42 protein-coding genes and 1 tRNA gene are annotated in these 48,317 nt (G+C 65.8%); 21 read left to right on the top strand and 22 right to left on the bottom strand.

Annotated elements, in window-relative coordinates:
- The 4 genes from SR3_RS21380 to mutM form a co-directional block, all read right to left on the bottom strand.
- Positions 1-1,423 (bottom strand): pyruvate, phosphate dikinase (locus tag SR3_RS21380; protein ID WP_084455795.1); only part of this gene is annotated, 1,423 nt, incomplete at its 3' end.
- A 418-nt stretch (positions 1,424-1,841) separates the two neighbouring features.
- Positions 1,842-3,326, bottom strand: coding sequence for a chromosomal replication initiator protein DnaA (gene dnaA / locus SR3_RS21375; RefSeq protein ID WP_068090506.1), 1,485 nt, complete (start codon positions 3,324-3,326; stop codon positions 1,842-1,844).
- 668 nt (positions 3,327-3,994) lie between these two features.
- Positions 3,995-4,255 carry a 30S ribosomal protein S20 gene (rpsT, locus tag SR3_RS21370; RefSeq protein ID WP_068090504.1) on the bottom strand — a complete coding sequence of 87 codons (261 nt, stop codon included), beginning with the start codon at positions 4,253-4,255 and terminating at the stop codon, positions 3,995-3,997.
- 148 nt (positions 4,256-4,403) lie between these two features.
- Positions 4,404-5,240 (bottom strand): bifunctional DNA-formamidopyrimidine glycosylase/DNA-(apurinic or apyrimidinic site) lyase, encoded by an 837-nt coding sequence (mutM, locus tag SR3_RS21365; RefSeq protein ID WP_068090501.1) that lies wholly within the window; start codon positions 5,238-5,240, stop codon positions 4,404-4,406.
- A 345-nt stretch (positions 5,241-5,585) separates the two neighbouring features.
- Between mutM and SR3_RS21360 the strand changes: the two genes are divergently transcribed.
- The 5 genes from SR3_RS21360 (at position 5,586) to dut (ending at position 10,969) form a co-directional block, all read left to right on the top strand.
- Positions 5,586-6,338, top strand: a complete 753-nt coding sequence (locus SR3_RS21360) for a class I SAM-dependent methyltransferase (protein ID WP_068090499.1) — start codon at positions 5,586-5,588, stop codon at positions 6,336-6,338.
- Between the two features lie 2 nt (positions 6,339-6,340).
- Complete coding sequence (gene ubiB, locus SR3_RS21355) at positions 6,341-7,891, top strand: 2-polyprenylphenol 6-hydroxylase (RefSeq protein WP_068090497.1); 1,551 nt, start codon at positions 6,341-6,343, stop codon at positions 7,889-7,891.
- Positions 7,892-7,917: 26 nt separating this feature from the next.
- Positions 7,918-9,054, top strand: a complete 1,137-nt coding sequence (locus SR3_RS21350; RefSeq protein WP_245654035.1) for a hypothetical protein — start codon at positions 7,918-7,920, stop codon at positions 9,052-9,054.
- A gap of 264 nt (positions 9,055-9,318) precedes the next feature.
- Positions 9,319-10,512, top strand: a complete 1,194-nt coding sequence (gene coaBC, locus SR3_RS21345; protein WP_068090495.1) for a bifunctional phosphopantothenoylcysteine decarboxylase/phosphopantothenate--cysteine ligase CoaBC — start codon at positions 9,319-9,321, stop codon at positions 10,510-10,512.
- Positions 10,499-10,969 (top strand): dUTP diphosphatase, encoded by a 471-nt coding sequence (dut, locus tag SR3_RS21340; RefSeq protein WP_068090515.1) that lies wholly within the window; start codon positions 10,499-10,501, stop codon positions 10,967-10,969. Before coaBC ends, dut begins: the two co-directional genes overlap by 14 nt.
- 24 nt (positions 10,970-10,993) lie before the next feature.
- Here the strand turns inward: dut and SR3_RS21335 are convergent, their stop codons facing one another.
- The 5 genes from SR3_RS21335 to SR3_RS21315 all read right to left on the bottom strand — a co-directional run bounded on the left by SR3_RS21335 (position 10,994) and on the right by SR3_RS21315 (position 14,881).
- Positions 10,994-11,377 carry a lysozyme inhibitor LprI family protein gene (locus tag SR3_RS21335; RefSeq protein WP_068090494.1) on the bottom strand — a complete coding sequence of 128 codons (384 nt, stop codon included), beginning with the start codon at positions 11,375-11,377 and terminating at the stop codon, positions 10,994-10,996.
- 59 nt (positions 11,378-11,436) lie between these two features.
- The gene (locus SR3_RS21330; protein ID WP_068090493.1) at positions 11,437-12,138 is read right to left on the bottom strand and encodes a DUF4136 domain-containing protein; all 702 of its coding nucleotides are present in this window, start codon (positions 12,136-12,138) and stop codon (positions 11,437-11,439) included.
- Positions 12,139-12,276: 138 nt separating this feature from the next.
- A complete protein-coding gene (locus SR3_RS21325; protein ID WP_068090491.1) occupies positions 12,277-12,870 on the bottom strand; it encodes a Smr/MutS family protein in 594 nt (197 codons plus the stop codon).
- The gene (gene mltA, locus SR3_RS21320; RefSeq protein ID WP_157099018.1) at positions 12,867-14,099 is read right to left on the bottom strand and encodes a murein transglycosylase A; all 1,233 of its coding nucleotides are present in this window, start codon (positions 14,097-14,099) and stop codon (positions 12,867-12,869) included. Before mltA ends, SR3_RS21325 begins: the two co-directional genes overlap by 4 nt.
- Positions 14,100-14,149: 50 nt before the next feature.
- Positions 14,150-14,881: a Tim44/TimA family putative adaptor protein gene (locus tag SR3_RS21315; protein ID WP_068090488.1), complete on the bottom strand. Its 732-nt coding sequence runs from the start codon at positions 14,879-14,881 to the stop codon at positions 14,150-14,152.
- A 331-nt stretch (positions 14,882-15,212) separates the two neighbouring features.
- Between SR3_RS21315 and secB the strand changes: the two genes are divergently transcribed.
- From secB to trpS, 3 genes are all read left to right on the top strand, one after another.
- Positions 15,213-15,734, top strand: coding sequence for a protein-export chaperone SecB (secB, locus tag SR3_RS21310; protein WP_068090484.1), 522 nt, complete (start codon positions 15,213-15,215; stop codon positions 15,732-15,734).
- 64 nt (positions 15,735-15,798) lie between these two features.
- Positions 15,799-17,364 carry a murein biosynthesis integral membrane protein MurJ gene (gene murJ / locus SR3_RS21305; protein ID WP_068090483.1) on the top strand — a complete coding sequence of 522 codons (1,566 nt, stop codon included), beginning with the start codon at positions 15,799-15,801 and terminating at the stop codon, positions 17,362-17,364.
- 24 nt (positions 17,365-17,388) lie between these two features.
- Complete coding sequence (gene trpS, locus SR3_RS21300) at positions 17,389-18,408, top strand: tryptophan--tRNA ligase (protein WP_068090482.1); 1,020 nt, start codon at positions 17,389-17,391, stop codon at positions 18,406-18,408.
- Positions 18,409-18,423: 15 nt separating this feature from the next.
- Here trpS and SR3_RS21295 read toward each other — a convergent pair whose 3' ends face one another.
- The 5 genes from SR3_RS21295 to aroC all read right to left on the bottom strand — a co-directional run bounded on the left by SR3_RS21295 (position 18,424) and on the right by aroC (position 26,131).
- Entirely contained in the window at positions 18,424-19,692 is a 1,269-nt protein-coding gene (locus SR3_RS21295) for a PepSY-associated TM helix domain-containing protein (RefSeq protein ID WP_084455793.1), read from the bottom strand.
- 17 nt (positions 19,693-19,709) lie between these two features.
- Entirely contained in the window at positions 19,710-21,884 is a 2,175-nt protein-coding gene (locus SR3_RS21290; protein ID WP_068090480.1) for a TonB-dependent siderophore receptor, read from the bottom strand.
- Between the two features lie 329 nt (positions 21,885-22,213).
- Complete coding sequence (gene ahpF, locus SR3_RS21285) at positions 22,214-23,800, bottom strand: alkyl hydroperoxide reductase subunit F (RefSeq protein WP_068090478.1); 1,587 nt, start codon at positions 23,798-23,800, stop codon at positions 22,214-22,216.
- 265 nt (positions 23,801-24,065) lie between these two features.
- A complete protein-coding gene (gene ahpC, locus SR3_RS21280) occupies positions 24,066-24,629 on the bottom strand; it encodes an alkyl hydroperoxide reductase subunit C (protein WP_068090476.1) in 564 nt (187 codons plus the stop codon).
- A gap of 431 nt (positions 24,630-25,060) precedes the next feature.
- Complete coding sequence (gene aroC, locus SR3_RS21275; RefSeq protein ID WP_068090474.1) at positions 25,061-26,131, bottom strand: chorismate synthase; 1,071 nt, start codon at positions 26,129-26,131, stop codon at positions 25,061-25,063.
- An 84-nt stretch (positions 26,132-26,215) separates the two neighbouring features.
- On the opposite strand from aroC, the gene SR3_RS21270 reads away from it, so the two are divergent.
- The 3 genes from SR3_RS21270 (at position 26,216) to SR3_RS21260 (ending at position 27,116) form a co-directional block, all read left to right on the top strand.
- Complete coding sequence (locus tag SR3_RS21270; RefSeq protein WP_068090472.1) at positions 26,216-26,515, top strand: antibiotic biosynthesis monooxygenase family protein; 300 nt, start codon at positions 26,216-26,218, stop codon at positions 26,513-26,515.
- 92 nt (positions 26,516-26,607) lie between these two features.
- Positions 26,608-26,684 (top strand) — tRNA-Arg (locus SR3_RS21265).
- A gap of 84 nt (positions 26,685-26,768) precedes the next feature.
- Entirely contained in the window at positions 26,769-27,116 is a 348-nt protein-coding gene (locus SR3_RS21260) for an arsenate reductase (protein ID WP_068090470.1), read from the top strand.
- A gap of 43 nt (positions 27,117-27,159) precedes the next feature.
- Here SR3_RS21260 and ubiG read toward each other — a convergent pair whose 3' ends face one another.
- Entirely contained in the window at positions 27,160-27,897 is a 738-nt protein-coding gene (gene ubiG / locus SR3_RS21255) for a bifunctional 2-polyprenyl-6-hydroxyphenol methylase/3-demethylubiquinol 3-O-methyltransferase UbiG (RefSeq protein WP_068090468.1), read from the bottom strand.
- 84 nt (positions 27,898-27,981) lie between these two features.
- Between ubiG and SR3_RS21250 the strand changes: the two genes are divergently transcribed.
- Together SR3_RS21250 and SR3_RS21245 are read left to right on the top strand one after the other, a co-directional pair.
- On the top strand, positions 27,982-29,235 hold the full coding sequence (locus SR3_RS21250) for an aspartate kinase (RefSeq protein WP_068090514.1): 1,254 nt from the start codon (positions 27,982-27,984) through the stop codon (positions 29,233-29,235).
- Between the two features lie 154 nt (positions 29,236-29,389).
- The gene (locus SR3_RS21245) at positions 29,390-29,974 is read left to right on the top strand and encodes a hypothetical protein (protein ID WP_174549175.1); all 585 of its coding nucleotides are present in this window, start codon (positions 29,390-29,392) and stop codon (positions 29,972-29,974) included.
- Positions 29,975-30,139: 165 nt separating this feature from the next.
- Here the strand turns inward: SR3_RS21245 and SR3_RS31505 are convergent, their stop codons facing one another.
- Positions 30,140-30,448 carry a hypothetical protein gene (locus SR3_RS31505; RefSeq protein ID WP_157099017.1) on the bottom strand — a complete coding sequence of 103 codons (309 nt, stop codon included), beginning with the start codon at positions 30,446-30,448 and terminating at the stop codon, positions 30,140-30,142.
- Positions 30,449-30,740: 292 nt separating this feature from the next.
- The gene (locus SR3_RS21240; RefSeq protein WP_068090466.1) at positions 30,741-32,261 is read right to left on the bottom strand and encodes a catalase; all 1,521 of its coding nucleotides are present in this window, start codon (positions 32,259-32,261) and stop codon (positions 30,741-30,743) included.
- Between the two features lie 246 nt (positions 32,262-32,507).
- On the opposite strand from SR3_RS21240, the gene SR3_RS21235 reads away from it, so the two are divergent.
- The 4 genes from SR3_RS21235 to SR3_RS21220 all read left to right on the top strand — a co-directional run bounded on the left by SR3_RS21235 (position 32,508) and on the right by SR3_RS21220 (position 37,481).
- The gene (locus tag SR3_RS21235) at positions 32,508-33,488 is read left to right on the top strand and encodes an NAD(P)H-dependent flavin oxidoreductase (RefSeq protein WP_084455796.1); all 981 of its coding nucleotides are present in this window, start codon (positions 32,508-32,510) and stop codon (positions 33,486-33,488) included.
- A gap of 343 nt (positions 33,489-33,831) precedes the next feature.
- The gene (locus tag SR3_RS21230) at positions 33,832-34,701 is read left to right on the top strand and encodes a dienelactone hydrolase family protein (protein ID WP_068090463.1); all 870 of its coding nucleotides are present in this window, start codon (positions 33,832-33,834) and stop codon (positions 34,699-34,701) included.
- A gap of 92 nt (positions 34,702-34,793) precedes the next feature.
- Complete coding sequence (msrB, locus tag SR3_RS21225; RefSeq protein WP_068090461.1) at positions 34,794-35,210, top strand: peptide-methionine (R)-S-oxide reductase MsrB; 417 nt, start codon at positions 34,794-34,796, stop codon at positions 35,208-35,210.
- Between the two features lie 132 nt (positions 35,211-35,342).
- Positions 35,343-37,481 carry a transglycosylase domain-containing protein gene (locus tag SR3_RS21220; protein ID WP_084455792.1) on the top strand — a complete coding sequence of 713 codons (2,139 nt, stop codon included), beginning with the start codon at positions 35,343-35,345 and terminating at the stop codon, positions 37,479-37,481.
- 336 nt (positions 37,482-37,817) lie between these two features.
- On the opposite strand, the gene SR3_RS21215 is transcribed toward SR3_RS21220, so the two are convergent.
- The 3 genes from SR3_RS21215 to hflK all read right to left on the bottom strand — a co-directional run bounded on the left by SR3_RS21215 (position 37,818) and on the right by hflK (position 41,618).
- Positions 37,818-39,368 (bottom strand): Do family serine endopeptidase, encoded by a 1,551-nt coding sequence (locus SR3_RS21215; RefSeq protein WP_174549174.1) that lies wholly within the window; start codon positions 39,366-39,368, stop codon positions 37,818-37,820.
- Between the two features lie 199 nt (positions 39,369-39,567).
- On the bottom strand, positions 39,568-40,431 hold the full coding sequence (hflC, locus tag SR3_RS21210; protein ID WP_068090459.1) for a protease modulator HflC: 864 nt from the start codon (positions 40,429-40,431) through the stop codon (positions 39,568-39,570).
- Positions 40,428-41,618 (bottom strand): protease modulator HflK, encoded by a 1,191-nt coding sequence (gene hflK, locus SR3_RS21205; RefSeq protein WP_169805680.1) that lies wholly within the window; start codon positions 41,616-41,618, stop codon positions 40,428-40,430. The genes hflC and hflK overlap by 4 nt, the downstream gene beginning before the upstream one ends.
- A gap of 389 nt (positions 41,619-42,007) precedes the next feature.
- Here hflK and SR3_RS21200 point away from each other — a divergent pair, with 389 nt between their 5' ends.
- Genes SR3_RS21200 through hemH form a run of 3 tightly spaced genes read left to right on the top strand, consistent with a single transcriptional unit; the run spans position 42,008 to position 46,106 of the window.
- Positions 42,008-42,793 (top strand): Mrp/NBP35 family ATP-binding protein, encoded by a 786-nt coding sequence (locus SR3_RS21200; RefSeq protein ID WP_245654036.1) that lies wholly within the window; start codon positions 42,008-42,010, stop codon positions 42,791-42,793.
- On the top strand, positions 42,772-45,060 hold the full coding sequence (locus SR3_RS21195; RefSeq protein WP_245654034.1) for a molybdopterin cofactor-binding domain-containing protein: 2,289 nt from the start codon (positions 42,772-42,774) through the stop codon (positions 45,058-45,060). Before SR3_RS21200 ends, SR3_RS21195 begins: the two co-directional genes overlap by 22 nt.
- A gap of 17 nt (positions 45,061-45,077) precedes the next feature.
- Complete coding sequence (gene hemH / locus SR3_RS21190; RefSeq protein WP_068090452.1) at positions 45,078-46,106, top strand: ferrochelatase; 1,029 nt, start codon at positions 45,078-45,080, stop codon at positions 46,104-46,106.
- Here hemH and SR3_RS21185 read toward each other — a convergent pair.
- Positions 46,103-46,648 carry a hypothetical protein gene (locus tag SR3_RS21185; protein ID WP_068090450.1) on the bottom strand — a complete coding sequence of 182 codons (546 nt, stop codon included), beginning with the start codon at positions 46,646-46,648 and terminating at the stop codon, positions 46,103-46,105. The genes hemH and SR3_RS21185 overlap by 4 nt on opposite strands.
- Before the next feature lie 46 nt (positions 46,649-46,694).
- A complete protein-coding gene (locus tag SR3_RS21180) occupies positions 46,695-46,883 on the bottom strand; it encodes a DUF1674 domain-containing protein (protein WP_068090449.1) in 189 nt (62 codons plus the stop codon).
- 161 nt (positions 46,884-47,044) lie between these two features.
- Between SR3_RS21180 and SR3_RS21175 the strand changes: the two genes are divergently transcribed.
- The gene (locus tag SR3_RS21175) at positions 47,045-48,286 is read left to right on the top strand and encodes an RsmB/NOP family class I SAM-dependent RNA methyltransferase (protein WP_068090446.1); all 1,242 of its coding nucleotides are present in this window, start codon (positions 47,045-47,047) and stop codon (positions 48,284-48,286) included.
- The last annotated feature ends 31 nt before the right edge of the window (positions 48,287-48,317 follow it).

Genomic DNA, 48,317 nt, shown 5'->3' with positions numbered 1-48,317 from the left:
CGGCGGCGTGGCTGGTCATGCCGCCGCGCGCCGTGAGCACGCCGCGGGCGGCATGCATGCCTGCGATGTCCTCGGGGCTGGTTTCGACGCGCACGAGGATGACGTTTTCGCCACGCTCGGCCCACTGCTGGGCGGTGTCGGCGTCCAGAGCGATGATGCCGTTGGCCGCGCCCGGCGAGGCAGGCAGGCCCTTGCCGAGATTGTCACGCGCGGCCTTGGGGTCGAGCGCGGGGTGCAGCAACTGGTCCAGCGCCATGGGATCGACGCGCAGGATCGCTTCCTTCTCGTCGATCAGCCCTTCGGTGACCATCTCCACGGCGATCTTCAGCGCGGCCTTGGCGGTGCGCTTGCCGCTGCGGGTCTGGAGCATGAAGAGCTGGTTGCGCTCGACGGTGAATTCGATGTCCTGCATGTCCTTATAGTGCTTTTCCAGCACCTCGAACACGTTGGCCAGCTCGCCATAGGCCTGCGGCATGGCTTCTTCCATGCTGAGCGCCTTGGCGCCGGCACGCTCGCGCGCCTGCTTCGTCAGATACTGCGGGGTGCGGATGCCGGCCACCACATCCTCGCCCTGAGCGTTCACCAGCCATTCGCCGTAATAGGCCTTTTCGCCGGTGGCCGGATCGCGGGTGAAGGCCACGCCGGTGGCCGAGGTGTCGCCCATATTGCCGAAGACCATCGCCTGCACATTGACGGCGGTGCCCCAGCCAGCGGGGATGTCGTTCAGGCGGCGGTAGACCTTGGCGCGCTCGCTCTCCCAGCTGTCGAAGACGGCGCCGATGGCGCCCCACAGCTGCTCATGCACGTCCTGAGGGAAGGGGCGGCCCAGCTCGTCGGCCACGATCTGCTTGTAGACCGTGACGAGGGCCTGCCAATGCTCGGCCTCCATCTGGGTGTCCTCGTGGAAGCCATTGTCTTCCTTGGCCTGCTCCAGCGCTTCCTCGAAGAGATGGTGTTCCAGACCCAGCACCACGTCCGAGTACATCTGGATGAAACGGCGGTACGAATCCCACGCGAAACGCAGATTGCCCGAACCATCGGCCAGCCCCCGCACCGTCTGGTCGTTGAGGCCGAGGTTCAGCACCGTGTCCATCATGCCCGGCATCGACACCCGCGCGCCCGAGCGGACCGAGACCAGCAGCGGATTGCCGGTGTCACCAAAAACGCGGCCCGTGGCGGCCTCGATGTGCTTCACGCCATCGGCCACGCCCGCGCGCAGCGAGTCGTCGAACTGCTTGCCGTTGCTGTTGTAGACGGCGCAAAATTCGGTGCTGATCGTCAGACCCGCAGGCACCGGCAGGCCGATGCTGGCCATCTCCGCCAGATTGGCGCCCTTGCCGCCCACCACGGTCTTGTCACGCGAGCGCGGATCGACCGAATTGGCGCCATTGCCGAATTTGAATACGTATGGAGTATCGCTCATGCTATCCTCTACAAACAGGGCGAACACAGTTCTGATCGTGCCTTAGGGGGGATTCCCTTAACCGGACAAGTCACGGCTTGTGCAGTTGTGCAGCTGCACACAGGATTTTTGTGCAGGTGCTGCGGTGAGCAGTTGGGAAGGCGGGGTGAGGGGAGTTTTTCCAGGCGGAAAAGAAAGATGCGAGGGTGTTACACCCTCGCGCTCCCATCAATGTCTACGTTGCGCCATGGGTTCGGCCTTGCGCAAAGTGTGCAGCGCCGCAGGCTTTTAAACGAGAAAAGGCGCCGGGGCATCACTGCCTGCGGCGCCTTATCTTGTGCTGGTGGAGAGGTTGGGCACCACGATAGGGAGCCACTGCCGCTGCGTCGGAAGACGTTCCGGGAGCGCGAGGGGGTAACCCCCTCGCCCTTATTCTTCTTCAGCTTTCCAGCTGCCGCAACAGAGACCGCACATCCCCATCCATATCGGCATCCCGCGTGCGCAGATCTTCGATCAAACGCACGGCGTGGATCACCGTCGAGTGGTCACGCCCGCCGAACTTGCGCCCGATCTCCGGGTAGGAACGCGGCGTCAAAACCTTCGACAGATACATCGCCACCTGACGCGGCCTTACCACGGCGCGCGCGCGGCGCTTGGACGACATTTCCGTGCGGTCCACGCGGTAGAACTGGCAGACGGTGCGCTGGATCTCATCGATGGTGATGCGCTTGCGGTTGGCCGACAGGATGTCGGTCAGCTGGTCCTCGGCCAGCGCCAGAGAGACCGGCTGGCCGGTCAGCTGGGCATAGGCGATCAGCTTGTTGAGGCCGCCGACCAGCTCGCGCACATTGCGGTTGATGGTGCGGGCCAGAAACTCGATCACATCGGCAGGAACCGCCGTGGGCGAGGCAAAGCGCGCCAGACGGTGTTCGAGGATGGAGCGGCGCAGTTCGATGTCGGCAGGCTGGATATCGGCCACCAGACCCATCGACAGGCGCGAGAGCAGGCGCTGCTCCACGCCATCCAGCGCTTGCGGCGCACGGTCGGCGGCGAACACCAGACGCTTGCCTTCGCCCAGCAGGGAGTCGATCGTGTAGAGCAGCTCTTCCTGAGCGCTGGCCTTGCCGATGATGAACTGGATATCGTCCACCAGCAGCAGGTCGAAGCCGCGCAGGCGGGCCTTGAATTCGATGGTCTGGTTCGAGCGCAGGGCCTGCACGAACTCGACCATGAAGCGCTCGGCGCTGCAGTAGAAGATGCGGGCGCGCGGATGGTTGGCCAGAAAGGCGTGGCCAATCGCGTGCATCAGATGGGTCTTGCCCTGGCCGGTGGCGGCTTTCAGGTACAGGGGCGAGAACTGGGGCTGCTCCAGCGCGGCCATGCGCTGGGCGGCATTGGCGGCCAGCACGTTGGAGGTGCCGGTGACATAGGTGGCGAAGGTCAGCGAAGGGTCGAGACCGATCGAGGCCATGCCCAGCGTATCGGTGACCACGCTGGCGACCTCGCCCACCGACAGGCTGGCGGCGCGGGGCGTGGGGGCATCGTTGGCGGCGCGCGCGGCGCTGTCGCGGGTCAGGCGCAGCTCGGGCATGGCGCGGCGGCCGGGGTGCACCGAGATGCGCACATGGCGCACGTCACGCGTGATTTTCCAGGCCAGCGTCAGGCGGTCCGAATAGCGGTCGGCCACCCAGTTGGCGGAAAATTCCGTGGGCAAATACAGGTCCAGCGTGCCGGTTTCCTTGCAGAAGCCGCCCAGCTGGATCGGACGGATCCACTGGTTGAACAGCTGCTGCCCCAGATCCTTGCGCAGGCCCTGGCTGATATCGGCCCAGTCGGCGGCGAGATCGATCGCCTCCTGATCCTGGGCGCTGTCCGGAGCGGCCTTGCTTTTGCCGGCCGCTTCGGCACGTCGCCCGCCCCACACCGTTCCTGTCACGCGTTGATACTCCCGATCTGTCATAGCCTGTACACATGCCCGTTGCGAGGCTGACCAGTCACCAACCAAGGCCTGCAAGCGTCACCCCCGGGGGGAGGCGCCGCCTGCCACGGCCAGATTACAAACACAGGACACGAGGATGCCTGCCCCGCCCCGAAGAGCGGGGGAATGCATGCCATCGCGATCCGCTACCCCCTCCGTGATGCCCGTTCCGTCATTCAGGCACAGCTTCTCCGCTGGCCCAAACCACCCACGGCAAGGACATCCGGTGAGTCATTTTTCCATGAAGCCCCGGGCAGGATGTGTCCGGGGCAGAAGGGTTTCTATGGACGACTCTGGGGTCAGGGCAAGGGGGCTCCCTGCAAAAATTTTGAAATAAACCACCTTGACAGTGATGCAGCGGCAGAAAACCGTGAAGGCGAATAATCCACTGATTATTAACAATAAATTTCAGGGGGATTACACCAGATTTTCCCGAATCGCCGCATTTCCACGATTCGTCGCAGGTGAACGAATTTCGGCTACGGCAGGCACGAAAAAACCGGCGGGGAGAACCCCACCGGTTAATCCTCGTCACAATACTTAAACAATCGATGCTTTTCGATCACCAAAAACGAATCGCCAGAGCGACTCGGACGGTGGCCGCAGCCGATTGATTACAGCGCAGCGACGGCCTTGGTCAGGCGCGACAGCTTGCGGCTGGCAGTGTTCTTGTGCATCACGCCGCGCGCAACGCCGCGCGCCAGCTCGGGCTGGGCAGCGTGCAGGGCTTCGGTGGCGGCGGTCTTGTCACCACCGGCCAGAGCGGCCTCCACCTTCTTCACGAAGGTGCGGATGCGCGAGACGCGGGCACCATTGATCTCGGCGCGCTTCTCGTTGCGACGGAGGCGCTTGCGGGCTTGCGGCGTATTGGCCATGTCTATCCTCAAACTGGCCGAATGCGGCCGAAAATGCTGCTGAAACCTGATACAGGCAGACCCGCGCCAGAAGCACAGGCCACCTTGAAGGCAGCGCCCTTAGCGAGGGTGTTGCGAATCGTCAAGCACTGAGCGCCATGCAATGGCCTTAACGCTGACACGCCGGGCACCAGAAACTGGACCGGCCCCCCTGCGTGACCCGCGCAATCGTGCCGCCGCAACCCGGCGCGAGGCAGGCTTCACCCTCCCGCCCATACACCCGCCAGTTGGCGGCGAAATAGCCCAGCTCGCCATTGGGCTGGGCGTAATCGCGGATGGTGGAGCCGCCCGCGAGAATTGATTCCGACAGCACATCGCGGATCGCGGGTACCAGCCGCGTCAGCTCCGCCTTCCTGATCGAGCCGCCTGTCCGCAGCGGGCTGATATGCGCGCGATGCAAAGCCTCGCAGACATAGATGTTGCCCAACCCCGCGACGATTCCCTGATCCAGCAGCAGCAGCTTCACCGGCCCCACACGCCCCTTGAAGGCCGCCGCCAGATGCGCGACGCTGAGCCCATCGCCCAAAGGCTCCGGCCCCAGCGCGGCAAAGGCGGGCCACAGATCGAGCGCCGTGCTGGTCACCAGATCCACCGAGCCAAACCGCCTTGCATCGTTGAGCGCCAGCATGGCGGCGGGCAGGGGCCCCTCGGCCTGCGTGTGCAGCACCAGATGGTCGTGCTTCTCCAGCGCATCAGGCTCGATCCGCCAGCGGCCCGACATGCCCAGATGAAACACCATCGCCACATCACGATCCGTATGCAGCACGCCATATTTCGCCCGCCGCGTGAGATCGGTGATCCGCGCGCCGGTCAGCGTCTGCACCAGTTCGGGCGGGAAGGGGCGGCGCAGGCCCTCGCGGCGGACCTCGATGCGCTCGATCCTGCGGTTGTGAAGGTAGCCGCTCAGGCCGCGGATCGTGGTTTCGACTTCTGGAAGTTCTGGCATGGGGTCGATGTAAGGGGAATCAGAAGGAAAGAGAAGATGCGAGGGTCATAACCCTCGCGCTCCCTTTACTGTCCATGTCGCGCCACGGGTTCGGCCAAAGCGCCCGGTTTGCCGTGCCGCAGGCTTGATTGGATAGGGTTGTGCTGAACCTTTCCTGCCTGCGGCGCCTTATGATGTGCAGGTGGAGAGATGATGCGCGCCCTTCGGGTGCCGCCACCCTATCGCCGGAAGACGGAATGGGAGCGCGAGGGGGTAACCCCCTCGCATCTTCCTCTTCCCAATCTTTAGTCATTCTGCCCATTCCGCCCCTTTGCCTCTTCCATCAAATTCCCTAAAGCGCACGCCATGACCGACAGCACGCAAGACCAGCCCCAGACCGCATCCTTCGGCTATGAGGAGGTGCCCATTGACGAGAAGGTGGCCCGTGTGGGCGAAGTCTTCTCCAGTGTGGCCAAGAAGTACGACATCATGAACGACGCGATGTCGGCGGGTCTGCACCGGGTGTGGAAGGATCGTTTCGTGCGCGCGGTCAAGCCGCAGCCCCATGAGCAGATCCTCGATATGGCGGGCGGCACGGGCGACATCGCCTTCCGCATGGCCGCGCGCGGCGCCAGCATCACCGTGTCCGACATCAATCAGGACATGCTCGATGTCGGGCTGGAGCGCGCGGTGGAGCGGGGCATCGACGGCCTCGTCTGGAGCCGCCAGAACGCCGAGGAATTGAGCTTCCCCAGCCGTCATTTCGATGCCTACACCATCGCTTTCGGCATCCGCAACGTCACGCGGATCGACAAGGCGTTGGCCGAGGCGCATCGCGTGCTGCGTTACGGCGGCCGCTTCTTCTGCCTTGAGTTCTCGACCACCGAATGGCCGGGTTTCAAGGAGGTGTATGACGCCTATTCGCACAGACTGGTGCCGCAGATCGGCCAGATGATCGCGGGCGATGCGGACTCCTACCGCTATCTGATCGAATCGATCCGCCGCTTCCCGCCCATGCCCGAGTTCGAGAAGATGATCCGCGACGCGGGCTTCACCCAGACCAAGGTCGAGCCGATTCTGGGTGGTCTGGTGGCGATCCATTCGGGCTGGAAGGCCTGATCTTGGCGACGTCGATCACGCATATTCGGCGTTTGCTGAGCTGGGGCCGCATTCTGGCCCGGCATGGCGCGCTCAAGATCATCGAGGATGCGCCTGCCACCCCGGGCCCGGTCAAGCGCCTGTGCCGCATCGCCCGCTTCGGTGCGCGTGTGCCAGTGGTGCCCGATTATGCTGGGGCGTTTCGCGCCATCGGCCCGGCGGCGATCAAGCTGGGGCAGACGCTGGCCACCCGCCCCGATCTGGTGGGCGAGGTTGCCGCGCACAACCTGCTGGCCCTGCAGGACAGCCTGCCGCCTGTCGCCTTCTCGGCCATCCGCGCCGAGATCGAGGGCGCCTTCGCCCGCCCGCTGGAAGAGCTTTACGCCCGCGTTGAGGAGGAGCCGGTTGGCGCCGCCTCCATCGCGCAGGTGCATCGCGCGTGGCTGCATGATGGCAGTCAGGTGGCGGTCAAGGTGCTGCGCCCCGGCATCGCCCGCAAATTCGCCCGCGATATCGAAACCTATGAATGGGCCGCCGCCCATCTGGAGGCTCTGGGTGGCGAGGCGGGGCGTCTGCGCCCGCGCCTCATCATCGCCAACTTCAAGCGCTGGACCGCGCGCGAGCTCGATCTGCGCCGCGAGGCGGCCTCCTCCAGCGAGCTGGCCGATGTCATGTCGGGCGTGGAGCATTACCGCGTCCCCAGCATCGACTGGGAGCGCACCTGCGGCCGCGTGCTGACGATGGAATGGATCGATGGCGTCAAGGTCAGCGATCTGCCCGCCCTGCGCGCGGCGGGCCATGATCTGAAGTCGCTGGCGCGGCGTCTGGTGCTGGCCTTCCTCACGCAGGCGATCCACGCCGGCTATTTCCATGCCGACATGCATCAGGGCAACCTCTTCATCGAGGCCGACGGCACCATCGCCGCCATCGATTTCGGCATCATGGGCCGCATCAACCGCCAGGCCCGCATCTGGCTGGGCGAGATCCTGCATGGCCTCACCACCGGCAATTACCGCCGCGTGGCCGAGATCCATTTCGAGGCGCAATACGTCCCCTCCTACCACTCGGTGGATGAGTTCGCGACCGCCCTGCGCGCCGTGGGCGAGCCGATGCGCGGTCGCCCGGTGAAGGATCTGTCGGTCGGCCAGATGCTGGACGGGCTTTTCGCCATCACCCGCGATTTCGACATGGTCACCCAGCCGCACCTGCTGCTGCTGCAGAAGACCATGGTGATGGTGGAGGGCCTCGCCACCAGCCTCGATCCCGACATCAACATGTGGGATGTTTCCGGCCCCTTCGTCTCGGCCTGGATGCGCGACGAGCTTGGCCCCGAAGGCGCCATCGCCGATCGGGTGCAGGGCGCGGTGAGCGCGCTGCGCCGCCTGCCCGATGTGCTGGAGCGGCTGGAATCCATGGTGCCCACCAAGGGCGCCGCCCCCGAACCGCCGCCGCTGCCGGAGATTCCGCTGATGTGGGGGCGTGGTAAACGCAATCTTATCCAATTCGCCGGATATGTGACCGCTGCTCTGGCGGGAGGTCTGGCGACTTGGGCGGTGATAGCGGCGCATATCTGATCGAACCCATGCCGGGCGCGGCCCTCATGCCGTCGCCCGCACCATGGGACCGCTTTGCCGCATGGCCCCGCCTGCGCGCTCTGGCGGCGCTTGTGGCGCTGGTCATGATGCTGGCCGCCAGCGCCTTCGTGCCGCTGACGGTGGGCAAGGGCGAGGTGGCCAAGCCCGCCCATCTCTCGCTGGTGGGCGCGCCGGGCAAACAGGCCGAGCGCCCGCGTGACGACGACCTGCAACTCTACGACCGCGCCATCGCCCGCATCCGCCACGGCGAGAGCTATTACGACTTCATCGCGCAGGAACACCGCCGCGCCCACTACCCGCTGCGCCCCGGCCTCGCCGTCCGCCTGCCCACGCTGGCCTATCTCTGCGCCGCCATGGGCGTGGACGGAGAGGCGCTCGCCCCACTCGCCATCGCCGCCTCCATCGCGCTGATGCTGGCGGTGATCTGGGCATGGCGTCAGCGGTTGACCGAGGAAGCCTGCTCCGACAGCCAGCGCCTCTTCGGCACGGCGCTGATCTTCCTTGGCGCCTCGCTGGGGTTGAATCGCTATTATTTCGTGCTGCACGAACTCTGGGCCGGGATGTTGATCGCGCTGTCGTTGGGCCTGCACCGGCCCGCGCGCAGCCGCTGGCTGGGCGCATGGCTGGCCGCCGCGCTGGCGCTCTCCATCCGCGAACTGGTGCTGCCCTATGTGCTGCTGATGGGCGCCATGGCCCTGTGGCGCGGCAACCGGCGCGAGGCGCTGGCGTGGGGCGGCCTGGTGGTGGTGTTCCTCTGCGCCATCGCCGTTCACCTTCACCTGATCGCCCAGCTCACCTTGCCCACCGACCCCACCGGCCCCAGCTGGTTCGCCTTGCGCGGTCTGGGCGGCTGGCTCTCCAACGTGGTGCTGGCCTCCAACCTGCGCTTCCTGCCGCACTGGATCGCCGGGCCCATCGTGATCGCCATGATGCTCGGCTGGACCGGATGGCGCAGCGAGGCCGGGGCCACCGCCACGCTACTGTTCCTCGGCTATGGCCTGCTGTTCATGATCGCCGGGCGCGATGACAATTTCTACTGGGGCGCGGTGATCGCTCCGGCCATGTTCGTGGGGCTGGCTTTCGCGCCGATGGCTTTGCAAGGGATTTGGAAGGCGGTCTGGACAGGGCGGGAAGGGGTTTAAGAAGAAAGATGCGAGGGCCATCGCCCTCGCGCTCCCTTTACGTCTCCCGACGAACCGGCAGCGGCATCGAAGCCCAGCGCCCAGTCTCTCCACCTGCACCACCCAGGGCGCCGCAGGCATCAAATTTCCCTGCCTGCGGCGCGGCGTGCTGAGCGCCTTGGCCGAACTGGCAGCGCTACGCAGACACTAAAGGGAGCGCGAGGGTTATGACCCTCGCATCTATCTCTTCTTCCCCTTCCTCAAACCCCCCGCTATCACGCCTTCATGCAAGGCAAACGCATCCTTCTCATCATCGGCGGCGGCATCGCGGCCTATAAATCCTGCGAGCTGGTCCGCCTGATCCGCAAGGCTGGCGGCGAGGTGACCTGCGTGCTGACCGAGGGTGGCAGTCATTTCGTCACGGCGATGACTCTGGCGGCGCTGAGCGAGAACCCCGTTCACACCACCTTGTGGGATCTGAAGAACGAGGTGGAGATGGGCCATATCCAGCTCTCGCGTCAGGCGGATCTGGTGGTGGTCTGCCCGGCGACGGCGAATATGATGGCCAAGATGGCGGCGGGCATCGCTGACGATCTGGCCACCACGCTGATCCTCGCCACCGACAAGCCCGTTCTGGCCGTGCCCGCGATGAATGTGCGGATGTGGCTGAACGCGGCAACCCAAGCCAATGTCGCCACCTTGCGCTCCCGCGACATCATCGTGCTTGACCCGGACGATGGCGCCATGGCCTGCGGCGAATATGGCCCCGGCCGCCTGCCAGAGCCGCCTGCGGTGCTGGACGCCATCCAGCACGCCCTGCGCGGCCCCGGCCCGCTGACGGGCCGCCATGTGCTGGTGACGGCGGGCCCCACGCATGAACCCATCGATCCGGTGCGCTACATCGCCAACCGCTCCAGCGGCTTGCAGGGCTTTGCCATTGCGCAGGCGGCGGCGGCGGCGGGGGCGAAGGTCACGCTGGTGGCGGGCCCGGTCGATCTGCCCACGCCTTTTGGCATCACGCGGGTGAATGTGGAAAGCGCGCTGCAGATGGAAGCGGCGGTGGAGAAGGCCTTGCCTGCCGATGTGGCGGTGATGGTCGCAGCCGTGGCGGACTGGCGCGTGGAAGACAGCGCAGACCCGACGCGCAAGCTCAAGAAGGATGGCTCTGGCCAGCCTCCGGCGCTCAAGCTGGTCGAGAACCCCGATATTCTGGCGGGGCTGTGCGCCTCGCCGCGCAGGCCTGCCCTGGTGGTGGGCTTTGCGGCGGAAACCCATGATGTGATCGCCAATGCTCAGGCCAAGCGCCTGCGCAAGGGGGCGGATTGGATCGTGGCCAACGATGTCTCGGGCGATGTGATGGGAGGCACGCGCAATGCGGTGCAGATCGTCACGGAGCAGGGCATCGAGGCCATCGAACAGGCCCCCAAGGCGGCGATCGCGCAAGCATTGATTGAAAGGATTGCCCGTGCACTCGACTGACACCATCCCCCTGCGCGTCAAGCGCCTGCCCCATGGCGAGGGCCTGCCCCTGCCCGCCTATGCCACCAGCGGGGCGGCGGGCATGGATGTGGTCTCGGCCGAGGATGTGGTGCTGGCGCCCGGCGCGCGCCATGCGGTGGCGACGGGGCTCTCGATGGCGATTCCGGCCGGCTTCGAGATTCAGGTGCGCCCGCGTTCGGGTCTGGCGCTCAAGCATGGCATTTCGGTGCCGAATGCCCCCGGCACGATTGATTCCGATTACCGCGGCGAGCTGAAGGTGATCCTCATCAACCACGGCGACCAGCCTTTTGAAATCCTGCGCGGCGACCGCGTGGCCCAGCTGGTGCTGGCCCCGGTGGTGCAGGGCGGCTGGCTCGAGGTGGCGGAACTCGACGCCACAGAGCGCGGCGAGGGCGGCTTCGGCAGCACCGGCGGCGTGGTGGCTCTGGGGAATTAAGGCTGCGCAGGCAGCGCGGGCGGCTTACCGCTCGCGCTGTTTCAGCACCCAGCCATAGGCGCGCTGCAGCGATCTGGCGCGATCCTGAGTCAGGCTCAGGCGGCAGGCCAGTTCCTCGGGCGGGCCGCCGGTGCCGCCGGCATAGAGCGCCTTTTGCGCCACGCATTGCGCATCGCGGAAGGCGATCCACTGCTTCTGCGCGCCTTGCAGGCGGCTGCGTTCCTCGCCGTTCAGCACGCGCAGGATGCGGTTGTAGGTCTGGTTGAGGCCGCGATCCTCATTGCTCAGCGCGCGCGCAAAGCATTGCGACATCTCATAGCTGGCCGAGAGATTGCGGCAGGGCACCGCCGGATCGTTGAAGGCCTGAGCAGGCGTGGCCGCCAGCAGAAACAACGAGGCAAGGATCATCGCATATCATCCATAAAAAACCGGCGCGGGTGGAGCGATCCCGCGCCGGTCTGAACGGCTTACTTGTCCGGCTTGACCGTGACCTTCTTTTCCGGCGCGATGGTGATGCGCAGCGATTCACCCGAATTGCCGGGGAAGCCGGTGAACATCGCTTCCACCAGATTAGGCACCAGATAGCTCAGGTGATCCGAGGTGGAGGCGGCCTGCGCCTTGCCCTCGAACAGGCGGCGCTGGCTGGCCTTGTCGTCGATGCGCAGCGTGATGTCGCTGGTGTAGACGGTCGAGACGTCGATGCCATTGTCAAAGAAGGGATCGTTCCAGCCCCAGCCCCAGGCGCCGCGCCCGAAACCGCCATAGCCGCCCCAGCCACCATAGCCGAAACGACCGCGATAGCCGCGCCACGGGCCCCAATAGGGATCGGCGAAGCCGGTCGAGCGCACGACCTGACGGCCCTTGTCGATGCCATAGTTGAAATGGACGATCAGGCTGGCGGATTCAGGATTGGCAGCGGGCGTGTAGCCATATTTCTGCAGGTTCTGCGCCACCAGCGTGGCGTATTGGCCAAATTCGATCCCGCCGTTCAGCGCCGGATTGTCCGAGACAATGGCGAAGCTTTGCCCCTGCGGCGCGGGCAGCTGGGTGGAGAAACGGGTGACCTTGCTGTCGAAGTTTTCGGCGCAGGCCGAAAGGCCCAGCACCAGCAGGCCGGCCATGGCCGCCTGCGCCAGGCGCGAGAAGGGTTTACGCGCGACGTCGTTCATTGTCTTGTCCTCCGCAGATCACGCCCGGGGCCTATCCTCCCCAGCGGTCCGGACGTTTTTGTCAGCGCCTTGTGCCTTACCGTGAGGCCGCTGAACAGGGGTTGAATATCGACATGCAACATTTTGTCGCAAATGGTGTCAGCGCTGCCTTTTCAACACGATATAGAGCGCCCCCGCGCCGCCATGCCGCACATGGGCCACGCGCAGCGCGGCGATGGCATGGGCGTGCGAACCCTGCGCCAGCCAGTCGGCCACGCGGGCGCGGATGGCCCCGCGCGATGAGCCTGCCGGGCGCGGACGCCCGGTGATCAGCAGCACCAGCCGGGCCTGCTGCTGACGCGCCAGCGTCAGCCCGTGATCGAGCCGCGCATGGGCCTCGTCCAGCGTGAAGCCATGCAGGTCGAGGCTGAAATCGGGCGCGACCAGCCCCTTGGCCAAACGCTTGTCCCACCCCGCATCCAGCCCATGCCGATCAAGCGGGCGAGGGGCGGGCGCAGCCGTGGGTGGCGGCGGCAAAGGCGGCGGCACGCGGCCCTTGATGCGCTTGGGGGGCGGAGGGGGTGCCTGAGCGCTGTCGGCGGGTTTGGGCTGGGCGACGGGCACGGCGCGGCGTTGCGGCTCCAGCGGGGTGACGGTCTGCGCCAGACGGGCCCAGAGCGCCTCCTCCTCCTGCGTCAGCATGCGGCTGCGGGCGAATGCAGGCCGGGGGAACGCCCAGCCCGGCCGTTTCATCGCAGGCCCAATCGGGCGAGCGAGGTGCGGGGCAGCAGCACATTGGCCTGCCCATGGCCGACCATGCCGCCCGCGATGCGGCGGGCGTCCGCCCCGGCGCCCCAGAAGCTGTCGAAGCGGTTGGCGCCCTTGATCGCCCCGCCGGTGTCCTGAGCGATCCACAGCCCATTGGCCTGCGTCGCCCCCGCCAGCGAAGGGTCCATCGAGAGGAACACCGGCGCGCCGAGCGGCGTGAAGAGCGGATCGGCGGCCACGCTGACATGGGCATGGACCGGCAGGCCCATCGCGCCGACCGGGCCGTCTCCGTGCAATTCGCGGAAGAAGACCCAGCTCTTGTTCTGGCGCATCAGGGCGCGGCCATCCTCGGGGTGATCGTGGATATATTGCACGATGCCCTGCATCGATCCGGGATACTGGCCCGGACCGGTGCCGATCAGCCCCTGCTGGCGCATCAGCCCGCCGATGTTGGTGTAATTCTGGCCATTGTCCCCGGCATAGCCGATGCGCATCACCGAACCATCGGCCAGACGCAGCCGCCCGGAGCCCTGCACCTGCAGGAAGAACAGCTCGACCGGATCGGCGGCCCAGGCCAGTTCCAGCCCCTGGCCCGTCAGCTGGCCGTTCTCGATCTGCGTGCGGTCGTAATAGGGCACGAAATGGCCGGTCTCGTCATAGCGACCGAACGGCGTCTGGCCATTGGGCTTGACCGGGCCGTCGCCGGGGCGGGCGTGGACCAGATCGGCGGGCATGCCATAGACCGGCGCGTCATAGCCCGGCGCATGCTGACGGCTGCCCGCGATCTCAGGCTCGTAATAGCCGGTGACGAAGGTTGAGCCCGAACCGACCGTCACCGCCCGGAAATAGGTGTTGAAGAAGTTGGGCGCATCAGCCGTGGGCCAGTCATTGGCGGCGGAGCAGGCGCTCTGCCAGTCGCTTTTGACGGTGAGGCCGCTGGGATCGCTGTGGCTGGTGAGGCGCGGGCAGCTGGCGCGAAAGGCGGCCAGCACCGGCCCGGCGCTGCTGGGCGTGAGGCCAAAGCTGGCGATGGAGGGCCCGGCGCGCACGCCCGCCACCAGCGCATTGGCGGGGGGCGGTGGCGCCGCAGGTTGCGTGGGCTGCACCGGCACTGGCGCCGGTCGTGCGGGATAGGGGCGGCTGGGCGCGGGCCCGTGTGATTCAGGAATAACCCGGCCGCAACCGGCCAGCAGCATCAATGTGAACAGGGCCATTGCGGCCCTGCCCTTACCCAGCCCTGCAATCATGGATTCAGCTCCCGACCTTAACCTTCATCGGTCTCGTCGAGCAGCCAATCAGGATCGGCGGAATTGATGTTGCGGCGGAAGGTCCAGGCGTCGCGCGTCTCGACCGCGTCATGCAGCGAGCCAGCGACCATATGGCCTTCGGCATCGCGGGTGATCGCGGCGATGTCGGCCACGAAGCGCACGGTGATGCGGGCATAGGGCGCGGCATAGGTGGCGCCGGTGATCACCACCTCATTGAGGCGGACCAGACGGTTGTCGACCACTTCACCGGCGGCGTTGCGCTCATCGATGGCGGCGGCGAAGCCGGTGGCGACATCGGCGTCGCACAGCTTGGCCAGCTCATCCTTGTCGCCGCGCCAGAAAGCGCCCAGCACGATGCCATAGGCCCCGCGCGCGCCTTCCAGGAAGGCATGGGGATCGAAGCGGCGATCGACCGCGATGATCTCGCGCAGGCCACGCTCCACGGTGGGCAGCACCGAAAGCGGCTCCCGCGCATTGCGACCGCCAGCCAGCGGCGCGCGCTCATCCTTGCGGTCGGCGCTGCGGTCCGCGCCGCGATCCGTCCCGCGCGGCTGCGAGGAGAGGTTGGCCTGACCTGTCGGCCCCTGCGCGTCAAGGCGACCGAGCGCATCGCGCGGCGCGGGTTCGCGCTGCTCGTCGCCCTGCTCGGCACGGCGCCCCAGCACGGCATAGAGCCGCAGGCCCAGGAAGGCTGCAATCATGGCCAGAATGACGATTTCGACAGTCACAAGCTTTGTCCAATTTGACGCGTGGTCGATTTGACCGGGCCGAAGGTGGTTCGGCAGATGCGAGGGCTATAGACCACCCGCCTTAACGAACCGCGATCATGCTACAGATAGGTAGCGAACACAAATGAACAACGCATGCACAAGGCCTTTAAGGGCTTTTTTTCGCCATGCCGTGGCAGACGTGCGAGCATAGGCGCCGAATCGCGCGGCAGGAGCCGCCCCATGGCGGTTGTGCCCTCGCGGGGCAGATGCTAGGCGCTGGAGCCAGCAAGATCCACCTGACGCGCCAGCCCCATTCCAGAGAGGCGGCGCCTAGACAGAAAGCAGTCCCATGTCCGAGGAAGGTAACGTCACCTCCAGCCTGAAGTTCGACGAGGACGTCCAGCCTTCGGCGGGCATTCTTTCGCAGTATGTAAAGGATCTCTCGGTCGAGAGCCCCAATGCGCCCGACTCGTTCCAGTGGACCGATCAGCCGCAGATGGACATCCAGTTCAACATCGCCGCCCGCGCCATCCAGCCCACGGTGCATGAAGCCGAACTGAAGATCACGCTGGCCGCCAAGCATGAAGCCGGCACCGCCTACATCGTCGATCTGACCTTCGCCGGTCTGATCGCGATGCAGGGTCTGGACGAAGGCCAGATGCATGCCTTCATCTTCGCCGAAGCGCCGCGCCTGCTGTTCCCCTTCGCCCGCCGCGTGCTGGCCGATGCCGTGCGCGATGCCGGTTTCGGCCCGATGCTGCTGGAGCCGATCGATTTCGGCGCGCTGTACTTCCAGCAGATGCAGGCTCAGGCCGACGGTCAGGGCGAAACCCCCGACATCGCCACGGCCGAACCCGCCGGGCACGCCTGATTTCAAACGGGCCGGGGTTTGCACTCCGGCCCGTATTCCATCCGGCGTTTGAAGGGCGGCCAAGATGAATCTGCTGAAGGCGACGGGCACCATCGGTGGCCTGACGCTGGCCAGCCGCGTGCTGGGACTGATGCGCGATTCGCTGTTTGCGCGGATCGTGGGGGCAGGCTTTGCCTCCGACGCCTTTCTGGTGGCCTTCCGCCTGCCCAACATGTTCCGCGCGCTGTTCGCGGAAGGGGCCTTCGCCAGCGCCTTCGTGCCGATGTTCAACCAGAAGGTGGCCGATCCGGAAGGGCGCGGGCTGTCTTCCGGCCTCGATTTCGCCGAGGCGGCCTTCAGCGTGCTGCTGCCGGTGCTGGTGGTGATGACCGTGCTGCTGGAGGTGTTCGCCTGGCCGGTGACATGGGCGCTGTCGGGCAAGTTTCATGGCGTGACGACCGACCAGTTCGATTTCGCCGTCACCCTGTCGCGGCTGACGATCCCCTATCTGATGCTGATTTCGCTGGTCAGCCTGCTGGGCGGCATCCTCAATTCGCTGCACAAGTTCTGGGTCAATGCCGCCGCGCCGATCCTGCTGAATCTGACGCTGATCGTGGCGCTGCTGGGCTTCGGATCGCATGATCCGCTGGTGACGGCGCGCAATCAGGCGCTGGCGGTTACCGTGTCCGGCGCCTTGCAGCTGGCCTGGGTGGGCCATGCGGCGTGGCGCAATGGCGTCTCGCTGCGCCCGCGCCTGCCGCGCCTGACGGTGGATGTGAAAAAGCTGCTGGCGCTGATCTGGCCCGCCGCCGCCGGAGCGGGCGCGGCGCAGATCAATCTGGTGATCTCCACGGCGCTGGCCGCCAGCCTGCTCGACCATGGCAGCGTGACCTATATCTATATGGCGGACCGGCTGAATCAGCTGCCTTTGGGCCTGATCGGCATCGCGCTGGGCACGGTGCTGCTGCCCACCATCAGCCGCCAGCTGGGCAAGGGCGACGAAGCCGGCGCGATGGACACGCAGAACCGCGGTCTGGAGCTGGCGCTGCTGCTGACCCTGCCCGCCACCATGGGTCTGGTCTTCTGCGGCGAGCCGATTGCCGCGGCTCTCTTCGGCTATGGTCGCTACAACGCCGCCGACACCCATTTTACCGCGCAGGCGCTGGCCTGTTTTTCCGTAGGCCTGCCCAGCTACATTCTGGTCAAGGTGCTGACGCCGGGCTTCTATGCCCGCCATGACACCAAGACCCCGGTGCGTTTCGCGATGATCTCGATTGGCGCCAATCTGGTGCTGAACCTCGCGCTGATCCTGCCGCTGCATCATATGGGGCCGCCGCTGGCGACGGCCTTGTCCTCCACGCTCAATGTGGTGATGCTGTACCGCACGCTGGAGAAGCGCGGGCATTTCGTGATGGACCCGCGCCTGCAGCGCCGCTGGTGGCGGCTGGCGCTGGCCGCGCTGGCGATGGGCGGCGTGCTGCTGGCCGGGGAAGACCATCTGATGCCCTACACCCATGGCGCCTGGTATGTGCGCTGCGCGGCGATGGGTGCTCTGGTGGGGGCGGGGGTTTGCGTCTATGGCGTGGCCACCATCGTGCTGGGGGCCTTTACCAAAGCCGATCTGGCGCTGCTGAAACGGCGGCGCGCGTAATTTAAACAAGCAAGAGTAACCGACATGCGTATCGTTTCCGGCATTCAGCCCACGGGCAATCTCCACCTCGGCAATTATCTGGGGGCGATCCGCAATTGGGTGGCGATGCAGAACGATACCGTGACGACCGGTGGTGAGTGCTTCTTCTTTCTGGCCGATCTTCACGCCATCTCCATGCCGCATGATCCCGCCACGCTCTCGGCAGGCACGCGCGAGATGGTGGCGGCGCTGGTGGCCTGCGGCATCGATCCCGAGCGCTCGACCCTGTTCAACCAGACGCAGGTGCCCGAGCATCCCCAGTTGCAATGGCTGCTCAACGGCACGGCGCGCATGGGCTGGCTCAGCCGCATGACGCAGTTCAAGGACAAGGCGGGCAAGAACCGGGATTCGGTCTCGGTGGCGCTCTTCACCTATCCGGTGCTGCAGGCCGCCGACGTGCTGCTCTATCAGGCGACGCATGTGCCCGTGGGCGAGGATCAGAAGCAGCATCTGGAGCTGGCGCGCGACATCGCCCAGAAGTTCAACAACGACTTCTGCGCTGAGGACAAGCCGCTCTTCACCCTGCCCGAGCCGATCATCCCCCCCGCCGCAGCGCGCATCATGAGCCTGCGCGATGGGTCGTCGAAGATGTCGAAGTCCGATCCTTCCGACATGAGCCGCATCAATCTTGTCGATGATGCCGACACCATCATGAACAAGGTGAAGAAGGCCAAGACCGACCCTGAACCGCTGCCCGGCGAGAAGGACGGTCTGGAGGCCCGGCCCGAGGCGCGCAATCTGGTGGGCATCTATGCCGCCATGGCGGGCACCAGCGTAGAGCAGGTGCTGGCGGACTTCGGCGGCAAGGGCTTCGGCGCCTTCAAGCCCGCGCTGGGCGAGCTGCTGGTGGAGAAGCTGGCGCCGATCAACGCCCGCTTCGTGGAGCTGAAGCAGGACCGTGACGCGCTGGATGCTATCCTGCGCAAGGGTGCCGAAAAGGCACGCGCCGCCGCCGCGCCCACGCTGGCGGCAACCTATGATGCGCTGGGTCTCGTTCGCGGGTAAAGCTGAAAAACCCGGTCAGGCTGCTTTGCGGACTGGCCGGGCAACCGCTGCGGGCTTCTCGCCGCGATGACGGTGAAAGGCGCGGGCACTGCGCTTCTTCATCCAGATCACCACGCCGGTGATGCTCAGCATGGTCACCATGATGCCGATCAGGCTGGTGACGATCTTCCACGCCACGCCCCATACGCTGGCCATATGCAGCGAGACGATCCAACTGGTGAAGCGGTCGGCGGCGGGCGCCTTGCCGGCCAGCGCCACGCTTTTCAGGGCTCCGGTGTCGCCGTCGAAGATCAGGCGTGAAGCGCCGCCCGCATCGGGCACATCGCCGCTGGTGGTGAAGCCATACATATAGGCCCCGGTGGCGGGCATGTAATAGAGCCATTGCAGGCGGTTGGCGTCGAAGCTGTCATGCGCCCTGGCGGCTTGCTGACGGGCCAGCGCCTCGCCCACGGCATGGGCTTTCACCACATCCAGCTTCGGCACCGGGCGCGGCTGGGGCAGGGGGGCGTAGAGGGCGGTGTCATCCGTCGCGCCCAGCGCCTTCATGGCCGGGCCATAGATCATCGGCAGATTGAACGACACGCTGGAGAGCGCAAAGACCAGCAAAGCGGGCCAGACCCACAGGCCCCCCGCGCGATGCAGATCGAAGTTCAATTTATAGGCAGAGCCGTGCCGCACAATCCATGAAGGGCGCCAGCGCTGCCACCAGCCCTTGGCCTTGATTTTGCTGACGCCCACCGGAACCTTCTGCCGCATCGGCAGGGTCAGGTAGAAGCCGACAAAGCAGTCGATCGCCCAGACCAGCGCGGCGATCCCCATAATCAGCGTGCCGGTGCCCTCGACCAGCAGGTTCTCATGCAGGCGGTAGATCAGCGGCAGCACATTGCTGATGCCCTGAGAGATATCGCCCCAGCGGCGATGGCCCAGTTCGGCGCCGGTATAGGGATCGATGAAAAGCTCGTCCCAGTCGGGCGCTTTCGCAGGCTCCTTCCAGAACACCCGCAGGCGCAGGGTTTTGCCCGGTTCGACACTCAGCGGCAGATAGCTGACGCTCATCCCCGGATGGCGCGCCTGAGCCGCCACGGCCAGCGCGGCGGCATCCTGCATCGGCGCGCCTGCCACCGGCGGCGCGGCGCGCAGCCAGTGCGGCGCGGTGAGCGCCTCCAGATCGTCCTCCCAGGCCAGGAAGGTGCCGGTCAGCCCGGCCATCGCCAGGAACAGGGCCAGAGTCAGCCCTGCCCAGCGATGGATCAACACCCAGAACGGACGGGTGAGGGGGCTCATGCCTGCCAGCTGCTCCTTTAGAACTTCCAGGCCACCGTACCCTGAACGGTGCGGCGCTGGCCATACCAGCACCAGCCGGTCGACTGCGGATAGAGATAGCAGCTGGTCAGATACTTCTTGTCGAACAGATTGGTGGCATTCACGCTCAGCGTCATGCCCTTCATCCGCGTGTCGAGGTTCGACAGGTCGTAATGCAGCATCGCATCGAAGACAGTGTAGGCCGGCACGTAATACTGACGGATGTTGTTGCCGGTCAGCGTGGTGTCGAACAGGCCCCCATAGGTCCGGCTGACATGGCGCACGCCCGCGCCGATGTTCAGGCTCTTGAGCGGGCCGCTCTTGGCTGTCCAGTCGAGGTTGACGGCCAGATTGCCGTCGCCCGCGCCGATCAGGCCGGTGCCGACATTCTGCGGATCCTGATCCGAAACGGTGCGGACGCGCTGATGGCTGTAGGCGCCATGCAGGTTGAAGCCGCCGGGCAGCGGGGCGCTGGCCTCGATTTCAAACCCTTCCGAACGCACCTTGCCGCTCTGCGTGGAGATCTGGGTGGCCGGATTGGTCGAGACCAGATTGGTCTGCTCGATATGGAACCATGCGGCGGTGATCAGGATCGGCGAGCCATTGGGCTGGAACTTCACGCCCGCTTCCACCTGCTTGCCCATCGAAGGCTTGGCCAGCGCGCCGGTGGTGGCGTTCAGCACCGTGGCCTGCGGCTCGAAAGAGGTCGAATAGCTGGCATAGGGCGCCAGACCGAAGCTGGTCTTGTAAAGCACACCGGCGCGGCCCGTGAACTTGCTGTCCTTCTGCACCGTGCCGGGCGTCCAGCTGGCGGCCCAGTCCTGACGGCCGCTCAGCACCACGCGCAACCCGCCGTAGCTGATCGTGTCCTGACCATAGATGCCGGTCTGGCCGAAGCTGATCAGGCTGGTGAAGTCCGATCCGATCTGCTCCGCGCTCTGCGGCACGGGCTGGGTGCCATAGACGGGGTTGAAGATGTTGATGTCATTAGCGGAACCGAAAGCGGCCAGCTCATAGGAATGGGCGGTCTGGCGGTCGACGCCCAGCAGGATGTCATGGGTGATCGGGCCGGTCTTGATGTGCCCGGTCAACTGGTTGTCGAAGGTCCAGTTGTTGAGCGTTTCATGTGTGGCATAGCTGCCGCGGCTCGAGGTGGTTTGCTGGCTGAGATCCGTCAGGCCGGTCTGCATGCCGGTTTCGTAGATCGAGCCCAGGCTGGTCGTCACCTGCTGGTAACGGCCCGAAGCGCGGAACTTCCAGCCAGCGCCGAAATCATGGTTGAGGATGTACGTGGCAGCGAACTGATCGCGGCGGTAGAAGCCGCCGGGCTCGCCATCGGCATAGCGCGTGGAAACCTTGCCGTTCACATTGTAGAACAGAGTGCCCGAAGCGGGCTGGCCGCTGTAATTACCGTTTTTGGGATCATGCGAATAGGCGGCCATCACCGTCAGCGTGGTCTTGTCATCGATCTTGGCGGCGACGGCGCCGTTGATCACCTGACGCGCACGGCTGCCGTAATATTGCTGGGTGTCGGCGCCGTTGACGCTGCCGGAGAGGCGCACGCCGATGGCGTCGCTCAGCTTGCCGCCCACATCGGTATCGACGCGGTACAGATTGTAGGTGCCGTAGGTGGCCGCAGCCGAACCATAGAAGGCCTTGTCCAGCGGCAGCTTGCTGGTCATCGCTACCAGACCACCGGGGCTCGACTGGCCGTAAAGCGCCGAGGCCGGGCCCTTGACGACCTCGATACTCTCAAGGCGCGACATATCGACCTGCGGCATGGCATAGCCGCTGCTGCTGGAAAACTGCTTCAGCCCGTCGAGATAGACCGGAACGCTAAAGCCGCGCAGGGTGAACTGGTCGTACTGCTCAGCCCCCGCGCCGCGCGTTTCGGGCGTGACGCCTGCCACATAGCGCAGCGCCTGATTAAGGTTGGCCACACCCAGCTTGTCGATGTCCTCACGGCTGATGACACTGATCGATTGTGGGGTTTCCGCGATCGGCAGGCTGCTCTTGCTGCCCGCCGAGACCGCCTTGTCGCCCAGATTGCCGTTGACCAGAATGGTGTTGTCATCGGCATTGGCGTCAGCCGCTGCATCCGCCGCAAAGGCGGGAGCGGCCAGAGCCGTGGCAAGCGCCAGCGTGGCGCAGGTCAGAAGGCGGCGGTTCAGCATTGGCAAATCCTAGAAGGGCGCGCGACCCGCGCCCGAAGGGGAAGGGACTGGGCGCTTCCATGGCCGCCATCGCAGGATGGCAGGGGCGGGCAGCGACCGTTGTGAGTCTGTTTTCGGCTGGGGGGCAACCGATTGCCCGCCTCCGCTAATGAGAGCGCTTCGCAACTGCAAGCACTTGTTGCGAGTGATTCGCTCTTTTTGCCGATCGGCCATGGCAATCGTGGCCCGCGCGCAACACCGCCCGGCGCGTGCAGAGGCCGCACAAACGAAAACCGGGGGCGTCGCCACCCCCGGTCTCGGATTTTGTTAAAGCTTTGATCCGGGCGGGATCAAGCGTTTTCGGTCACCGTTTCCGGCGCGGGCAGGCGGATCAGATGATCGAAGGCGGACAGCGCCGCCGTGGCCCCCGCCCCCATCGCGATGATGATCTGCTTGTAAGGCACGGTGGTGCAGTCACCCGCGGCATAGATGCCCGGCAGGCTGGTGGCGCCGTGAGCGTCGATCTCGATCTCGCCGCGCGGCGACAGAGCAACAGTGCCCTTCAGCCATTCGGTGTTGGGCACCAGGCCGATCTGCACGAAGATGCCTTCCAGCGCGATGGTGTGGAAGGTTTCCTCATTGCGGTCCTTGTAGACCAGCGCCGTCACCTTCGCGCCGTCACCCTTCACCTCGGTCGAGAGCGCCGAGGTGATGATGGTGACATTGGGCAGGCTGCGCAGCTTGGCCTGAAGCACAGCGTCGGCGCGCAGCTGCGTGTCGAACTCGACCAGCGTGACATGAGCGACCAGACCGGCCAGATCGATGGCGGCCTCCACGCCGGAGTTGCCGCCGCCGATCACCGCCACGCGCTTGCCCTTGAACAGCGGGCCGTCGCAGTGCGGGCAATAGGCCACGCCCTTGTTGGCATATTCGGTTTCGCCCGGCACATTCATCTGCCTCCAGCGGGCGCCGGTCGAAAGGATCAGCGTGCGCGCCTTGAGCGAGGCGCCATTGGCCAGGACGACCTCATGCAGACCGCCCTCGCTATGCGCGGGGATCAGCTTTTCGGCGCGCTGGAGGTTCATCACGTCGACCTCATAGTCCTTGACGTGGTTTTCCAGCGCCATGGCCAGCTTGGGGCCTTCGGTCTTGGAGACGGAGATGAAGTTCTCGATCCCCAACGTGTCCTGCACCTGGCCGCCGAAACGCTCGGCCACCACGCCGGTGCGGATGCCCTTGCGCGCGGTGTAGATCGCGCCAGCGGCACCGGCGGGACCGCCGCCGATCACCAGCACCTCGTAAGGCGCCTTCTGGGCGATTTCCGCCGCGGCGCGCGCTTCGGCGCCAGTGTCCAGCTTGGCGAGAATCTCCTCGACCGACATCTTGCCGCTGCCCCACATCGTGCCATTGAGGAAGGTGGCGGGCACGGCCATCACGCCGCGCGCCTCGACCTCGGCATTATGCGTGCCGCCCTCGATCAGGGTCGCGGAAATGTTCGGGTTGTTCAACGCCATCAGCGTGAGGGCCTGCACCACATCCGGGCAGTTGTGGCAGGTGAGCGAGAAATACATCTCGAAGTCGTGTTCGCCGGGCAGGGCCTTGATCTGGTCGATCACGCTCTGCTCCACCTTGGGCGGGTGTCCACCGGCCCACAGCAGCGCCAGCACCAGCGAGGTGAACTCATGCCCCAGCGGCAGGCCCGCAAAGCGCACCGTGGCATGGCGGGCCGAGGCGCGGGTGATGCTGAAGGAGGGCACGCGGGCGTCCTGCCCATCGAAGCTGGCGGTGACCTTGTCCGACAGGGCGGCGATTTCGTTCAGCAGTTCGCGGGTTTGCGTGGATTTCGCGTCGTCGCCCACCGTGGCGACAAGCTCGATCGGCTCGCGCAGCATGGCGAGATATTGCTTGAGCTGGGCGGTCAGGGCGGCGTCGAGCATGGTCTTGTCCTTCGGAATGAATAAGGGGGTAAAGTGTTAAAAGCAGGGGGTGTTACACCCCCTGCACCCCCGGAACGTCTTCCGGCGAGAGGGGAATGAATGGGGCGTCGTCGCGTTCCGAACGCCCTGATGTGCAATATGTATCATGCCTCCGGCGGTGAGATCGGGCGCAGCGGCGCCGCACAATCTGCCTTCGCGTCGGGAGACGTATCGGGAGTGCGAGGGGATAATCCCCTCGCACTTGCCCTTTGTAGTCTTCAGAAACTTAGATCTTGCCGACCAGATCGATCGACGGAGCCAGCGTTTCCGAACCTTCTTCCCACTTGGCGGGGCACACCTGGCCGGGGTGCTCCTGCCAGTACTTGGCGGCCTTGATCTTGCGCACCAGCTCGGCGGCGTTGCGGCCCACGCCCTCGGGGGTCACTTCGACCAGCTGCACCACGCCTTCGGGATCGGTCACGAAGGTGCCGCGATCGGCCAGGCCAACGCCCTCGCGCAGGTTGCCGAACTGCTTGGTCAGGTCATGGTTCTGGTCGCCGACCAGATAGTACTGGATGGTGCCGATGGCGGGCGAGGTGTCGGCCCAGGCCTTGTGGCTGAAGTGGGTGTCGGTCGATACGCCGTACACTTCCACGCCCATGCCCTTCAGCGTGGCATACTCGTTCTGGAGGTCTTCCAGTTCGGTGGGGCACACGAAGGTGAAGTCGGCGGGGTAGAAGAAGAAGACAGACCACTTGCCCTTGATGTCGGCATCGGTGACGTCAACGAAAGCGCCTTCCTTGTAGGCCGTGGCGGTGAAGGGCTGAATCGAATAGCCGATAAGCGACATGGGGTAACTCCTTGGTCGTTTGGTGTTGAACTGCTTGAGGGGGAGATAGGGGCTCACACCGCAGATGCGAAGTGGGCATTCCCGATTAATCAGAACAGGATTGCCGATCAGTGGCTCTGATCGGACAAGGCGATTATGTGAGGGGAGTATGACAGAAGAGAGAATGCGAGGGCCCTAAGCGTGCGCTTGTCGCACGCGACAAGCTGGGGCGCCCTTGCGCTCCCTTTAATGTCTGTGTTGCGCCACGGGTTCGATTTGGCGCCCAGATTGCCGCGCCGCAGGCTTTAAACGCTGAGCGCAGTGCATCGTTCAGGGATTGCCTGCCTGCGGCGCAGGTGGAGAGGCGAGGCGTTACGCTTCGGCGCCACTGCCCTTGCGTCGGAAGACGGAATGGGAGCGCGAGGGTGTAACACCCTCGCATCTTTCTTTTCTTACCGCCCTGTCTGCCCGCGATGCAGCAACTTGTGATCCGCCAGCACCAGCGCCATCATCGCTTCCACCACCGGCACGCCGCGAATGCCGACGCAGGGGTCATGGCGGCCCTTGGTGAACAACTCGGTGGCCTCGCCTTCGCGGGTGATGGTGGGCATGGGGGTGAGGATGGAGCTGGTCGGCTTGAAGGCCACGCGCACCACCACCGGCTGGCCGGTGGAGATGCCGCCAGCGATCCCGCCCGCATGGTTGGCCGAAAAGCGCGGGCCTTCGTTGCCGGGATACATGGGGTCGGCGTTCTGCTCGCCGGTCAGGCGGGCGGCGGCGAAACCGTCGCCGATTTCCACACCCTTGGTGGCATTGATGGTCATCATCGCGGCGGCGAGGTCCGAATCCAGCTTGGCGTAGATCGGCGCTCCCCAACCGGCGGGCACGCCCGTGGCGACGCATTCCACCACCGCGCCCACCGAGGAACCGGCCTTGCGCGCGTCATCCACGATCTTTTCCCAACGCTTGGCGGCTTGTGCATCGGGGCAGAAGAAGGGGTTGGCGCGGATCTGGTCGGCGTCGAAGTTGGCCGGATCGATGGCATCGCCGCCGATTTCCGAGACATAGGCCAGGATCGTCACCTCGGGGATGGCCAGACGCGCCACGCCGCCAGCGGCCACGCGGGCCGCCGTCTCGCGCGCCGAGGAGCGCCCGCCGCCGCGATAGTCGCGGAAGCCGTATTTGGCGTCATAGGTGTAATCGGCGTGGCCGGGGCGATAGGCCTTGGCGACCTCGGAGTAATCCTTGGAGCGCTGATCGGTGTTTTCGATCATCAGGCTGATCGGCGTGCCGGTGGTCTTGCCCTCGAACACGCCGGACAGGATGCGCACCTGATCGGGCTCCTGCCGCTGGGTGGTGAACTTGCTCTGGCCGGGGCGGCGGGCGTCGAGGAAGGGCTGGATCATGCTTTCATCGATCGCCAGACCCGGGGGGCAGCCATCGACCACGGCGCCAAGGGCAGGCCCGTGGCTTTCGCCCCAGGTGGTGAATCGGAAGATGCGGCCAAAGGTGTTCCAGCTCATGGGGCCAGCCTTTGGCGCGCATTCTCGCAAAAGTCCACCGTTGCAGGCTTGGAATAAAGCTGCGCGGGCGATAGGAAGGCGGCTATGTATATGAATGTCTTCCGCAGCCGCAAGAAAGCCGATTACGATGCCGCAGCCTATGCCGCCGATGCCGCGCGCATGGGGGAACTGGCGCAGGCTCAGCCGGGCTTCATCGACTACAAGAGCTTTGCCGCCCCCGATGGCGAGACGGTGACGATCTCGATCTGGGAGAGCACCGAGGCGGCGAAGGCCTGGGCGCGCAACCCCGAGCATCTGGCGGCGCAGGCGCGCGGGCGCGACGACTATTATGCGGAATTCACGATGTATGCGGCTGACGACGCGCGGGTGAGGCGCTTTCCCTGAAGGCGCATCCCGGCGCTTGGGCGATTTGCCCACAGGCTGACGAAAGCACTGGCAATCATGGTCGAGCGCTGCTAGTCGCATGGCCAGCGCAAGCATCCATAGCTCAGCTGGATAGAGTACTGCCCTCCGAAGGCAGGGGTCGCAGGTTCGAATCCTGCTGGATGCGCCATCTTCCTTACAGCTTTGACGATTTGCCGCTGGGCCAGCCTTGGGCTAGGGCGTGCCGCATCTTGCAGGCAAAGGAGCAGCCCCCGTGTCGATCATCCTCTATGGCATCCCCAATTGCGACACGGTGAAAAAGGCCCGCACCTGGCTGGGCGCCAAGGGCGTGGATTACGGCTTCCATGATTACAAGAAGGCCGGGGCCGATGCAGCCCAGATCGCGCGCTGGGCTCAGGCGGTGGGCTGGGAAAAGGTGCTCAACCGCGCCGGCACCACCTTCAAGAAGCTGCCCGAGGAGCAGAAGGCCGATCTGGACGAGGCGAAGGCCGTGGCGATCATGGCCGCCAACCCCAGCGCCATCAAGCGCCCCATCGTGGAGCAGGACGGCAAGGTGATCGCGGTGGGCTTCAAGGAGCCCGAGTGGGCCGCTGTTTTCTGATGCTATGAAGGTCCGGCGGCCCTGCAAGGCCGCCGGTTCCGGTTCAGCCGCGCTTGGCGGTCAGGATGTAGTTCAGGCTCATATCGTCCGAAAGGTGCAGGCCCTTCAGCGGCGAAAAGGCGATGCCCATCGGCTGGCCCACCTGAAAACCGGCATCCTGCAGCAGGATCGCCAGTTCGGGCGGGGTGATGAAATCGTCCCAGTGATGCGTGCCGCGCGGCACCATGCCGATGCGCTCCGCCGCCTCGATCAGCAGCAGGCGCGAGGCCGCCGTGCGGTTGGGGGTGGAGAGGATCATCAGGCCATCGTCGGCCAGCGTCTCGGCCAGCGCGGCGATGAAGGCGGCTTTGTCGGCCACATGCTCGATCACCTCCATGCTGGTGACCAGATCGAAACCGCGCAGCCCCAGCGAGGACAGCTCGCCATGATGATAGGTGATCGGCAGGCCGCTGCCCGCTGCATGCGCGCGCGCCGCCTCGATGTTTTCCGCCGCCGCATCCACGCCGGTCATGGCCGCGCCGAGGCGGGCCAAAGGCTCGCACAAGAGCCCAGCACCGCAGCCGACATCCAGCGCCGTCTTGCCCGCCAAAGGCTTCACGCTGCGCGAATCACCCTTCCAGTGCGAATCGATGGAGTCACGGATAAAGCCCAGCCGCACCGGATTGAGCCGGTGCAGCATCGCCGAAGACCCCTTGGGATTCCACCATTCCGCCGCCAGCTTTCCGAAATGTTCAGCTTCGGAGGTGCGGATTGTATCAATGTTGCCTGTTGCGTTGCTCATGATCCCTTTCTAAAGCGCCGCGTCCGCTCCCGGCAAGGCGGGGGCGGCATGTTTCTTCAAGGCAAGTTGCAAGGGAGCCTGTTTGTGGCCCGCATCGTGATGAAATTCGGTGGCACCTCCATGGCCGGGACCGAGCGTATTCGGCGCGTGGCGGGCATCGTCAAACGCCAGCAGGAAGCCGGGCATGAGGTGGCGGTGGTCGTTTCGGCCATGGCGGGCGAGACCGATCGCCTGGTCAACTTCAGCCGCGAGGCCCATGCGCTTTACGATCCCGCCGAGTATGACGTGGTCGTCGCCAGCGGCGAGCAGGTGACCAGCGGCCTGCTGGCCATGACGTTGCAGGCCATGGGCTGCAAGGCGCGCAGCTGGCTCGGCTGGCAGATGCCGATCCTGACCGACGACGCCCATGCCAAGGCCCGCATCCAGACCATCGAATCCGACGCTCTGCTGGCCAGCATGGCCGCGGGCGAAATCGCCGTCATCCCCGGTTTCCAGGGCGTGACCGAGGGCGGGCGCATCACCACGCTGGGGCGCGGCGGTTCCGACACCTCTGCCGTGGCCGTGGCCGCCGGCATCAAGGCCGACCGCTGCGACATCTACACCGATGTCGATGGCGTCTACACCACCGATCCGCGCATCGTGGCCAAGGCCCGCAAGCTCAAGAACGTCACCTATGAGGAGATGCTGGAACTGGCCAGCGTCGGCTCCAAGGTGCTGCAGACGCGCTGCGTCGCGCTCGCCATGAAAGAGGGCGTGCGGGTGCAGGTGCTCTCCTCCTTTATCGATGAAAACGCGCCCGCTGCAGACACGCTGCCGGGCACCATGATTGTCTCTGACGAAGAACTGGAAGGTCTGGACATGGAACGCCAGCTGATCACCGGCATCGCTGCCGACAAGAACGAAGCCAAGGTCATCCTGACCGCCGTGCCGGACCGCCCGGGCGCCGTGGCGACCATCTTCACCCCGCTGGCCGAGGCCAACATCAACGTCGACATGATTATCCAGAATGTCGGCCGCGAGGACACCGATACGGACGTGACCTTCACCGTGCCCCAGGCCGATCTGGACCGCACGCAGGCCGTGCTGGAAGCCAACCGCGAAGTCATCGGCTATCAGAAGCTGACGACCGACCCCAAGGTGGCCAAGGTTTCCGTGGTGGGCGTGGGCATGCGCAGCCATGCGGGCGTGGCCGCCACCATGTTCAAGTCGCTGGCCGATCGCGGCATCAACATCCAGGCGATCAGCACCAGCGAGATCAAGGTTTCGGTGGTGATCGACGCCGATGAGGTCGAGCTGGCCGTGCGCCTGCTGCACACCGCCTACGGTCTGGACGGCTAAAGCGCTCTGACGTTTCGGCGTTGTTAAAAACCCCTCGGCAGGCACAAGTTCGCTTGCCGAGGGGTTTTTGCGTTCGGGCGCCCTCTCGCCGCGATGTGGAACTTGGCCCGCCTTCGGGCATAATGCTTTCATATCGGCTTGAAAGGTGCTCCAGATGGTGAAGCTGCAATCCTCCAACCCCCGGTCTCTGCGCGTGGCCGCCATGGCGCTGGGCGCGCTGGTGTCTGTCACGGGAGGGAGCCTGATCGCTCAGGCCACGCAGGCCACCACCAGCCAGCCCGTCGTCCAGAAGACTGACGAGAAAGACCACAAGGCGCCCAAGCCCGTCACCCGCGACAATCCCAATGCCCAGCAGGTGGCCGAAACTCCGCTGACTGACCTCAATGTGAAAAAGGGCGAGATCCCGCCGGTGCTGATCCGCGCCCAGCAGGATCCCTACAGCATGGCCGGGCTGAAAAGCTGCCCGGCGATCACCGGGGCGGTCTCGCAGCTGAACGCGGTGCTGGGCGACGATGTGGACATCGCCAAGGCGAAGAAGCGCAATGTGGGCGCGGGCCATGTCGCGCAGACGGTGGTGGGCTCGTTCATCCCCTTCCGCGGGATCATCCGCGAGGTTTCGGGCGCCAGCTCGGAAGAGCGCAAGCTGCAGGCCGCCATCGCTGCGGGCATGGCGCGGCGCGGGTTCCTGAAAGGCGTGGGGATGACCAAGGGGTGCCGCTATCCGGGGCGTCCGGCTTAAGGGTTTGAGTTGGGGGTTTTGCCTCCGGCGGGCAAAGGGCCATCGCCCTTTGCAATCCCTTTAGTTGTCGGCCTTGGCGTTATGGGTTCGACGTTGGAGGTAGGGCGCAGCGTGGCAGTTATTGCGGGCTGCTGTGCAGCGGGGGGACTGACTGCTAAGTTGGGGTTAGCTGCCGTTGGTCGGCTTTGACCCTCTCAACAGCCCTAGCAAGCCTGCAACCGTCGCCACGACCAGAATGCTGACGCAGAAAATCCCTCTTGCACCAGCATTTATCGGGGCGGCCAGAAAGCTTTCGATGACCTCAGCGGGAAAGGTGAAAGCCACAACAGCCCACCAGCCTAATCCGCCGTCATATTGCCAGTTGAGAAAATGAGAAATGCTCAGCGCAGCAGCCGCAGCCCAAAAATACGCAAGGGTGTAAAAGGCGGTTCGCCTTATCCAAGTTCGCCTGAACGCCATATCGCACTGAACCACGATCCACGAAGGTCCGCAATGTCGTCGTGTCCTGACAGGCGGTTTTGCGATTTCAAACTCCGGATAGCCGCATCTTCCTGCGCCGCAGGCAGATAGGCCGCGCAGGCAATTTCAACGCCCGGCAATGCCGCCAATCCGGCGCGACGCCGAACCCGTGGCACAGCGCAGACACGAAAGGGAGCGCGAGGGCGATGGCCCTCGCATTTTCTCTTCCGTCCTGAAAAACCAGAAACCCGCCCCCGGTGGTCCGTCCGGGGGCGGGTTCTTGTGCGACCCTTCAGGGCTTCGTGGATCAGTCAGCCAGCTCGGGATCGCTCGGCACATCGGCAGGCACTGCCATCCCCAAAGCCTTGGCCACGCCCGTGCCATAGGCCGGATCGCAGCGCAGGCAGTTGGCGATATGGCGCGCCTTGATGAAGTCCGGCGCGTCGCCCATGCCGCGCGCGGTGTTCTCGAAAAGCACCTGCTGCTGCGCGGGCGTCATCAGCTGGAACAGGGCGCGCGGCTGGCTGAAGTAATCGGCGTCATCCTCGCGGAAGTTCCAGAAGTCCGCCGCGCCGTCGATCTTCATCGGCGGCTCGCGATAGTCGCTCTGCGATTCCCATTGGTGGAAGCTGTTGGGCTGATAATGGATGGTGCTGCCATAATTGCCATCGACGCGCATATAACCGTCGCGGTGGTTGGAATGCACCGGGCAGCGCGCCGCGTTCACCGGGATCTGGTGATAGTTCACGCCCAGACGATAGCGCTGCGCATCCGAATAGGCGAAGAGCCGCGCCTGCAGCATCTTGTCGGGCGAAACGCTGATGCCGGGCACCAGATTGCTGGGCGCGAAGGCGCTCTGCTCCACATCGGCGAAGAAGTTGGCGGCGTTGCGGTTCAGTTCGAACTCGCCCACCTCGATCAGCGGATACTGCGCCTTGGGCCAGATCTTGGTGAGGTCGAAGGGGTGGAAGCCGCAGGTGGCCGCCTCTTCCTCGGGCATGATCTGCACGAACATCGTCCACTTGGGGAAGTCGCCGTTTTCGATGGCATCGTACAGATCGCGCTGATGGCTCTCGCGGTCGCCCGCCACCACATCGGCGGCCTCGGCGTCGGTCAGGTTCTTGATGCCCTGCTGGGTCTTGAAGTGGAATTTGACCCAGAAACGCTCGTTCTGCGCATTGATGAAGCTGTAGGTGTGGCTGCCGAAGCCATGCATGTGACGATAGCTGGCCGGGATGCCGCGATCGGACATCACGATGGTCACCTGATGGAAGGCTTCGGGCAGCAGGCTCCAGAAGTCCCAGTTGTTGGTGGCGCTGCGCATGTTGGTGCGCGGATCGCGCTTCACCGCCTTGTTGAGGTCAGGGAACTTGCGCGGGTCGCGCAGGAAGAACACGGGGGTGTTGTTGCCCACCATGTCCCAGTTGCCTTCCTCGGTGTAGAACTTCAGTGCGAAGCCGCGAATATCGCGCTCGGCGTCCGCCGCGCCGCGCTCGCCCGCAACGGTGGTGAAGCGCGCGAACATCTCGGTCTGCTTGCCCACTTCGCCCAGGAATTTGGCGCGGGTGTACTTTGAGACATCATGCGTGACGGTGAAGGTGCCGAAAGCGCCCGAACCCTTGGCGTGCATGCGGCGCTCGGGGATCACTTCGCGGTTCAGGTTCGCCAGCTTCTCCAGCAGCCACACATCTTGCATCAGCAGGGGGCCGCGCGGGCCGGCGGTCATGGAGTTCATATTGTCCACCACCGGCGCGCCGAAAGCGGTGGTCAGCGGGGTGGAGCCATGGGCAACCGGGCATTTTCCGGTGGGGGTGTCGGAATCGGACATGGGTGGGCCTCCTCAAAACCTTCGGATCAGATGCAGCCTTGCTAGCGCGCCATGTGCGTGCCGCAAAAACGGTTAAGCCTGTCACACTGATCGAGGCTTTGGATAATACGGGTTTATGACCATATTGTCGCGCTATACCGGGGTATATCCGGGGCGGATTGCCGTTTTGCCATGCGCGCTCTATAGGGCCGCGTTGTAGACCCCCTAAAATATGAGAAACTGGTGACGGACAAGACCAAGGCGCTGATGGCACGGGGCGCCGCATTCCTGGGCAGCGAGCATGCCATTCTGTGCGGTGCGATGAGCTGGGTTTCGGAGCGCAACCTCGTTGCGGCCATCAGCAATGCTGGCGGCTTCGGCGTGATCGCCTGCGGCGCCATGACGCCCGAGCTGCTCGATGCGGAGATCGCCGCCACCGCTGCGCTGACGGGCAAGCCCTTCGGTGTGAACCTCATCACCATGCACCCCAAGCTCTTCGAGCTGATCGAGGTCTGCGCCAAGCACAAGGTCACCCACGTCGTGCTGGCCGGTGGCCTGCCGCCCAAGGGCAGCCTTGAGGCGATCAAGGAGATCGGCGCCAAGGTGATCTGCTTTGCCCCGACGCTGGCGCTGGGCAAGAAGCTGCTGCGCAGCGGCGCGGATGCCCTGGTGATCGAGGGCCATGAGGCTGGCGGCCATATTGGCCCCGTCTCGACCAGCGTTCTCGCTCAGGAAATCCTGCCCGAACTGGCCGCCGACAACATCGTCTTCGTGGCGGGCGGCATCGGTCGCGGCGAGGCGATTGCCTCCTATCTGGAAATGGGCGCCTCTGGCGTGCAGCTGGGCACGCGCTTTGCCGCGGCCACCGAGAGCATCGCTCACCCCGATTTCAAGAAGGCCTTCTTCCGTGGCCATGCGCGTGATGCCATGCCCAGCGTGCAGGTGGACGCCCGCCTGCCTGTGATCCCCGTGCGCGCCTTGAAGAACAAGGGCACCGAGGAGTTCACCGCCAAGCAGCGCGAAGTCGCCGCCAAGCTGGACGCCGGTGAGGTCGACATGCACGAGGCCCAGCTGCTGATCGAGCGCTTCTGGGCCGGTGCCCTGCGTCGCGCCGTGATCGACGGCGACGTTGAGAGCGGGTCGCTGATGGCGGGCCAGTCGGTGGGCATGGTCACCAAGGAAGAGCCTGTTCTGGATATCATCACCCAGCTGCTGGGTGAGTGTGAGGCGGCTCTCAAGGGGCGGTAAGAAGGAAGGATAAGTGCGAGGGCCATCGCCCTCGCGCTCCCTTTCATGTCTACGTCGCGCGTTGGGTTCGGCCTTGGGCCCAGTTTGCAGCGCCGCAGGCTTTGAAACGATAGAAGGCGCCGGGGCTTCCTGCCTGCGGCGCCTTTTCGTTGCGCAGGTGGAGAGCCGAGGCGCCACGCTTCGGAACAGCTGCCCGTGCGTCGGAAGACGTCATGGGAGCGCGAGGGGGTAACCCCCTCGCATCTTTCCTTTTCTCCCTGCAAAATCCTGAATAGCCGAACCCTCCGCAATATGCTTCATTCCGCCCCGCACAGAGGGGGTGCATGAGCAGGAGATCCAAATCATGTGCGATGATTTCACCGTTCTGGAGGAAGAGGCGGCCCTCAAAGCCATGGGCGTCTCGCGCCGCGATTTCGCGGGATTGGCAGCAGGCGCGGGTCTGGCCACAATCGCGGCGAGCCCGGCCTATGCGGCGGCGGGCGTGGTCGAGCAGGCGGTCAGCATCCCCACGGGCGATGGGCAATGCGATGGCTTCTTCTATCACCCGGCCACGGGCACGCATCCCGGCATCATCGTCTGGCCGGATATTGCGGGCCTGCGCGATGCCTATAAGCTGTGGGCCAAGCGACTGGCGGGTGAGGGCTACAGCGTGCTGGTGGTCAATCACTACTACCGCACGGCGAAAGCCTCGCTGCTGGCGACCATGGCCGAGTGGCGCACCCCGGCTGGCGCGGAGAAGCTGAAGCCCGCCATCGCGGCGCTGAACCCGGAGCGCATCACCAGGGATGCGGCGGCTTTCGTGGCCTTTCTCGACAAGCAGCCCTCGGTCAGCAAGGCGCGCGGGCTGGGCGCGGCGGGGCACTGCATGACGGGCAGCTATACGGTGCGCGCGGCGGCGGTGGCGCCCGATCGCGTGAAGGCCTGCGCCTCGCTGCATGGCGGCGGTCTGGTGGATGACAAGCCCGATGGCGTCATCGCGCTGATCCCCAAGACGAAAGCCAGCTTCCTCTTCGCCATCGCCCAGAATGACGACGCGCGCGCGCCCGGCGACAAGGATGCGCTGAAGAAGGCCTGCGCCGCCGCCGGTCGCCCGGCGGAGGTGGAAGTCTATCACGCCGACCACGGCTGGACCACGCTGGACGCCCCCAGCTACAACAAGGAAGAGGCCGAGCGCGCCTGGGCCCGGATGACCGCGCTTTTCGCCAAGCTGTAAGCACGCCTGAACCGATGCGCCCCTGTCCAACCCTTGCGGCTGGGCGGGGGCGTTTCCATATTGGCCCCTGCTTCCCAAGGAGTTCCCCCGCCATGTCCGATCTCCCCGCCGATCCCCAGACGCTGACCGACGCGCAATGGCGTGAGCGGCTGACCCCCATGCAGTATCACGTGCTGCGCGAGGCGGGCACGGAACGCGCCTTCACCGGCGAGTATGACCACCTCTTTGCAGAGGGCGAGTATGTCTGCGCCGGTTGCGGCGCGCCGCTCTTCACCTCGGAGGACAAGTTCAACTCCGGCTGCGGCTGGCCCGCCTATTCAGCCCCTCAGGCCGAGGAAGCCATCACCGAATATCGCGATGTCAGCCATGGCATGGTTCGCACCGAAGTGCGCTGCGCCCGCTGTGACGGCCATCTGGGCCATGTCTTCCCCGATGGCCCCGGGCCGACGGGCCTGCGCTACTGCATCAACAGCGCCGCGCTGGATTTCGAGCCTGAAGCGATGGGGTAAGCCCCTGTTCAGGCGCTTTTCGGCAGATTTAGCGGGGGCAGGGGTTAACCTTGCCCTCGCGATCCACTAGGAGGGCGCGAAAGCTGCGGACTCGCGCCTTGCCTGTCCGCCGATGGGATGCAATTTCACGCAATGGCAAGACGCGATATTCGCCGCCAGGCAAATCAGGGATCGGGTGGCGAGCCCCCTCGCGGAGGCTCCCCGAAACCTCGGCGTTCCAAACAGGGTATCGGGGCCAAACGGAGTATCTGGGTGAAAATCTTGGTGTGGCTGGCCGCTCTGGGCGTGCTGGCATGTTCCCTGGTCTTCGGCATCGTCTATTTCGAAGCCCAGAGCCTGCCCAGCATGGAATCGCTGAAATCCAGCCAGAACGGCCAGACGATCCTTGTCCGCGCGCGTGACGGATCGCAGCTGGTGGTGATCGGCCCCTCCTACGGCCAGTGGCTGGACTATGACCGCATCCCCTCGGTGATGAAGGACGCCATCGTCTCCACCGAGGACCGCCGCTTCCGCGACCATATCGGCATCGATCCCATCGGCATGATGCGCTCGGCCGCGGTGAACGTGAAGAGCGGCCACCGCCGTCAGGGCGCCTCGACGCTGACGCAGCAGCTGGCGCGCAACATCTTCCTCAACAATGACCGCACCTTCAGCCGGAAGATCAAGGAGATCTTCATCGCCATGGCGCTGGAGTGGAAGTTCTCCAAGGACCAGATCCTCGAGCTTTACCTCAACAAGGTCTATTTTGGCGGCGGCGCTTACGGCGTGGACGCAGCCAGCCGCAAGTTCTTCAACCACCCCGGCACCCAGCTGAGCCTGCCCGAGGCCGCGATCATCGCAGGCCTCGTGAAGGCCCCCAGCCATTACTCGCCCACCGCCGACGCTCAGGCCGCTGTCGACCGCGCCAGCGTGGTGCTGGATGTGATGGAGGATGCCGGCGCCATCACATCCACCGAGCATGCCGCCGTGCATCTCGACAAGGTGAAGATGGCCGCCGAGCCCGCGCAGAACTCGGTGCGCTACTTCACCGACTGGGCGCTCCCCCAGCTCGACACGCTGATCGGCACCGACAACACCGAGCCGGTGGAAGTCTGGACCACGCTCGATCCCAAGATGCAGTCCGCCGCCACCGCCGCCGTCGCTGCCAACGCTCCCAAGGGCGCGCAGGGCGCGCTGGTGTCGCTCGACCGCGATGGCAGCGTGCTGGCCATGGTGGGCGGCACGGATTACGTCACCAGCAATTACAACCGCGCCACGCAGGCCATGCGTCAGCCCGGTTCGGCGTGGAAGCTGTTCGTGTACCTCGCCGCGCTGGAATCCGGCGTGAAGCCCGACGATCCGATCAACGACGAACCCGTCACCATCGACGGCTGGACGCCACATAATGACGCCGGTCGCTACGCCGGCCAGATCGATATCCGCACCGCCTTCGCCTATTCCAAGAATACCGTCGCCGCCCAGCTGGGCCAGAAGGTGGGCTTCGATCAGGTGGCGGCCATGGCGCGGCGCTTCGGCATCTCCACCGCCATTGCCACCAACCCCTCGATGGTGCTGGGCACCAATGAGGTGCGCCTGATCGAGATGGCCCGCGCCTTCTCCGAAGTGCAGGCCCATGGCTCCTCGGTGACGCCCTATGGCATCGTCAAGGTCGTGACCGCCAGCGGCAAGGTGCTCTACCAGCATCCCCAGCCGCAGGGCCAGACGCTGGTGGCGCCCTACGTGGCGGCGGGGATGACCGACCTGATGCAGACCGCCGTCAACATCGGCACCGGCCGCGCCGCCCAGATCGGGCGCCCCGTGGCGGGCAAGACCGGCACCACCACCAGCAACAAGGATGGCTGGTTCATGGGCTTCTCCAGCGGCATCACCACCGGCGTGTGGATGGGCCGCGACGATGCGCACCCCGTCCCCGGCCTGCAGGGCGGTACCGCCCCGGCGCGGGCCTGGGCGCAGTATATGCGCACCGCCGTCGCCGGGCGCCCCGCCGAGCCCTTCGACACCGAGCTGAAACTCCCCGAATGGCAGCTGGAGCCCGACGATCAGGCCGGTATGGGCGACCCCAACGCCTATTTCTCGCCTGACGATCAGGGTAACCTCGTCGGCCCCGACGGCCAGCCTCTGCCACCGCAGCAGCAGGCGCAGCCGGGCGCCGGGGATGCGGACCAGCAGCAGCCCGTGCCCGAGACGCCTCAGGCCCAGCAGCCGCAGCCGGTGCCGGTGCCTCAGCAAAAGAAGAAGCCGGTGGCGCAGCCCGGTTTCGGGATTTACTAAAGGGGTTGAAGGGGAAAGTGCGAGGGCCATCGCCCTCGCGCTCCCTTTAATGTCTACGGTGCGCTTCGGGTTCGGCCAAAGAGCTAGGTCGCGGCGCCGCAGGCTTTAAAATTCCAAGCTATCGTAAGGCGCCGGGGCTTCCTGCCTGCGGCGCCTTTCCTTTGCGCAGATGGAGAGCCGGGGCAACACGCTTCGGAACCACTGCCGTATCGTTGGGAGACGGAATGGGAGCGCGAGGGGGTAACCCCCTCGCATCTTCTCTTTCTTCAAACCCCTTGAACCAACAAAAAGCCCCCGCCAACCGGCGAGGGCTCCTTTGCAATCCTGAAGAACCGATCAGCGCAGGCGGATCGGCACATATTGCGCGGGCTGGCCGCGGTGGATCACCTGCAGCAGCAGCGCCGGGCGGTTGGAGGCCTGGGCCGCGCGGATGGCGGCTTCCAGCTCGGCCACGGTGTTGACGGGCTGATAGCCTGCCGAGATCACCACGTCCCCGCGCGACAGGCCCTTGGAGCCCGCGTCCGAATTGGGGTCGACGAAGCCGATGACCACGCCCTTGGTGCTTTCCGCAACGCCCACGGCGCGGGCGATGGGCGGCGTCAGCGGCTGCACGGAGAGGCCGATGGCCTTTTCCGTCAGGCCGCTGCTGGCCGGGGCCTTGGGGTTGGCGCCCTTCTTGAAGGGGTTGTCGCCGCCGGCATTGTCGGGATCGAAGGTCTGCTGGGCCAGCTCTTCCTCGCTCGGGCGGGTGGCGACGGTGACCTGCAGGGTCATCGGCTTGCCGTTGCGGATGATGTCGATGGGGATGCGCGTGCCGGGCGCGGTGTTGGCCACGAGGTAGGACAGCGACTGGCGCGGGCTGACTTCCTGACCGTTGACGCGCAGCACGACGTCACCCGCCAGCATGCCGCCCACCGCGGCGGCCTTGCCGGGCTCGACGCCCTGAATGAACTCGCCCTTGTTGTGGGGCACGCCCAGCGAATCCGCCAGATCGTCGTTCAGCGGCTGGATGCGCACGCCAAGGTAGCCGCGCGCGATGGTCTTGCCGTGGATCAGCTTGTCGACGATGGGCGAGGCGATGTCGGAGGGGATGGCGAGGCCGATGCCCACGCTGCCGCCGGTGGGCGAGAGTATGGCGCGGTTGATGCCGATCACCTGGCCCTTCATGTCGAACATCGGGCCGCCCGAGTTGCCCTGGTTGATGGCGGCGTCGGTCTGGATGTAGCGGTCATAGGCGCCGCCCGAACCGGTGTTGCGCAGCACGGCGGAGACGATGCCGGCGGTGACGGTGCCGCCCAGGCCGAAGGGATTGCCGATGGCGATCACCCAGTCACCCACGCGGGCCGCGCCGCTGTCGCCGAACTTGACGAAGGGCAGGGGCTTGGGGGTGGTGATCTTCAGCACGGCCAGGTCCGACTGGGCGTCCTTGCCGATCAGCTTGGCGGGATATTCATTGCCGTCCGACAGGGTGACGCTGATCGATTCGACCTCGCCCTGACCTTCGGCGGTGATGACATGGTTGTTGGTGACGACATAGCCGTCCGCCGACACGATGAAGCCCGAGCCGAGCGACTGGGCCTCACGGGTCTGGCCGCCGCTGCCGCCGCCATCGCTCTGGCCGCCGAACATGCCTTCAAAAGGCGTGCCGGCCAGCGGATTTTCATTCTGCACCTTCACCTTCTGGCGGGTGGAGATGTTGACCACGGCGGGCTGCAGCTGGGCGGTGAGGTCGGCGAAGCTGGCGGGCGCACCGGCGCGGGGCACCACGGCGGACATCTTCTGCGCATCGTTCTGCGCCACCTGCGCTCCGGCGGGGAAGCCGGAAACGAGCGAAAATGTGGCGCCACCCAGCAACAGGGCACTGGTCAATCCATAAACATATCGCACGTGGCTCGGTCCTCTTTCTGATGTCGGCGCATGCTGCCCCGGTCGGGGCGCAAGGCGCAAGAGCAATTCATATGGCTAAACGGGCGGATGAACGTGAGGTTTCGCCTGATATTGGCGCTTTTTGCCCTGAACGCAGTTTGAATGGTTCATGTTCGGGGGCGTTCCAGCGCCTTAAGCGTAACCTGTTTGAGTAAATGACTTATTTGGCTTTGCCGCCTCCCCGGAACTGACGCAGATAGTCATTGTCGGGGGTCAGCACGATGGTGGTGCCCGATTTGACCTGCGGATTGGCCATGGTCGCTTCATAGCTCTTCATGGCGCGGTAGAAGTCATAGAAGGCCGGATCCTTGCCGAAGGAGGCGGCATAGGTCTGCGCCGCGCGGGCCTCGGCATCGGCCTCGATGATCTGGGCCTGCTTCTGGCCGTCGGCGCGGATGGCGGTGGCTTCCTGCTCGCGGGCGGCTTCCATATTGGCGAAGGCGCGCTCCAGCGCGGTGCCCTCGGGCAGATCGGCGCGCTTGATGCGCACATCGATCACCTGCACGCCATATTGCCGCGCCTCGCGGTCGAACTGCTGGCGGATCTGGGCCAGCACCGCGCCGCGCTCGGCGGTGAGCAGGGTCTGGAAGGTGTGCGAGGCCAGCCCCCGGCGCAGGCGGGAGTTGAGGATCGGCTGCAGCTGTTCCTTCAGCCGGTCCATCGTGCCCGCGGTGCTGACCATCAGCACCGGATCGATTACGCGATAGAGCGCGAAGGCATCGACCTCCAGCCGCTGCTGATCGGAAGAGATCACCAGCTGGCGGTCCATCTCGATCGGCTGGATGCGCTTGTCGACGCGCACCAGCGTTTCCACGAAGGGAATGCGCGCATAGAGCCCGGCGCCGGTCTGGCCGAAATCCTGATTGGGCTTGAACTTGTTGATGACCGAGACCGGCGCGCCATTGCGCAGCACCACGGCCTGCTCTGTCTCATCCACCTCGATCACGCTGAGCAGCGCCGCCACGGCAGCCGCCGCCACCACGCTGAGCGCCAGCTTGTGATCCTGCCAGAAGGTGCCGGTCATTGGTTGCCTCCCATCTGGGGCGGCAGCGGTCCAGCGGCCTCGGGCGGCTGTTCGGCGCGGCGGCGCAGTTCGGGCAGCGGCAGATAGGTGGTGGGGCCGTTGGGCAGGATCACCTTGTCATTTTGCGAAAGCACGCGGTCCATCGTCTCGTAATACATGCGGCGGCGGGTGACTTCGGGCGCGGCCTTGTACTGGGTGTAGACGCGGTCGAAGGCGGCGGCCTCGCCCTCGGCGCGGGCGATGGTCTGCTGGGCATAGCCGCGCGCCTGCTGGATGTAGCGGCTGCGGTCCTGCTGGGCGGCCTGCACCTTCTGGAAAGCCTCGTTCACCTTGCCGGGCGGATCGGCCTTTTTGAGGTCCACGCCCTGAATCAGCACGCCCGCGTGATAGGCATCCAGCAGCGCCTGCATGCGCTGCTGCACATGGGCGCCCACCTCCGCGCTGGCGCTGCCGCCCATCACATCGCCCAGCTTCACTTCGGCGATGGTGGCACGCATGGCGGCCTCGGCCACTTCCGTGACGGTGCCTTCGGGGTCTTTGAGCTGGAAGCTGTAGAGCTTGAGGTCACGGATGCTCCAGCGCACCACATAGGAGATGTTGACCAGGCTCTGGTCGCTGGTGAGCATCAGGTTCTCCGCCTCGCCATTGGGGACGGAAAGCTGCTTGATGGTGGTGACATCCTTCACCGCCACATCCTGAAAGGGCCATGGCAGGGTGAGGTTGAAACCGGGCTGCAGGGTTCTGGTGTATTGCCCGAAGGTGGTGACGACGCCCTGCTCATGCAGCCCGAGCTGATGCGCGGAGGACAGCAGCCCGCCCAGCACCAGCGCGCTGCCGATGATGATGGGCCACCAGCTCTTGCCATTGTGGCGCGGCGGCAGGTGGAGCAGCTGGCGCAAATCGGGCGGGGTGGGGATCTTCGGGCCACCACCGCCGTTGCCGCCGGGCTTGTCTCCGCCCTCCTTCCTGGGGCCGCCGTTGCGGGTCTGGCGGAAAATCTCCTCGATCCCCGGCGTGCGGCGCGGCGGCGGAGGAGCCTCGGGCGCCCATGGGTTGCGGGGCGGCTGGGTGCCGTCACCCGAAGCGGGGGGCTGGTCGGGGGCGCCATCAGCGTCGGCGCCGCCGGGTGGCGGCGGGGTTTCCTCCGCGCCATCCTCCTTGCGGTTGGCCAGAAGGTGCGGGGCCATTGCATGCCCCGGCCTGAGACGGTCGATCCATTCACCCAAAAGCTTCATGAACACATCTATAGGACGCCTTTCGCGCAAGAACAGGGGACAAGCGCCGGTATTGCCGAAATTCATCCTGTGCCATGGCGGAAAGCCTGCTAGGGGCGCAGGATAAGCCTTATGTTCCGATGCCTGAAAGTTTTCTGCCCATGATCTCGCCCGATATGCTCAAGCAGCATCTGCCCGCAGCCCTGGCGCAGAAGGTGCAATCCGCGCGGGTTGCCGATGGCGTGGCGACGCTGGTGCTGGATGGCGCCGGACTGGACCAGTCCGGGCGCGAGCAGGCCGAAGCGACCATACGCGCTGCCTTGGCGGGCGTGGAAGGCGTGAATGAAGTGCGCGTCGGCATCATGGCCGACCGCCCTGCCGAAGCGCCCAAACCCAAGGGCCCGATCATCATTTCCGTTGGCGCGGGCAAGGGCGGCGTGGGCAAATCGACGCTCTCGGCCAATCTGGCGGTGGCTTTGGCGCGTCAGGGGTTCAAGGTGGGGCTGGTCGATGCCGACATCCACGGCCCCAGCCAGCCGCGCCTGCTGGGCACCGAAGGCATCAAGCCCGAGGCCGCCGACAGCAAGATGTTCCCGATCCCCACGGCCTTCGGCATCCGTGCGCTCTCGATGGGCAATCTGATCGAGCCGGGCAAAGCCATCGCCTGGCGCGGATCGATGGCGGCGGGCGCGCTGGGCCAGATGGTCGATGCGCATTGGGGCGACACGCAGGTGCTCATCATCGATCTGCCGCCGGGCACAGGCGATGTGCAGCTGACCATGGTGCAGAAGCACAAGCCGGCGGGCGCGATCATCGTGTCCACCCCGCAGGATCTGGCTTTGATGGATGCCGCGCGGGCGATCCAGCTGTTCGATACCGTGGGCGTGCCGGTGATCGGTCTGGTCGAGAATATGGCGGGCTACATCTGCCCCCATTGCGGCGAGCATTCCGACCCCTTCGGCCATGGCGGCGCCGAGCAGGCCGCGCATGAGATGGGCCTGCCCTTCCTGGGCCGCGTGCCGCTCGACCTCTCGATCCGTGTGGACAGCGATGCGGGCAGGCCTCCGGCTGCAGGCGATACGTTGCAGGGCAAGGCCTTCGCCGCCATCGCCGCCAAGCTGGCCGCATGGCTCAAGGCGCACGCCTGACCATGGAGCTGTCGCGCCGCCACCTTCTGGTGGGCGCGGCCCTTGGCGGCGGGCTGGTGGTGGCCTGGGGGCTGCGCAAGCGGCCTTACCCGCTGCCTCTGCCGCCGGGCGAGGGCGAGGTGGCCTTCGACGCCTGGATTAGGGTGGCGCGCGATGGTGTGGTCACGCTCAGCGTGCCTCAACTGGAGATGGGGCAGGGGATCAGCACCCAGCTGGCGCAGATCGCCGCGCTGGAGCTGGGCGCGGACTGGCGACAGATGGGCGTGGTCTTCGCGCCGGTCTCGGAGATTTTCGCCAATGAGGCGCTGGCCGCGCGCTGGGCGGAATTGTGGCTGCCGATGGCCCCCGAAAACGGCATTCCGGCGGACAACTGGCTGGCCAGACATTGGGCGCAGGAGCATCGCTTCACCGCCACCGCCGATGGCATGTCTCTGGCCGCCTATGAAGCACCTGTTCGCCATGCTGCTGCCGGGGCGCGGGCGCTGCTGGTAAAAGCCGCCGCCCGGCGCTGGGGCGTGAATGCGCAGGATTGCACCGTGTCTGCCGGATTGGTGCGCCATGGCCAGCAGAGTCTGGCGTTTGGAGCCTTGGCGCAAGAGGCCTCCGGGTTGACCCTGCCCGATCCCCTGCCGCTCGGGCCGCCGCCCGCAGAAAGCCCCGCTCGCCTGCCATCGGGCAGCACGCCGCCTTTCCCAAGGCTGGATGCGCCGGCCAAGCTGGATGGCGGCTGGATGTTCGCGGGCGATGTGCGCCTGCCCGATATGCTCTTTGCCGCGATCCGCCACGCGCCGCTGGGCGAGGCGGCGCATCTGGCGGGGCACGATGCCAAGGCAGCCAAGGGCATCAACGGTTTCCTCAAGCTGGTGGAAGGGCCCGACTGGCTGGCTGCCGTCGCCAGCAACAGCTGGGCGGCCGAGCAGGCGCTGGCCGCCGTGGCGCCGCGCTTTTCCGTCCACCGCCCGATCAGCGCCGAGAAGGTGGATGGCGCTCTGGATAACGCGCTGAAGGCGGCGATCAAGCAGGGTGGCCAGACCATCGCCAAGCAGGGCGATCCCGAGGCGCTGCTGGGCAGCAAGCCGCCCTACAGCCAGCGTTATGACGCCGCCGCTGCCGTGGCCGCGCCGCTGGAAACCGCCAGCGCCGTGGCGCGGCTGCGCAAGGGGCGCTGCGAAATCTGGGTGGCGTCGCAAGCGCCGGAACAGACGCGCCGTGCTGTCGCCAAGGCGCTCGACATCAGCGTGGAGCATGTGGTGCTCTATCCGCTGGCGGCGGGCGGCAGCTTCGACGCGCGGCTGGAATGCCCCCATGCGGTGGAGGCCGCGCTGATCGCGCGCGAGACCGGCAAGCCCGTGCTGCTGACCTATACCCGCTGGCAGGAGGCCCTCACTGCCATCCATCGCCCGCCGCTCGCCGCGCAGATCGAGGCGCGCGTCGATCAGACCGGCACGATCGCGGCATGGCGGCTGCGCGTGGCGATGCCCTCCGCCGCGCGGGAGTTTGGCGCGCGGCTGCTGCAGGGCGTCAGCCGCGCCGAGGCGATGGCGCATCACCAGAATGCCCATGCCGATCCGCTGGCGATGGAAGGCTTTGTGCCGCCTTACAGCTTTGCGCTGGCCATCGAGCAGGCGCCGGTCAGCGTCGGCCTGCCCACCGGGCGGCTGCGCGGCAATGGGCACGCGCTCGGCGCCTTTATCACCGAAAGCTTTGTCGACGAGATCGCCGCTGCTCAGGGCCGCGAGCCGCTCTCCTACCGCATGGCCATGCTTGAGGGCGATCCCCGGCTGGCGGCCTGCCTGCAGCGGGTGTCGGCGCTGGCCAACTGGAATGGCGGGCATGATGCCAGCGGGCAGGGCATCGCCTGCCATCGCATTCGGGGCGGCTGCATCGCCGCCGTGGTGACGGCGCGGCGCGGCGATGAGGGCGTGGCGGTGGACCGCATCGTGGCGGTGGCGGATATTGGCCGCATCGTGAATGTCGATATCGCCCGCCAGCAGATCGAGGGCGGGCTGGTTTATGGCATGGGTCTGGCGCTGGGCTCGGCTCCGGTGTGGAACGGCGGCCTGCCCACGGGCGCGCGGCTGGCGGCGCTCAATCTGCCGTTGCTGGCCAATTGCCCCGAGGTCGTGGTTGACCTGATCGCTTCCACCGCCGATCCCGAGGATCCCGGCGAGCTGGGCGTGGCTGTCGCCGCGCCTGCCATCGCCAATGCGCTGTTTTCGGCGACGGGCTTGCGCCTGCGCCGTTTGCCCCTCGGAAGCGAGGACTAGCAGTGAAGACTAAGGATATGACCGTGAGCCAGACTGCTTTGCCTCCCTCTCATCCCGCTGTGAAGGTGGGCCGCATGGGCGTGTTGCTGGTCAATCTGGGCACGCCTCAGGCCGCGACGCCTGCCGCCGTGCGAACCTATCTGGCGCAGTTCCTCTCCGATCCGCGTGTGGTGGAAATTCCGCGCGCCATCTGGTTGCCGATCCTGCATGGCATCATCCTGCGCACAAGGCCCGCCAAATCCGCCCATGCCTATGCTCAGGTGTGGACCGAGGAAGGCTCGCCTCTGGCGGCGATCACCAGGGCTCAGGCCGTGGCGCTTCAGGCGCGGCTGGGGGAGGGCGTGACGGTGCGCTGGGGCATGCGCTATGGCCAGCCCGCCATCGCCACCGAGATCGAGGCGCTGAAGGCGCAGGGCTGTGATCGCATCCTGATCTGCCCGCTCTATCCGCAATATTCCGGCGCCACGACGGCCAGCGTGATGGATGCGGTGGGGGCGGCTCTGGCCGCGATGCGCTGGCAACCCGCGATCCGCACCCTGCCGCCCTATCACGACGATCCTGCCCATATCGCGGCGCTGACCAGCGATGTGTCGCGGCAACTCGAGGCCCTGCCCTTCGTGCCCGAGGTGCTGCTGCTCTCCTTCCACGGCATGCCCGAGCGCACCCTGCATCTGGGCGACCCCTATCACTGCCAGTGCCGCAAGACCGCGCGTCTGCTGGGCGAGGCTCTGGCCCCGGCCTTCCCCGCCCTGCGCGTCGAAACCGCCTTCCAGAGCCGCTTTGGCCGCGCCAAATGGCTGGAGCCCGCCACCGAAACCGTGCTGGCCGCCGAAGCCGCCAAAGGCACGCGCAAGCTGGCCATCGTGGCGCCGGGTTTCTCCGCCGATTGCGTCGAGACGCTGGAGGAACTGGCGATCCGCGGGCGCGAGGTCTTCGTGGAAGCGGGCGGTCAGGACTTTTCGGTGCTGTCCTGCCTGAATGCGGGCGAGGATGGTATGGCGATGATCGAAGCTTTGGTGCGCCGCGAGCTGTCCGGCTGGGCTTAAGGTTTCGGCGCCACCGTATAGCCTGCATCCGGCGCGACCCAGACCAGATGATCGTCGGGCCGGTTGACAGTTTGTCCCGCAATGGTGGCATGGCGGGTGAAGCCTTTGCCACTGGCCGTACCGTCAGGCGTGCGGGTTGAGCACAGCTCCTTGTCGAGCAGGCCATCCTTGGTCAGGGCATCCTGAATGCGTGGCATGATGGAGGCGGTCTGCTCGGCTGTCAGCGGGTTGCCTGCGTAGCGCAGCGTGGCCTGCTGTACCATTTGCGTCGACAGTGTGCCGCAGACCTGATTGCCCTTTACATGCGCCACGCCGGAAAAGCTGATCGTCACCGGCTTGTCGGGGCGCAGCAGCACTTCGGTGTCATCGGTGAAGGTGCCATCGGGGCGGGCGGTGAAATGGGCCAGCGCGTGGCAGGTTTTCGAGGCTTCGTCAGGCTCGGCGCATTCCAGAAGGCCTTGCGCGGCGAAAGCCAGCGGATCGGCGGAAGGGGTTGCGGCCGGCTGGGCGGCAAGCAGCAAAAGCAGGCTGGCAATCGGCATGGCGTATTCCCCTTACGTCAGCTTCAGACCTTGGCGGTGGGGCCGGTCAAAAATCCCAGGCGATGCCCTTGCGCGTGAAATCGCCATAGCGCGTGGGCGACAGGCCCTCCGGGTCATCCTCCGCCACCGGCGCGGCGGGGGTGGGCGCCGGATCGTTCGACCAATGCGCGGGCTTGGCGAAAGCGGCGGGGCGCTGAGTCGAGCGTTTGCCAAAGGGCTTTGATGTGTCGGCCATAGGCCCCCAGATGCACCCGCAGCGCGGCGATTTCAATATGGCCAAAGATAGGGGAGCGATTGACCCGATTGCATCGGACCAATCGCTCCAGTTTTATGTTACCGCGTTTTCCGAGCCGCCGGGTGGTTCCACCCGGCTTGAAAACGCTATAGGGCGCCCCGATGACAGATCAGGATACAAAGGGCCTTCCCGCCCGCCGCGCCGCGCTGCGCATGATGGACGCCGTGCTGCGCCGGGGTGAAACGCTGGACAATGCCGCTCACGCCGCCTGCCAGGGCATCAACGCGCGCGAGGATCGCGCTCTGGCCCGCGCTTTGGCGGGCGAGGCGCTGCGCTGGCTGGTCGATCTGGACGCGTTGATCGATTCGGCCACGCATCAGATTCTGCCCGAAGATGCCAAGCCCCGCGCCGTGCTGCGCCTGATGCTGGCGGGCTGGCTGCGGCTGCAAACCCCGCCGCATGCGGTTGTGGCGACCGGGTTGGACCTGCTGATGGGCGGCCCGCGCCGCCTGGCGCATGGTGTGTTTTCCACTTTGGTAAAGCGCAGTGTCATCCTGCCCGAAACGCCGAGCCTGCCCGAAGCCGTCGCCGCGCGCTGGGGCGAGCGCGCTCTGCCTGTGGCGCAGGGGCTGGCTGTGCCCCCGCCGCTGGATCTGACTTTGCGCGATCCCGCTGAAACCGCGCTCTGGGCCGAAAAGCTGGGTGGCACCAGCCTGATGCCGGGCCATGTGCGCCTCTCACGCGGGAGTGCGGTCGAGACTCTGGAAGGCTTCAACGAGGGCGCATGGTGGGTGCAGGATCTGGCTGCTGCCATCCCTGCTCGCCTGATCGGGGCTGGAACGGGTCGCGCTCTGGATCTCTGCGCCGCGCCGGGCGGCAAGACGATGCAACTGGCCGCGCTGGGCTGGGAGGTGACGGCGCTGGATCAGTCCGCCCGCCGCCTCGAACTGGTGCGCGAGAACCTTACCCGCACAGGCCTGAACGCCGAGACCATCGCTGCAGATGCCCTGAAATGGGAGCCGGAAGGCCTGTTCGATGCGATCCTGATCGATGCGCCTTGCACCGCCACGGGCACTGCGCGTCGCCATCCCGATGTGCTGCACCGCATCGGCGCGCGCCAGATCGCCGAGATGGCCGAAATCCAGCAGGCCCTGATCGCGCGCGCTGCGGGCTGGCTGAAGCCGGGCGGGCGGCTGGTCTACGCCGTATGCTCGCTGGAGCGTGAGGAAGGTGGGGATCAGGCGGCGCAGGTCGCGGGTCTGGTGGCTGATCCGGTTTCGGCTGCCGAATTGCCTTTGGGCATCGCCCCGACCGCCGAGGGCTGGGTGCGGACCGATCCCGGCATGCTTGCCGAGCAAGGCGGGCTGGACGGGTTCTTTGTTGCCCGTTGGCGGAAGGGGTAAAAGGGAAGATGCGAGGGGGTTACCCCCTCGC

The organism is Novosphingobium rosa NBRC 15208 (assembly GCF_001598555.1).
Lineage (GTDB): Bacteria > Pseudomonadota > Alphaproteobacteria > Sphingomonadales > Sphingomonadaceae > Novosphingobium > Novosphingobium rosa.
Note: the sequence above shows the minus strand (reverse complement) of the source record. Positions and strands in the feature narration are given on the sequence as shown.

Excerpts from the sequence above, each read along its gene's own strand:
- SR3_RS21335 (WP_068090494.1), bottom strand. The coding sequence starts at position 11,377 with ATGATCCTTGCCTCGTTGTTTCTGCTGGCGGCCACGCCTGCTCAGGCC.
- SR3_RS21245 (WP_174549175.1), top strand. The coding sequence starts at position 29,390 with ATGGTGAAGCTGCAATCCTCCAACCCCCGGTCTCTGCGCGTGGCCGCC.
- mltA (WP_157099018.1), bottom strand. The coding sequence starts at position 14,099 with ATGGCCCTGTTCACATTGATGCTGCTGGCCGGTTGCGGCCGGGTTATT.
- hflK (WP_169805680.1), bottom strand. The coding sequence starts at position 41,618 with ATGGCCCCGCACCTTCTGGCCAACCGCAAGGAGGATGGCGCGGAGGAA.
- coaBC (WP_068090495.1), top strand. The coding sequence starts at position 9,319 with ATGCAAGGCAAACGCATCCTTCTCATCATCGGCGGCGGCATCGCGGCC.
- SR3_RS21220 (WP_084455792.1), top strand. The coding sequence starts at position 35,343 with ATGGCAAGACGCGATATTCGCCGCCAGGCAAATCAGGGATCGGGTGGC.
- hemH (WP_068090452.1), top strand. The coding sequence starts at position 45,078 with ATGACCGTGAGCCAGACTGCTTTGCCTCCCTCTCATCCCGCTGTGAAG.
- msrB (WP_068090461.1), top strand. The coding sequence starts at position 34,794 with ATGTCCGATCTCCCCGCCGATCCCCAGACGCTGACCGACGCGCAATGG.
- SR3_RS21350 (WP_245654035.1), top strand. The coding sequence starts at position 7,918 with ATGCCGTCGCCCGCACCATGGGACCGCTTTGCCGCATGGCCCCGCCTG.
- secB (WP_068090484.1), top strand. The coding sequence starts at position 15,213 with ATGTCCGAGGAAGGTAACGTCACCTCCAGCCTGAAGTTCGACGAGGAC.
- SR3_RS21235 (WP_084455796.1), top strand. The coding sequence starts at position 32,508 with ATGGCACGGGGCGCCGCATTCCTGGGCAGCGAGCATGCCATTCTGTGC.
- ahpC (WP_068090476.1), bottom strand. The coding sequence starts at position 24,629 with ATGTCGCTTATCGGCTATTCGATTCAGCCCTTCACCGCCACGGCCTAC.
- SR3_RS21240 (WP_068090466.1), bottom strand. The coding sequence starts at position 32,261 with ATGTCCGATTCCGACACCCCCACCGGAAAATGCCCGGTTGCCCATGGC.
- aroC (WP_068090474.1), bottom strand. The coding sequence starts at position 26,131 with ATGAGCTGGAACACCTTTGGCCGCATCTTCCGATTCACCACCTGGGGC.
- murJ (WP_068090483.1), top strand. The coding sequence starts at position 15,799 with ATGAATCTGCTGAAGGCGACGGGCACCATCGGTGGCCTGACGCTGGCC.
- trpS (WP_068090482.1), top strand. The coding sequence starts at position 17,389 with ATGCGTATCGTTTCCGGCATTCAGCCCACGGGCAATCTCCACCTCGGC.
- SR3_RS21180 (WP_068090449.1), bottom strand. The coding sequence starts at position 46,883 with ATGGCCGACACATCAAAGCCCTTTGGCAAACGCTCGACTCAGCGCCCC.
- SR3_RS21290 (WP_068090480.1), bottom strand. The coding sequence starts at position 21,884 with ATGCTGAACCGCCGCCTTCTGACCTGCGCCACGCTGGCGCTTGCCACG.
- ahpF (WP_068090478.1), bottom strand. The coding sequence starts at position 23,800 with ATGCTCGACGCCGCCCTGACCGCCCAGCTCAAGCAATATCTCGCCATG.
- SR3_RS21325 (WP_068090491.1), bottom strand. The coding sequence starts at position 12,870 with ATGAAACGGCCGGGCTGGGCGTTCCCCCGGCCTGCATTCGCCCGCAGC.
- SR3_RS21360 (WP_068090499.1), top strand. The coding sequence starts at position 5,586 with ATGACCGACAGCACGCAAGACCAGCCCCAGACCGCATCCTTCGGCTAT.
- SR3_RS21195 (WP_245654034.1), top strand. The coding sequence starts at position 42,772 with ATGGCTCAAGGCGCACGCCTGACCATGGAGCTGTCGCGCCGCCACCTT.
- SR3_RS21230 (WP_068090463.1), top strand. The coding sequence starts at position 33,832 with ATGTGCGATGATTTCACCGTTCTGGAGGAAGAGGCGGCCCTCAAAGCC.
- SR3_RS21185 (WP_068090450.1), bottom strand. The coding sequence starts at position 46,648 with ATGCCGATTGCCAGCCTGCTTTTGCTGCTTGCCGCCCAGCCGGCCGCA.
- ubiG (WP_068090468.1), bottom strand. The coding sequence starts at position 27,897 with ATGAGCAACGCAACAGGCAACATTGATACAATCCGCACCTCCGAAGCT.
- rpsT (WP_068090504.1), bottom strand. The coding sequence starts at position 4,255 with ATGGCCAATACGCCGCAAGCCCGCAAGCGCCTCCGTCGCAACGAGAAG.
- mutM (WP_068090501.1), bottom strand. The coding sequence starts at position 5,240 with ATGCCAGAACTTCCAGAAGTCGAAACCACGATCCGCGGCCTGAGCGGC.
- SR3_RS21175 (WP_068090446.1), top strand. The coding sequence starts at position 47,045 with ATGACAGATCAGGATACAAAGGGCCTTCCCGCCCGCCGCGCCGCGCTG.
- SR3_RS21330 (WP_068090493.1), bottom strand. The coding sequence starts at position 12,138 with ATGAACGACGTCGCGCGTAAACCCTTCTCGCGCCTGGCGCAGGCGGCC.
- SR3_RS21200 (WP_245654036.1), top strand. The coding sequence starts at position 42,008 with ATGGCCGACCGCCCTGCCGAAGCGCCCAAACCCAAGGGCCCGATCATC.
- SR3_RS21270 (WP_068090472.1), top strand. The coding sequence starts at position 26,216 with ATGTATATGAATGTCTTCCGCAGCCGCAAGAAAGCCGATTACGATGCC.
- hflC (WP_068090459.1), bottom strand. The coding sequence starts at position 40,431 with ATGACCGGCACCTTCTGGCAGGATCACAAGCTGGCGCTCAGCGTGGTG.
- SR3_RS21295 (WP_084455793.1), bottom strand. The coding sequence starts at position 19,692 with ATGAGCCCCCTCACCCGTCCGTTCTGGGTGTTGATCCATCGCTGGGCA.